This is a genomic window from Candidatus Eisenbacteria bacterium, assembly GCA_013140805.1.
In the GTDB taxonomy this organism is placed as follows: Bacteria; Eisenbacteria; RBG-16-71-46; order RBG-16-71-46; family RBG-16-71-46; genus JABFRW01.
Window position 1 is genome coordinate 1 of the sequence record JABFRW010000070.1, and the last position, 45,078, is coordinate 45,078.

Annotated in this window: 37 protein-coding genes and 2 pseudogenes; 18 read left to right on the top strand and 21 right to left on the bottom strand. The window is 68.3% G+C overall.

Going from position 1 to position 45,078, the window contains the following annotated elements; genetic code table 11:
- The 4 genes from HOP12_06065 to HOP12_06080 all read left to right on the top strand — a co-directional run.
- Nucleotides 1-2,760: hypothetical protein (locus HOP12_06065; protein NOT33722.1), on the top strand; the 2,760-nt coding region annotated here is incomplete at its 5' end.
- Nucleotides 2,757-7,697, top strand: coding sequence for a DUF11 domain-containing protein (locus tag HOP12_06070; protein NOT33723.1), 4,941 nt, complete (start codon nt 2,757-2,759; stop codon nt 7,695-7,697). The genes HOP12_06065 and HOP12_06070, both read left to right, overlap by 4 nt.
- Nucleotides 7,698-7,782: 85 nt before the next feature.
- A complete protein-coding gene (locus tag HOP12_06075) occupies nt 7,783-9,315 on the top strand; it encodes an aminotransferase class V-fold PLP-dependent enzyme (protein ID NOT33724.1) in 1,533 nt (510 codons plus the stop codon).
- A 129-nt stretch (nt 9,316-9,444) separates the two neighbouring features.
- Entirely contained in the window at nt 9,445-11,151 is a 1,707-nt protein-coding gene (locus tag HOP12_06080) for a serine hydrolase (protein ID NOT33725.1), read from the top strand.
- Between the two features lie 33 nt (nt 11,152-11,184).
- On the opposite strand, the gene HOP12_06085 is transcribed toward HOP12_06080, so the two are convergent.
- From HOP12_06085 to HOP12_06120, 8 genes are all read right to left on the bottom strand, one after another.
- Nucleotides 11,185-11,724 (bottom strand): GNAT family N-acetyltransferase, encoded by a 540-nt coding sequence (locus HOP12_06085; protein NOT33726.1) that lies wholly within the window; start codon nt 11,722-11,724, stop codon nt 11,185-11,187.
- A gap of 3 nt (nt 11,725-11,727) precedes the next feature.
- Nucleotides 11,728-12,360 carry an SHOCT domain-containing protein gene (locus HOP12_06090; GenBank protein NOT33727.1) on the bottom strand — a complete coding sequence of 211 codons (633 nt, stop codon included), beginning with the start codon at nt 12,358-12,360 and terminating at the stop codon, nt 11,728-11,730.
- Between the two features lie 37 nt (nt 12,361-12,397).
- Nucleotides 12,398-13,624: a DUF4032 domain-containing protein gene (locus HOP12_06095; protein ID NOT33728.1), complete on the bottom strand. Its 1,227-nt coding sequence runs from the start codon at nt 13,622-13,624 to the stop codon at nt 12,398-12,400.
- 55 nt (nt 13,625-13,679) lie between these two features.
- Nucleotides 13,680-14,120: a dUTP diphosphatase gene (gene dut, locus HOP12_06100; GenBank protein NOT33729.1), complete on the bottom strand. Its 441-nt coding sequence runs from the start codon at nt 14,118-14,120 to the stop codon at nt 13,680-13,682.
- A gap of 8 nt (nt 14,121-14,128) precedes the next feature.
- A complete protein-coding gene (locus tag HOP12_06105; protein NOT33730.1) occupies nt 14,129-15,367 on the bottom strand; it encodes an NADP-dependent isocitrate dehydrogenase in 1,239 nt (412 codons plus the stop codon).
- A 78-nt stretch (nt 15,368-15,445) separates the two neighbouring features.
- Nucleotides 15,446-17,230, bottom strand: coding sequence for a T9SS type A sorting domain-containing protein (locus HOP12_06110; GenBank protein ID NOT33731.1), 1,785 nt, complete (start codon nt 17,228-17,230; stop codon nt 15,446-15,448).
- Between the two features lie 132 nt (nt 17,231-17,362).
- On the bottom strand, nt 17,363-18,118 hold the full coding sequence (locus HOP12_06115) for a response regulator transcription factor (protein ID NOT33732.1): 756 nt from the start codon (nt 18,116-18,118) through the stop codon (nt 17,363-17,365).
- Nucleotides 18,115-19,260 (bottom strand): sensor histidine kinase, encoded by a 1,146-nt coding sequence (locus HOP12_06120; protein ID NOT33733.1) that lies wholly within the window; start codon nt 19,258-19,260, stop codon nt 18,115-18,117. The genes HOP12_06115 and HOP12_06120 overlap by 4 nt, the downstream gene beginning before the upstream one ends.
- Nucleotides 19,261-19,437: 177 nt before the next feature.
- On the opposite strand from HOP12_06120, the gene HOP12_06125 reads away from it, so the two are divergent.
- On the top strand, nt 19,438-19,923 hold the full coding sequence (locus HOP12_06125; GenBank protein ID NOT33734.1) for a RidA family protein: 486 nt from the start codon (nt 19,438-19,440) through the stop codon (nt 19,921-19,923).
- Here the strand turns inward: HOP12_06125 and HOP12_06130 are convergent.
- The 3 genes from HOP12_06130 to HOP12_06140 are packed head-to-tail and all read right to left on the bottom strand — an operon-like array spanning nt 19,920 to nt 23,898.
- Nucleotides 19,920-20,726, bottom strand: coding sequence for a class I SAM-dependent methyltransferase (locus HOP12_06130; GenBank protein ID NOT33735.1), 807 nt, complete (start codon nt 20,724-20,726; stop codon nt 19,920-19,922). The genes HOP12_06125 and HOP12_06130 overlap by 4 nt on opposite strands.
- Nucleotides 20,723-21,571: an isocitrate lyase/phosphoenolpyruvate mutase family protein gene (locus HOP12_06135; GenBank protein NOT33736.1), complete on the bottom strand. Its 849-nt coding sequence runs from the start codon at nt 21,569-21,571 to the stop codon at nt 20,723-20,725. Before HOP12_06135 ends, HOP12_06130 begins: the two co-directional genes overlap by 4 nt.
- The gene (locus HOP12_06140) at nt 21,568-23,898 is read right to left on the bottom strand and encodes a DUF2339 domain-containing protein (GenBank protein NOT33737.1); all 2,331 of its coding nucleotides are present in this window, start codon (nt 23,896-23,898) and stop codon (nt 21,568-21,570) included. Before HOP12_06140 ends, HOP12_06135 begins: the two co-directional genes overlap by 4 nt.
- Before the next feature lie 162 nt (nt 23,899-24,060).
- On the opposite strand from HOP12_06140, the gene HOP12_06145 reads away from it, so the two are divergent.
- The 6 genes and pseudogenes from HOP12_06145 (at nt 24,061) to HOP12_06170 (ending at nt 29,051) form a co-directional block, all read left to right on the top strand.
- On the top strand, nt 24,061-24,603 hold the full coding sequence (locus HOP12_06145) for a DUF1697 domain-containing protein (GenBank protein NOT33738.1): 543 nt from the start codon (nt 24,061-24,063) through the stop codon (nt 24,601-24,603).
- Between the two features lie 13 nt (nt 24,604-24,616).
- Nucleotides 24,617-25,688: pseudogene (locus HOP12_06150) on the top strand (RtcB family protein).
- A 48-nt stretch (nt 25,689-25,736) separates the two neighbouring features.
- Nucleotides 25,737-26,138: a DUF3224 domain-containing protein gene (locus tag HOP12_06155; GenBank protein ID NOT33739.1), complete on the top strand. Its 402-nt coding sequence runs from the start codon at nt 25,737-25,739 to the stop codon at nt 26,136-26,138.
- Between the two features lie 95 nt (nt 26,139-26,233).
- Nucleotides 26,234-27,359 (top strand): annotated as a pseudogene (locus HOP12_06160) (Re/Si-specific NAD(P)(+) transhydrogenase subunit alpha).
- Complete coding sequence (locus HOP12_06165) at nt 27,355-27,654, top strand: NAD(P) transhydrogenase subunit alpha (GenBank protein ID NOT33740.1); 300 nt, start codon at nt 27,355-27,357, stop codon at nt 27,652-27,654. The pseudogene HOP12_06160 and the gene HOP12_06165 overlap by 5 nt, the downstream one beginning before the upstream one ends.
- Nucleotides 27,654-29,051 (top strand): NAD(P)(+) transhydrogenase (Re/Si-specific) subunit beta, encoded by a 1,398-nt coding sequence (locus tag HOP12_06170; GenBank protein ID NOT33741.1) that lies wholly within the window; start codon nt 27,654-27,656, stop codon nt 29,049-29,051. Before HOP12_06165 ends, HOP12_06170 begins: the two co-directional genes overlap by 1 nt.
- A gap of 42 nt (nt 29,052-29,093) precedes the next feature.
- Here HOP12_06170 and HOP12_06175 read toward each other — a convergent pair whose 3' ends face one another.
- Complete coding sequence (locus HOP12_06175; protein ID NOT33742.1) at nt 29,094-29,732, bottom strand: hypothetical protein; 639 nt, start codon at nt 29,730-29,732, stop codon at nt 29,094-29,096.
- A gap of 161 nt (nt 29,733-29,893) precedes the next feature.
- On the opposite strand from HOP12_06175, the gene HOP12_06180 reads away from it, so the two are divergent.
- The gene (locus tag HOP12_06180) at nt 29,894-30,961 is read left to right on the top strand and encodes a hypothetical protein (protein ID NOT33743.1); all 1,068 of its coding nucleotides are present in this window, start codon (nt 29,894-29,896) and stop codon (nt 30,959-30,961) included.
- A 1-nt stretch (nt 30,962) separates the two neighbouring features.
- Here HOP12_06180 and HOP12_06185 read toward each other — a convergent pair whose 3' ends face one another.
- The 6 genes from HOP12_06185 to HOP12_06210 form a co-directional block, all read right to left on the bottom strand.
- On the bottom strand, nt 30,963-31,631 hold the full coding sequence (locus HOP12_06185; protein NOT33744.1) for a hypothetical protein: 669 nt from the start codon (nt 31,629-31,631) through the stop codon (nt 30,963-30,965).
- Nucleotides 31,632-31,797: 166 nt separating this feature from the next.
- Nucleotides 31,798-32,247 carry a hypothetical protein gene (locus tag HOP12_06190; GenBank protein ID NOT33745.1) on the bottom strand — a complete coding sequence of 150 codons (450 nt, stop codon included), beginning with the start codon at nt 32,245-32,247 and terminating at the stop codon, nt 31,798-31,800.
- A gap of 133 nt (nt 32,248-32,380) precedes the next feature.
- Entirely contained in the window at nt 32,381-32,995 is a 615-nt protein-coding gene (locus HOP12_06195) for an NUDIX domain-containing protein (GenBank protein NOT33746.1), read from the bottom strand.
- Nucleotides 32,992-33,831 carry a hypothetical protein gene (locus tag HOP12_06200; GenBank protein ID NOT33747.1) on the bottom strand — a complete coding sequence of 280 codons (840 nt, stop codon included), beginning with the start codon at nt 33,829-33,831 and terminating at the stop codon, nt 32,992-32,994. The genes HOP12_06195 and HOP12_06200 overlap by 4 nt, the downstream gene beginning before the upstream one ends.
- Before the next feature lie 97 nt (nt 33,832-33,928).
- Nucleotides 33,929-34,540: a hypothetical protein gene (locus HOP12_06205; GenBank protein ID NOT33748.1), complete on the bottom strand. Its 612-nt coding sequence runs from the start codon at nt 34,538-34,540 to the stop codon at nt 33,929-33,931.
- A gap of 180 nt (nt 34,541-34,720) precedes the next feature.
- Nucleotides 34,721-35,587 (bottom strand): CPBP family intramembrane metalloprotease, encoded by an 867-nt coding sequence (locus tag HOP12_06210; protein NOT33749.1) that lies wholly within the window; start codon nt 35,585-35,587, stop codon nt 34,721-34,723.
- A gap of 128 nt (nt 35,588-35,715) precedes the next feature.
- On the opposite strand from HOP12_06210, the gene HOP12_06215 reads away from it, so the two are divergent.
- From HOP12_06215 to HOP12_06235, 5 genes are all read left to right on the top strand, one after another.
- The gene (locus HOP12_06215) at nt 35,716-37,479 is read left to right on the top strand and encodes a peptide ABC transporter substrate-binding protein (GenBank protein ID NOT33750.1); all 1,764 of its coding nucleotides are present in this window, start codon (nt 35,716-35,718) and stop codon (nt 37,477-37,479) included.
- The gene (locus HOP12_06220) at nt 37,476-38,393 is read left to right on the top strand and encodes an ABC transporter permease (protein NOT33751.1); all 918 of its coding nucleotides are present in this window, start codon (nt 37,476-37,478) and stop codon (nt 38,391-38,393) included. The genes HOP12_06215 and HOP12_06220 overlap by 4 nt, the downstream gene beginning before the upstream one ends.
- The gene (locus tag HOP12_06225; protein NOT33752.1) at nt 38,390-39,292 is read left to right on the top strand and encodes an ABC transporter permease; all 903 of its coding nucleotides are present in this window, start codon (nt 38,390-38,392) and stop codon (nt 39,290-39,292) included. The genes HOP12_06220 and HOP12_06225 overlap by 4 nt, the downstream gene beginning before the upstream one ends.
- 13 nt (nt 39,293-39,305) lie before the next feature.
- Nucleotides 39,306-40,157, top strand: coding sequence for an AraC family transcriptional regulator (locus HOP12_06230; GenBank protein ID NOT33753.1), 852 nt, complete (start codon nt 39,306-39,308; stop codon nt 40,155-40,157).
- 79 nt (nt 40,158-40,236) lie between these two features.
- Entirely contained in the window at nt 40,237-40,758 is a 522-nt protein-coding gene (locus HOP12_06235; protein ID NOT33754.1) for a hypothetical protein, read from the top strand.
- Here the strand turns inward: HOP12_06235 and HOP12_06240 are convergent, their stop codons facing one another.
- A complete protein-coding gene (locus HOP12_06240; protein NOT33755.1) occupies nt 40,759-41,355 on the bottom strand; it encodes a hypothetical protein in 597 nt (198 codons plus the stop codon).
- A 217-nt stretch (nt 41,356-41,572) separates the two neighbouring features.
- Here HOP12_06240 and HOP12_06245 point away from each other — a divergent pair, with 217 nt between their 5' ends.
- Complete coding sequence (locus HOP12_06245) at nt 41,573-42,373, top strand: alpha/beta hydrolase (GenBank protein NOT33756.1); 801 nt, start codon at nt 41,573-41,575, stop codon at nt 42,371-42,373.
- Between the two features lie 126 nt (nt 42,374-42,499).
- On the opposite strand, the gene HOP12_06250 is transcribed toward HOP12_06245, so the two are convergent.
- On the bottom strand, nt 42,500-43,711 hold the full coding sequence (locus HOP12_06250; GenBank protein NOT33757.1) for an FAD-dependent oxidoreductase: 1,212 nt from the start codon (nt 43,709-43,711) through the stop codon (nt 42,500-42,502).
- Between the two features lie 8 nt (nt 43,712-43,719).
- On the bottom strand, nt 43,720-45,078 hold a 1,359-nt coding region (locus HOP12_06255), incomplete at its 5' end, for an MATE family efflux transporter (protein NOT33758.1).

The window sequence follows — 45,078 nt, forward strand, 5'->3', positions numbered from 1 at the left end:
GCCGACGGCCGGACGCGCGCGCTGGTGCGGGTGCGGGCACTCGACGCGCGCGGCGTGCCGACGGCCGGACGAATGCTCGTGAGTCTCGAGAGCGAACGCGGCGACTGGGAAGGCGGCGACCTGGACCCGACGCGCGCCGGCATGCAGCTCGCGCTCGAGAACGGGGTCGGCGAAGCGGTGCTGGTGTCGCCATCGGATGCCGGTACGGCGCGCCTGCGTGCGAGCGCCGGTTCGCTCGTCACCGAAACCACGCTCGCGTTCCTGCCCGAGTTGCGACCGCTGCTGCTGGTCGGCACGGTCGAAGGCGTGGTGGATCTCGCCACACTCCGCCACGGAGCCGGCGCGCGCGGCGGTCGGCAAGTCGGCTTCGAACGCGCGATCGAGCAGTTTCGAGATGCGAGCGCCGCCGGCGAGGCGTCCGCCAGCGCGCGCGCCTCGGTGTTCGCCAAGGGACGCGTTCACGACGATCTGCTGCTCACACTCGGTTGGGACACCGAACGATCGAGCGACGAACGGCGCGCCCGCGACCTGGTGCCGGATGAAGGCTATCCGCTGCTCGGCGACGCTTCCGTGCACGGCTACGACGCGCGCTCGACCGGCTACCTGTTCGCACGCATCGAGCGCTCGGGCGCGTGGCTTCAGTACGGCGACTTCTCGCCGCTGGCGGCCGGTTCGCCGCGTCAGCTGGCCGGCTATCAGCGCAGCCTGACCGGCGTCCAGCAGCACCTCGAGAACTCGCGCATGTCGTTCGACGCGTTCAGCTCGCGCGAACGCGCGCGTGCTCAGGTCGAGGAGATCGCGGGACTTGGCACCTCGGGCCCCTATCGTCTCGCGGGCGCTCCGGTGGTGCCCAACAGCGAACACATCGAGATCGTCGTGCGCGATCGCGATCAGCCCGCGGTGGTGCGCAGCGTCAAGAGCTACGCACGATTCGTCGACTACGAGCTGGACGATCAGCGCGGCGAGCTCACGTTCAAGAGCCCGGTGCCGTCGTTCGATTCGGAGCTGCACCCGGTGTTCGTGCGCGCCAGCTACGAACGTGAAGGCGGCGGCGAGCCGGCGTGGGTGTCGGGGGCGGCCGCCCGCGTCCACGTTCACCCGAAGCTCGAGCTGGGCGGCAGCTACGTGGACGACCATGACCCGGCGCAACCTTTCGAGCTGCGTGGGCTCACCGCGCTCGGCACCTTCGGGCCCACCCGCGTCGAGAGCGAGTTCGCGATCGCCGGCACTCCGGGCGGCCGGCGCGGGCCGGGCGGCCGCTTCGAGGTCCAGCACGCCAGCAGTCGCGGTCAGGGACTGTTCCACGTCGCGATCACCGACTCGACGTTCCAGAACGACAATGCCGGGATCGCACCCGGCCGCGCCGAGGCGGGCCTGCGCTGGAACGCACGGCTCTCGGACGCCGCACTGCTGGTCGCCGACGGACTCTATTCCGGTGATCTGCAAGGCGACGCGCGGCGGGCGAGCGTGATGCTCGGCATGAACCGCCGCCTCACGGCGTTCTCGCGCGGCGAGTTCGGAGTGCGTTTCGCGGACGAGTTCCGCCGCGACTCGAGCGACGATCCGTTCGTCATGGCCCTGCGAGCGAAGACGAGTGCGCAGTGGCCCACACGCCCCGAACTGGGCGGCTACCTGGAGCTCGAGCAGGACGTGCGCGTGCTCGACCGGCGTCTCGCCGCGGTCGGCGGTGAGTACCGCTTCGACACCCGCGGACGCGTCTACCTGCGACACGAGATCGCCTCCACGCTGCTCGGTCCCTCGGCGCTCTCGACCACCGATCGCCGCCTCGCCACCGTATTCGGCGTCGATGCGGCCGTCGCCACCGAGGCGCACGTGTTCAGCGAGTACCGGATCGCGAACGCGCTCGCGGGGCGCGAGGCCGAGGCGGCGTTCGGGCTGCGCCAGGCGTGGCGGGTCGGCGACGGCTGGCGCCTCTCGCTCGGGTTCGAGCGGCTCAATCCGATCAGCGACGATCGCATCGGGCCCAGCACCGCGTTTACGAGCGGCCTCGAAGCGCTCGGCGACACCGCGATCAAGGCCAGCGCACGTTTCGAGCTGCGCTCCTCGCGCGCGAGCGATCGCGCGTTGCTCACCATGGCGCTCGCGAACCGCATCGACGCCGCGCTCACGCTGCTGGCCCGCAACACGCTCGACTTCGCTGACGAACGCGCGGCCGGCACGCGGGTGCGGGACCGCATGCAGATCGGGCTCTCGTACCGCCCGGGATTCGCGAACCAATGGGTCGCGCTGTCCCGCTACGAACTCCACTTCGATCGCGGCGCCGGCGTGCTCGGAGCCTCGGGCGTGGGTGTCGCGGAACCGACCACCGGGATCACCGAGACTCGCGGTGCGCGACGGGTCGCGAACATTCTGTCGCTGCACGCGGCCGGGCCGCTCGACGATGCGATCGAGGCCTCGTTCGGCGTCGCCGCCAAGCTCGTCAACGAGCGCTCGGCCGGCTTCGGCGCGAGCAGCCGAGCGCAGTGGATTCATGGCCGGCTCGCACACGACCTCGGCACCCGCTGGGACGTGGGACTCGCGAGCAGCATGCGATTCGCCGACACGTGGCGCGATCGGCAGTCGAGCTACGGGCTCGAACTCGGCCGCGATCTGGGCCGCGGCGTGTGGGCGTCACTGGGCTGGAATCACGACGGCTTCGCGGACGCCGACCTGCCCGACGAAGCGTGGACGCGCCAGGGGCTGTATCTGCGACTGCGCGCCAAGTTCGACGAGTCGATCGTGAACGGAGGCACGCCATGAGAGCGCGCCTCGTGGTCGCGGCGCTGGTGTTCGGCACGATCGGCGCGCTCGTCGCGCCGCCATCTCTCGTGCACGCGCAAATCGTCCGCGCGTTCGGCACGCGCTTCACCGCCAACACCAACGGCGACGTCACGCTGATCGGCAACACGCTGATGAGCTGCAACGGCGGCGGCACCTGCACGAACGGTCGCAACGGCACCGGCGCCTCGCTCAACAACAACGACTTCACCATGACCTACGTCGACGTGGATGGCGACGGCACCACCACCAGCTCGAGCACCGCCACGCTCACCCTGCCGGCCGGCGCCACCGTGCTGTGGGCGGGGCTCTACTGGAGCGGCAATTCGAACGCCGCGGCACGCAATCAGTGTCGCTTCTCGACTCCGGTCGCGGCGTACGCCACGCAGACCGCGACTCAGCTCGATGCGAGCGGCACCGTCTACCAGGGATTTCGTGAGGTCACCGCGCTGGTGCAGGCGGGCGGCAACGGCCTCTATCGCGTCGCGAACGTGCAATCGACCAACAACACCACGAACGTGTTCGCCGGCTGGGGACTCGTCGTGGCCTATGGCCTCGCGACGGATCCGCCGCGCAACCTGGTGGTCTTCGACGGCTACGCGCAGGTCGCCCCCGGTGCAACCGTCGCGCTGACCGTGAACGGCTTCGTGACGCCGCCCGCCGGCGCCGTCAACTCACGGCTCGGCGTGCTGGCCGGCGAAGGCGATCGCGGCTTCACCGGCGATCGCTTCCAGCTCAACAGCACGATCCTGAGCGACGGCGCCAATCCCGCCGACAATTTCTTCAACAGCTCGGTGAGCCGCCTCGGCGCCAACGTGACGACCAAGAATCCGAACTACGTGAATCAGCTCGGCTGGGACGTCGACCTGATCAGCGCGAACGGTGTGCTTCCGAACAACGCCACCTCCGCCACCATCACGCTCAGCTCGGTCGACGATCGCTACTACCCCGGCGTCGTCACCTTCGCGACCGACCTCTACGCGCCGGTGGTGAGCGGCAACGCGTTCCAGAAGCGCGTCACCGACCTGAACGGCGGCGCCGCACAACCCGGCGACGTGCTCGAATACACCCTGCAGCTGCGCAACCTGGGCAACGACAACGCGACCCAGCTGGTGGCGCGTGACACGCTGCCCGCCAACTCCACCTACGTGCCGGGCTCGATCGTGGTGGTGAGCGGCGCGAATGCGGGTGCCAAGAGCGACGCGACCGGAGACGATCAGGCCGAGTACGAAGCGGCCTCGCGCCGGGTCACGGTGCGGCTCGGCAGCGGCGCGACCGCGGCCGCGGGCGGCACACTGGCGCCCACCGTTGCAACCAGCGTGCGATTTCGAATCCGCATCAACGTCCCGACCCCGAGCGCCGATCTGGTTTCGAATCAGGCCTCGAACAGCTTCATCGCACAACAGATCGGCGCGGCACTCACGGCTCGCAGCGACTCCGACACGCTGACCGCCGGCGATCAACCCGCGGTCGTCACCGTCGATGCCCCGCGCATCGCCGGCACGGTGTTCGAGGACGTGAACTATGGCGGCGGCGCCGGTCGCAGCCTGATCGCCGCGGCCGGGGTGGTGCGACCCGGGGCGCGCGTCGAGCTGTACGACGCGGCCGGCAACTTCGCGCAAGGCGCGATCACCGATGCCGCGGGGCTCTTCACATTCGACGGCTGGTCGCCCGGCTCCTATCAAGTGCGCGTGGTCAGCTCGACCGTGCTGTCCTCGCGCACCGGCGCGGTGGCGGGGCTGCTGCCGGTGCAGACCTTTCGGACCACGGCGGCCGCAGGCACGGCACTCGCCGACGTGAATCGCGTAGGTGGAGAGTCTCCCTGGCTGCCCGACGCGGCGCCCAATCTGACCGCGCAGACGCTCGGAGCACTGACGTCCGCGAGCGCCACGCCGCACTCGCTCGCACCGGTCACGCTCGGCACTGCCGATCTCGCCGGGCTCGACTTCGGATTCAACTTCGACACCGTGGTTCACGCGCGCGACGTCGGGCAGGGCAGTCTTGCGCAGTTCCTGATCAACGCGAACGCGCTCGGCAACGGGGGACTCGCGCAATCGGGACTCACGGCCGGCACCGAGCACAGCCTGTTCATGGTCAGCGATGGCGCCGTCCACCCGGGGCTGCGAGCGGGGCTGCCGAATCTCCTGAGCGGCGGCGTGGTGCGCATCGCGGTGGTCACGGTACTCCCCTCGATCACGGGCGCCTTCACCCGCATCGACGGCGCGACCCAGAGCGCCAACGTCGGCAACGCGCTTGCGGGCAGCATCGGCGCCGGCGGCACCGTCGGCGTGGACGGCCTGACGCTGCCGTCACTCGCGCGGCCCGAAGTCGCGATCGTCGACAGCAGCGGCCAGGCGATCGGACTCGACGTGCAGGGCACCGACGTGACGATCGCGAATCTCGCCATCTACGGCTTCGGGCTCGCGAGCGGCAGCGACGCGAGCGCGGACGTGCGCGTGGGGGCTGCTGCTTCCCGGACACGCATTTCGGACTGCGCGATCGGCGCGACCGCCTCCTCGTTCTCCGATCCTGGTGCCGCGGCCCGCTCGGCCGGTGACCACCTGCGGGTGCTGGGCGCCGACGACGGCGTGATCGAACGGTGTTTGGTCGGATTCGGCGCCGGCAACGGCATCGCCTTGAATGGTGGCTCGGACCGGTGGCTGATCGATGCGTGCGAGATCCGCGGCAATGCGATCGGTACCGGTGCCCGCAACGGCGTGAGTCTCGAGAGCGCGACCACCACCACGATTCGCGGCTGCGCAATTCTCGCGCATCACGGCGCGGGCGTTGACGCGGTCGGTGCGGGTGGAAGTCACACGGTCGAGAACTGCACCGTCGATGGCAACGGCAACGGAATCACCGCCGGCACCGAGACGCCGGGCCTGCGCATGAGCGGCAACGGCAATCGAGTGGATCGCAATCGGCTCACGAACAATTACGGCGCCGGAATCCTGGTGAGCGCGACCGCAAGCGGCAATACGATCACGCGCAATCGCATGAGCGGTAACGGCACCCTCACCAATTCAGGCGGCGGCGCTGCGAGCAATCAGCTCGGCATCGATCTGCTGGCAGCGGCCGACAATGCGGCCGCCGGCACCACGCCCTATCGAACCCGCAATGACCTGAACGACGCCGACGCGGGAGCGAACGGCCTCCTGAACTTTCCGGTCATTCACAGCGCGGTGCTCGCGAACGGGCAGTTCACGCTGACCGGCTGGGCGCGGCCCGGCTCGACGATCGAAGTGTTCGTCGCCGCCGTCGACCCGTCCGGATTCGGCGAGGGCGACAGTTACGTGGGTACGTTCGTCGAGGGCTCGGGGGCGGATCTCGACGGCTCGAGCTTCGTCTACGGCCCGATCGTCAATGGCATCGATCAGGGCAGCGACAACACCAACCGCTTCCGCTTCACGGTCGCGGTTCCCGGCGGGGTCGGCCCCGGCGTTCGGCTGACCGCGACCGCGACGGTCGCGAGCAACACCTCGGAGTTCTCGGGTCTCGTCTCGGTGACCGCGGGCGTCGCGCTGAGCGGCTTCGGCTACGCCGATGCCGACCACGACGCACAGAAAGATGCGAGCGAGAACGGCAGCGGACTCACGCTGTGGGCCAAGCTGATCTCGGTTGCGAGCCCCGCTTCAGCACTCGACGTGGTGAGCGTCGACGCGGTGAGCGGCGCCTACGCCTTCGGGTTCGTCACCAGTGGTGCGTGGAACGTGGTGCTCGACGACAATGCCAGTGCGACCGACGTCTCGGCGACCGCGCCCGCGGGGCGACTGCTCACCGAAGCGCCGAGCGGCAGCCGGCTCGTGAACGTGGCGACCTCCGACGTGGCGAATCAGAACTTCGGGCTGTGGTTCGGCAGCCGCGCGAGCGGCCGGGTGTTCCGGGACGACGGCACGGCTGGCGGCATCCCGAATGACGGCGTCGCTCAGCCCGGTGAACCCGGGATCAGCAGCGCGTGCGTGCGGGCCGTGCACACCGCGTGTCCCGGCGGGCAGTGCGACAGCACGCTGTCGGACGCCGCGGGCGGCTTCACGCTGTGGTGGCCGGCGAGTGCGGCCACTCCCGGCGCGCGCATCGTGGAGGTCAATCCAGTGACGTGGCTCTCGACCGGCGGGACCGGCGGCACGAGCGGCGGCACCTACGCGCGCGCGACCGACGCGATCACCCATACGCCCGTGAATGGACTGGAGGTCACCGCGCTCGGATTCGGTGACGTGCCGCCGAACCAGCTCGTCGCGCCGGGGCTCGGCGCCGGTGTGGCCGGATCGAGCGTCGCCTACGCGCACACCTTTACGGCAGGCAGCACCGGCAGTGTGAGCTTCGGGGCGACGCAGAGCGCATCACCACCTCTGCCCGGCTGGGGATGGACGCTGATTCGCGATCTCGACTGCGACGGCGTGGTCGACCCCGGCGAGCCCGCGATCACCTCGCCGCTCGCGCTCGCGACCGGACAGGTGATGTGCCTGGTCCTGCGCCACGCGACTCCGAACGGCGCTCCGGCCGGCGCGGCCGAACTCGTGACGCTCAGCGCCAGCATGAGCTACGTGAATGCGGCGCCGATCCTCGTGAGCGAGGTGCAGACCAGCGATCGCACCACTGTGATCGACGCCGGCGCATTGCGGCTCGCCAAGTCCGTCGACCTGGCGAACGCGCGGCCCGGTGACGTGCTGACCTACACCATCACGTACACGAACCTGGGCCCCGCTCCGCTCAGCTCGATCGTGATCAACGACGCGACACCCGCCTGGACGACTTTCGACTCGGGCGGTTGCGGAGCACTCGGCAGCGGATTGTCGGGTTGCGGGCTGACCGTCTCGCCGGCGGTCGGGGCGGCAGGCGCGGTGCGATGGACGCTGACCGGTGCGCTCGCTCCCGGTGCGAGCGGCAGTGTGACCTTTCGGGTACGCGTCGGCGCCTGACCTCGGGCGCATGACTCATCGGCTATTCTCTCGCCGCCGACTGTGATTCCGCCCGCATCCGCCGCGCTTCGCGTGAGGATTCCCGATGACGCAGGATTCGAACGCCGCCGACTCCACTTCGCCGCTCGATCCGCCCGCCGATCGAGTCGCGCACTGGGGCCACGCCACGGTCGATGCGATGTCGCGCTACGTCGCCACCCTGCGCGAGCGCCCGGTCCATCAGCCGACCACTGCGGCTCGGATTCGCGAGCGGCTCGACTCGGCGCTGCCGCAAGGCCCCGCCGACTTCGATGAGGTGCTCCGCACCTTTCACGAAGTGATGGTGCCGATGAGCCGCCACAGCGGGCATCCGCGCATGTTCGGCTACGTGCAGTCGCCGGGTACCCCGGTCGCCGCACTCGCCGATTTCATCGCCTCGACGCTCAATTCAAACGTCACGGCGTGGCGCTCGGCGCCGGCCGCGGCCGAAATCGAGAGACTCTCGATCGACTGGATCCGGCAGATCCTCGGTGTCGAGTCGGGTGCCGCCGGCCTGTTCGTGAGCGGCGGCTCGATGGCGAATCTCACCGCGCTCGCGACCGCCCGGCGCGCGAAGGCGAGCACCGATGTGGCGCGCGCGGGCGCACGCTCCGAACCTCGTGCGATGCGGCTCTATGCGTCGGCCGAGACCCACCACTCGATCGCCAAGGCGGCGGCGCTGCTCGGGATCGGCGCCGACCACGTGCGCTTGATCGAGGTCGACGAGCGCTCTCGCGTTCGAGTCGACGAACTGATCGACCGCATCGAGGAGGACGTGCGCGAGGGGTACCTGCCGTTTTGCGTGGTGGCGAATGCCGGCACGGTGGCGACCGGCGCGATCGACCCGCTCGAGACGCTGGCCGAAGTGGCGCGACGCTTCGGGCTGTGGCTCCACGTCGACGCGAGCTACGGCGGCTTCGCGGCACTCGCGCCGTCGGTTCGGCAACGGTTCGTGGGATTGCGCGAAGCCGATTCGATCGCGCTCGACCCCCACAAGTGGCTGTACCTTCCGATCGATTGCGGCTGCGTGCTGTTTCGTGACCCCTCCACCGCGCGCGCCACGTTCGCCCACGACGCCGAGTACACCCGCGTCATGGAGCGCGATCCCGACCAAACCTTCGCATTCTGGGACTACGGCCCCGAACTGTCACGGCGGTTCCGCGCGCTCAAGGTGTGGGCCCTGCTCCGCTGTGTCGGCGTGCGCGCGCTCGGCGAGGCGATCGAGGCGAATATCGACTGCGCCCGCCACTTCGAACGTCTCGTCGAAGCGAGCGAGGACTTCGAGATGCTCGCTCCGGTCGAGCTTTCGATCTTCTGCTTTCGCTACGTGCCGGCCGCGATGCGCATGGCGCTCGACCGCTCCGATGCGGTCGAGCGTGCGCGGCTCGATCGGGAACTCGATGCGTTGAATGAGCGACTGCTGGTGGCGCTGCAGCGCGACGGCAGCTCCTACCTGTCGAACGCCGGCCTCGGCGGGCGCTTCAGCCTGCGTGGATGCGTGCTCAACTACCGCACGACGCGGCGCGACATGGAGATCCTGCTCGCCGACCTGCGTCGCGTCGCGAGCGGCATCCGTCGTGAAGCACCCGACTCCTGCTGATCACAGTGACCGGCAGCTCGTCTTCGTCGAGTTCGACGTTGGCAACGTCCGCAAAACGCTGCAACCTGTGTCGTGAGCGGCCCGTAGGGCCCACGTTCGGATCATTCCCTTCGAAACCACGAGGCGTTCATGCGCACGTTCCGAGTCCCCCGTTTCTTGGCGCTGCTCGCGGTTGCCGTCGTCCTGACGACCTCGGGTGGAGCAACCGCGGCGATCGCCGCGGCGAAGCCCACCGCCGCGAACGACGCGGCAATCGTTCAGAGGCTCGATGCACTGCTGGTGCCGCTGTTCCCCGCCGACCAGCCGGGTGCCGCGATCCTGGTGGCGCGCAATGGCAAGCCGATCTATCGACGCGCCTTCGGCCTCGCGAATCTCGAAAGCAAGACGCCGGTGCGGCCCGAAATGGAGTTTCGCCTCGCTTCGGTGACCAAACAGTTCACCTCGGCACTGGTCATGCAGCTCGTCGAACAGGGCAAGCTCGACCTCGACGCCGACGTCACGCGGTATCTGCCCGACTTTCCGACTCATGGTGAGCGGATCACGATCCAGCACTTGCTGACTCACACCGCCGGCCTCTCGGACCTGACTTCGAATCCCGAGTTCATGGCGCGCCGCGAGCAAGCGCACAGCTCGCAGCAACTGCTCGATCAGTTCAAGGACAAGCCGCTCGGCTTCAAGCCCGGCTCGCGCTGGGCCTACAGCAACTCCGGTTACATCCTGCTCGGTGCGGTGATCGAGAAAGTGACGGGCCGCACCTACGCACAGTGCCTCGAGTCTCAGATCTTCGCTCCGATCGGCATGACCCACTCCCGATACGGCACCGACGAGCCTGCCTCTGCGAACGAGACGCGCGGCTACCGGCGTGATGCCGGCAAGCGCCTTCCGGCCGAACCGATCAGCATGACGGTGCCGTTCGCGGCCGGCGCGATCGTTTCGTCGGTCGACGACCTCCTCAAGTGGGACAACGCGCTCACCGCCGGCAAGGTCATGAAGCCCGCGTCACTCGCGCGGACCATGGCGCCGGTCACGCTCGCCGACGGCAAGTCGTCGAGCTACGGGTTCGGCTGGGTGATGTCGAACTACGAAGGACACCGGATCGAGCAGCACAACGGCGGCATCGACGGCTTCCTGGCCAACGTGGTGCGCATCCCCGACGACCGGCTCTACGTCGCCATGCTCGTGAACGACGAGAGCCCCTCGTTCAATGCCGACTTCCTGGCGGCGAAGCTCACCGCGATCGCGGTCGGCAAGCCGCTTCCCGAGCCCGGCGCCCATTCGATGACTCCGGAACAGCTCGATCGGTTCGTCGGCGTCTATGCCGTCGACTCCGCGACCTCGCGCGCGATCGTGCGCAAGGACCGCAAGCTCTATTCGCAACGCAGGGGCGGCGGCGAACTCGAACTGTTCCCGACCTCGGACTCCACCTTCGGCATGGTGGATCGCATCGCGCGGCTCACCTTTCGACGCGGACCGGACGGCAAGATCGATCGAGTGGTCATGAATCAGTCGGGACTCGAGCAGACTTATCGCCGCACCGACGAGTTGCTGCCGAACGCGCGCATCACCGTGGCGCTCACACCCGCGCAGATCGACGCGTGCGTCGGCGTCTACGAACTCACACCGCAATTCAAGATCACGGTCGCGCGCGAGGACACGAAGGTCTACGCGCAGGCGACCGGACAGCCGCGCTTCGAGATCTTTGCCGAGTCACCGACCCGGTTCTACCTCACGGCGGTCGACGCGCAGATCGAGTTCGAGCCCGGCGACGACGGCAGGATGAAGACCATGACGCTGCGACAGGGCGGCAACGATACGGTCGGGAAGCGCGTGGAGTAGTGCTCGTGGCGCGTGCGCGTTCGGGTCAGCGCGTCACTCGGGGGGCGTCGAAACTCCGACGTCGATCGCGAGCGCGAGCTTGAACATGTCGACATAGCGGCCCTGGTGCCGGATCGCGCGCGGTTCGCGGCCCCACTCGCGAAACCCCGCGGCTTCGTACATGCGCCTGGCACCGGGCGCCGCGTCGGTGACGCCGAGTTCGAGCTGCGTGACGTCGCCCCACGCGCGGACCTGTGCGATCGCGGCGTCGAGCAGCTCGCGCGCCATGCCGCGACCGCGCGAGCGCGGCGTGACGAACACGCTGAAGACGCCCACGCGATGCGCGCGCTTGATTCCCGACTCGCGGCGAATTGCGAGCAGGCCGACCATGCGATCGTTCTCGAAACCGCCGAACATCGCCTGATTGCGCTCATCCGCGAGCGAAGCGCGCACGAACTCCACGGACTGGTTCTTGTCGTCCTCGACCGTGGCGCCGAACGAAAGCGGCGCGGTCTCCAGTGCCTCGCGTCGCAACGGGACCACGAGTGCCGCGTCCGCGGTCTGCAGTCGTCGAACGCGCGCACCGGACGTCATGCCTCAGAGTCCCGAGACCACGCGCGCCTTGATCGCTTCGAACTCGGAGTCCGAGATGAGCCCCTTCGCGAGCATCGCCCTGGCGCGCTCGAGCCGCGCGACCGGGTCATGATCGCCGCCCGCAGCCGCGCCGCTCCCGAATTCCTGACCGGGTCCGAGCTGAATGCCGCCCGAGCGGGCGCGCATCTCCTCGAGCTCGCGAATGCGGCGCTTCTCGCGCCACGCCTGTTCGTTCGCCTGACAGATGCGGTAGACCGCTTGCGCCTGCTCTTTGCGAAGCCCGGTGAGTCGGAGGGTAGGAGTCGCCTCGCCACCGACCGCAAGATCGGTGCTGCTCAGCGACTGCACGATCAGATCCGCTCCGAACACTCCGACCTGAAGCCGCACGTCCTTCAAGTCCTGCCACCGCACGTCCTCATGGCGAAAGCCGGCGAACAGCCCGCGCGTCAGCACCACCAGTCGTCCGCTGCTCGCGCCGACCACGGTGCGACGATGCGTGAGCGCGAACACGCGGCGCTGCACCGCCCACGCTTCGAGTCTTTCGCCCTCGACCAGCAGCTTCTGCAACTGCTCGACCGCCGCACGCACGCTCGGGGACTCGCTCGTATCCACTTCGGGCACTCCAGTCGAGGTCATGGTTCGATTCCCTCTCGTCGCGGCCATCCGCCGTTTCCTAGGATTCGAGGGCGATGCTCGCGGACTTCCCGAATTTCTCGATGTAGTCCGCGACCGCCACTTCGAGCCCCACGTCGCGCTTCGCTCGCTCCGACATGTACCACTTGTGCTCGAGCACCTCACAGTAGAGCTGCAGGGTGTCGGTGTCGGCGGTGACGAGCGGCGCGAGTCGTTCGAGCGTGGGATGAAAACGCTCGTCGAGCCAGTGGAACGCCGCGACGCTCATCGGCGTGCTGCGAGTGGCGCGCGACAGCGTGGCCCGCAGCTCGCGGATCTCCTGCATCATGAGCCGCGCCTGCTCCTCGCCCGCCACCACGCCGGTCAGCGAGTGAAGCTGATGCCGATGGTAGTCGCGATCGGTCACGATGGTGCGCATCCGCAGGTGATCGCCTCCGCCGGCCGCGACCAGCTCGACCTGGTCGACCGAGAAGCCGAGGTCGTTGAGCACCCGGATGCGCTCGTGGATGCGGTAGCCCTCGTCGGCCGCCACCACGATCTCGCGCGCGATCTCGCCCCACAGTCGCTGGTAGCGCGCGCGGATCGCCTCGACCACTTCAGAGGCGGCGCCCGGGGCCATGGAACCGCCCGACTCGGCACTCACATCGGCGAGATCGCCCGCCACGTTCTCTTCCAGCACCACCAGATCCTGCTCGCGCTGGCCGTCCGAGAGCGACTCGTGGACCTCCGAGGTTTCGGCGTCGACCAGAAAGGCCTGCAACTCGCCGGCGTCGCGTCGGAACAGGGTGTTTGAAAGCGAGCAGTCCCCCCAGAAGCACCCCCCCAGGTGAAGTCGCACGATCAGGCTCGCCATCGCGTCGAGCAGCCGGTCGCGATAACGCTCGAGCCCCGCCTGCCGGAACAGCGCGCGGTACGGCAGCGAGCCGTCGAGAAAGCGCGTCACCAGCACGCCTCCCGCCTCCTCGCTGCCCTCGGTCCACACCCGCGCAGAGCCGACCGCCAGGACGGCGGGAAGTCCGCGCTCTTCGAGCCGCCTCAGGGTTTCGTACTCGCGCTCCGCGACGTGCTCGGGCAGCTCCTTCATGGCGTAGATCGCGGCGCCGTAGCTCACGAACACCACCTCGTGGCGCGACAGGCCGCGCGGCACCTGCACGATGCGAGCGGTTCGCTCCGCCCAGCGGGCGAGCGGCAGACCCCACGGCAGGTCGAGGAAGTCGGGGTGGTCCTGCCGGATGCTGAGTCCGAGCAGTCCGGGAGCTGGATTCATGGCGCGCAGCGTAGCCGAAACTCGACGCAGCGCGCGGAGCGACACCTCACTCCGCTCACACCCCGCTGTGCCCGAAGCCTCCGGCTCCACGCACGGTGGTGGTCAGCTCGCGTACCGCTTCGAACGCGATGCGCGTGACCGGCGCCGGCAGCATCTGCGCGATGCGCATGCCGCGTTCGACCACGAACGGCTCGCGACCCAGGTTGATGAGCGCCACGCGAATCTCGCCGCGGTAGTCCGAATCGATGGTCGCAGGTGCGTTCGGCAACGTCACGCCGTGCTTGCCTGCGAGCCCCGAACGCGGACGGATCTGCACCTCCCAGCCGGGCGGGATCTCGAGCGCGAAGCCGGTCGGGATCATCTCGATCGTCCCGGGCGCGAGGGTGATCGATTCCGACACCGCGGCGCGGACGTCGGCGGCTGCGGAACCGGCGGTCGCGTAAGACGGCGGCTCGAGCCCCTCGCCATGCGGCAACCACTGGATGCGAATCGCCACCGTGGCGCTCACGAACCCGCCCCCACCAGTCCCGAGGACACCTTGGTCGCGAGCCGTTGCGCGATCGCGTCGATAAAGCCTTCGGTGGTCGCGTGACCCTGCGGGCGTGGCGTGGCGATCAGCGCCAGGTCCTTGGTCATCACGCCGCCTTCGATGGTCTCGATCACCGAGGTCTCGATCGCACGCGCGAACGCCACCAGCTCCGGTGTCTGATCCAGCTCGCCGCGTTTCGCGAGCGCTCCGCTCCACGCGAAGATCGTCGCGGTCGAGTTGGTGCTCGTCGCCTCGCCCTTCTGATGTGCGTAGTAGTGGCGCTGCACGGTGCCGTGAGCGGCCTCGTATTCATACTTGTGATCGGGCGAGACCAGCACCGAGGTCATGAGACCGAGGCTGCCGAAGCCCGAGGCGACCATGTCGCTCATCACGTCGCCGTCGTAATTCATGCACGCCCACAGGAAACCGCCCTCGTGGCGCATGGTGCGCGCCACCGCATCGTCGATCAGCATGTACTGATAGCTGATGCCGGCCTTCTCGAACTCGGTCTTGCGTGCATCGACTTCCTCGCGAAACACGTCCTTGAACATCGCGTGGTAGGTCTTGCTGATGGTGTCCTTGGCGCCGAACCACAGCGGCATCCGTTCGGCGAGCGCGTGGGCCACGCACGAGCGCGCGAAGGAGCGAACCGACGACTCGAGGTTGTGCGTGCCCATCACCACACCGGCGCCCTTGAACTCGTGCACCGCAAGCGACTGCGAGTCACCGCCACCGGACGGCTGATAGACCAGCGACACCTTGCCGGGCCCCGGAATGCGCATCTCCGCACTCTTGTAGATGTCACCGTAGGCGTGGCGGCCGATCGTGATCGGCTTCGCCCACGAACGCACCATCGGAGGCACGTTCTTCACGATGATCGGGGTTCGGAACACGGTGCCGTCGAGGATCGCGCGGATCGTGCCGTTGGGGCTCGCCCACGCCTTCTTGAGGCCGTACTCCTTCACCCGCGCGGCGTCCGGCGTGATCGTCGCGCACTTGACCCCGACCCCGTACTTCTTGATCGCCTCGGCCGACTGCACGGTGACCGCGTCGTCGGTGCGGTCGCGCTCGGGCAGGAACAGGTCGTAGCGCTCGAGCGTGACGTCGACGAACGGCAACACCAGGCGCTCCTTGACGAGCGCCCAGATGATGCGGGTCATCTCGTCGCCATCGATCTCGACGAGTGGGGTCTTGGCCTGGATACGCGACGCCATGCGGGTGTCCTCCGGTTCGGGTTTCGAACCGCGGACGGTATCAGAGCCGGGCGGGGCGGCGCGAGGCGCGCCGAGGCCTCAGCGCAGGTGCACGAGCCGCGCAATCGCGCTGCCCGCGCGGCTCGAAACGCGCACCAGGTAGACGCCGCCCGACGGCAGGCGTGCGCCGTCGAGCGTGACACGATGCCCGCCCGACTCGTAGTGACGCTCCGCCCATCGCATCACCTCACGCCCCTGCAGATCGTGCACCGTGACGATCGCAGGCCCGGGAGACGGCAGGCGAAAGTCGATCGAACTTCTGGCGCCCACCGGATTCGGCGCGATGCGCAGCGTCACCGCCGGCATCGTTCGAGGCCTCGGGCCGACTCCGACCAGATCGCGACCCTGCACGATCGTGAGCGCCGTATCGACCGGGGGACTCGCGATCCGGTCGACGCTTCCGCCCGGCCATTCGATGATCAGCGAGTCCACGCTGCCCGCCTCGGCGAGTCCGAAGTGCGCGGCCAGCATGTTCTGGCTGCCGTACCCCGTGCACGCCGAGATCTCGCGCATCTGCCAGCGCGGCGTACCGCCGATGGTGGCGAGCACCCTCACTTTGGCGCCGATGCCGGAACGGTTCGCCGGCGAGCCGACGCACGTCACCTCGAGCCAGTGGGCACCGCTCGCCAGGTCGTTTCGGAACAGCAGGCTCGGCCCCTCGCTGCGCGCGGTCGGCGCGAACAGATCGAGATCGCCGTCGCCGTCGTAGTCGCCGGCCGCGACGCCGTAGTTCGAGCGCCCGATCGTCACATAAGTTCCGGTCGTCACGCTCGTGAAGGTGCCGTCGCCGTTGTTGCGGTAGTGGCGATCGGCCGTGGTCAGATCGCGCGCCACGTAGACGTCGAGGTCGCCATCGTTGTCGAAGTCGCCCCACGTCACCCCGTGCGCGGGTCCGGTATCGGTGACGATCGAGCCGGTGGTGATCTTCGTGAAGGTTCCGCCGTCGTTGCGATAGAGCTGGTTCGGGACCGACGTGTAGTTGATCGCGTAGCAGTCGAGATCGCCGTCGTTGTCGTAGTCGGCCCAGCTCAGCGTCTGCGAGTCGCGTGAGTCACCCGCCAGCGCGCCGCCGGTGATGAGCGTGAACGTCGCCGTGCCGGTCTCGACGAGCTGATTGCGGTACATGAAGTCGGGGCCGACGCTGCCCACCGCGCCGGTGGCGAAGAACAGGTCGAGATCGCCGTCGCCGTCGAAGTCCGACCAGGTCGGGTGGTGATGGAATTCCGAGATCGTGGTCGGCGGCACGCCGGTGACCTCCTCGAACGTGCCATCACCCCGATTGTGGAACAGCCGGTTGCCGCCCGACATGCCGAGAACCCCCGACAGCAGCGAGATCACCAGATCGACGTGGCCGTCGTTGTCGTAGTCACCCCACGCGCATCCGGTGCTCTTGACGCCCGAGCCGCTCAGGAGGGTTGCGGTATTCGGAATCCGGATCCCGGGTGCCGCGCCCTGGAACAGCAAGCCGTGGTGCTGATCGAGTCCCGAGACGAACGCGTCGAGGAGCCCGTCATTGTTGTAGTCGGCCCAGGTGCTGCACACCGTGTCGGAGGCCTCCTGCCCCATCGGGTCATCGGTGACCCGCACGAAAGTGTCGCCGCCGTCATTGCGGTACAGCACGTTGTTGCGATCGCCGGTGAAGGCGGTCAGTACGTAGAGATCGAGATCGCCGTCGCCGTCGTAGTCCACCCACGCGCCGCCGGTCGAGAAAGCGTTGTGCGCCGTCATGTCTGGATTGACGATCGAGGTGAAGGTCTGGGCGGCGGCCGGAGGGGCGGAGCCGACCAGCAGGAGCAGGAACAGCAATGCGATGCGGCGTGACATGGACGTTTCCTCGAGGAGGCGGGCGGCGGGGCGGCTCGTGAACATCGAGCCTCGCGATCGGGGCCCGGCTCCACAAGCCGCGCGGGGCGGATCGCGGGACCCGGTGGTGAAGTGCAGGCCGCCGGGGCCAGTTCAGGTGCGCGGCAGGAGTTGTTCGCGAAAACCGCGACTCATGCGCAGTTCCACTCCCTGATCGAGCCTGACCACGAAGTCGCCACGCCCGTCGGGAATGATCTCCCGCACGCAATCGATCGCCACCATCGTCGAGCGATGGATACGAGCGAAGCGCTCGGGATCGAGCTGACGGGCGAGGTCCGTGAGCGTCGAACGCAGCAGAAAGCACTGTCCACGCGCGTGCAGTTCCACGTAGTTACCGGCCGCCTCGATCCACGCCACCTCGTCGTCGCGGACCAGCAGGAAGCGGTCTCGTTCCTTGACCACGATGCGGCGCAGCGGCGCGGACGTCGCATCGTTCGAAGGGCCGCCGATCATCCGCGCGAGTGCTTGCGAGCCGGGCCGCTCGTCGAGGCTGAGTTCGCGGCGCACCCGTTCGATCGCGTCGCGCAAGCGCCCCGGCGCGACCGGCTTGAGCAGATAGTCGAGGGCGTGGATCTCGAACGCTCGCAGAGCGAACTCGTCGTGGGCGGTCACGAACACCACCGCCGGCAGATGCTCGCCGGCCACCCGGCGCACCACCTCGAAGCCGTCGAAGTCGGGCATCTGGATGTCGAGCAGCACCAGATCGGGGAGCTGCGCGCGGATCGCCTCTTCGGCCTCGCCGCCATCCACCGACTCGCCGACGATTTCGATGTCGCGCTCGGCGCCGAGCAAGTGGCGCAGCCCCTGCCGCGCGAGCGGCTCGTCGTCGACGATCAGCGTGCGAATCATGGGCGTGCCTCCGCGATGGTTGCCAGGCCCCGCGTCGGATGAACGCGCCACGGGAGATCGAGTGTGAGCAGCGCGCCGCCTTCGACCGGATTGCTGCACTCCATTCGAAACACGGTGCCGTAGAGCTGTTGCAGCCGCGTTCGGGTGTTCGCCAGTCCGATCCCCGCGCGCTCACCTCGCAACACCTCGGCGGGGAATCCGGGGCCGGAATCTCGCACCTCGATCCGCAGTTGTTCCCCGTCCCGGCGGGTCGAGATCGACACCCGCCCGTCACCGCGTCGCGCACCGATGCCATGCTCGACCGCATTCTCGACCAGCGGCTGGAGCGCGAGGCTCGGGACACTCACCTCGAGTGTGTCGGTCGCGATGTCTCGCGTGACCGTGAACCGCGAGCCGTATCGCATGCCCTGCAATTCGAGGTAGCGATCGATCAGCGCGAGTTCGGCTCCGAGCGTCGTGAAGGTGTCGGCATGCTCCCGCAGCATCGCGCGCAGCAACTCGGCCAGCGCCGAAACCGCCCGATGCACCGCTTCGCGCTCCCCCGTCAACGCCAGCGTCGAGATCGAGTTCAGCGTATTGAACAGGAAGTGCGGCTCGAGCTGGGCCCGCAATGCGGCGAGCCGGGCCTCCGACAGGCTGGCCCGCAGCGCCGCCTCCGACACCTCTCGGGCTCGCCGTTCGGCCTGGATGTGCATCACCTGCACCATCCCGACCAGCGCCCAGTACGTGAAGACATCGGCGACCGCCCAGCGCGCGAGCATGATCTGAGTCGCGACAACGAAGGACGGGTCGCCGCCCCGATACCAGCTGATGAACGCCGACGAAGCGCCCAGATGCAGGAACACGAACACGACTCCTGCCAGTCCGTGAATCGCCAGTGCGACCGGCCAGCGCTCACGATCCAGCCGCACCCGGCGAGCGAGAAACAGGATCGGTGGGCACAGAAGCACCAGTGCGATCCACGACGGCAGTGATCGCGCCAGTGCTTCGGGCCAGAACTGGTGGGCGGGAACGTCCGAGTAGACGAAGCGGCCCTGCCATGACTCGAGCAGGCCGAAGAGCAGCGCTCCTCCGACCACCCACAACGCCACGCGCAGGCGCCCCATCTCGCGAATCGGATCGGGTGTCGGATGGACATTCACGCGCATGAGTCTAGGGGTGCGCGTGGCCGCGCGTCACGCTGATTTCGAACGCGGCGATTCGTCACGCGCGGCTGCGGTTCGTCACACGAACGCTCGCGCCGGCACTGCGGCGACGCGACCGCGAACTCCAGGAGTGCGACTGCGAACACCGCGTGAATCTCTGGTAGTTTTCCGTGCATGAGTCGGATCGAGGAGCGATTGCGCACGCTGGGACTGGAACTGCCGCCTCCCAGGGCACCGGTCGCCAACTATCTTGGCATCAAGCAGTCGGGCGAATGGCTGTTCGTGTCGGGCCGCGTGAGCGCGCTGCGGGGCGAAGTCGGCACCGAGGTGACCGCGGCGCAGGCGCGGCTGGCGGCACGCGACACCGTGCTCGAGCTGCTCGCCATCATCCGCGAAGGACTCGGGGATCTCGATCGCATCGTCTCGATCGAGCAATTGCGTGGTTTCGTTCGTTCGTCCGCAAACTTCACCGAACAGCCCGCGGTGATCGATGGCGCGTCGGACCTGCTGGTCGAACTCATGGGCGACGCCGGACGTCACGCGCGCACCGCGACCGGCGCGGCGCAGTTGCCGTTCGGCGCCGCGGTACAGCTCGACCTGGTACTGCGGCTCGCGCCCGAGGGCGGCACGCCAGGCGCAGAAACGACTTCGCGCGTCTAAATCGGCCGGCGCGCGAGGTACACGAAACGCGACAGCCGGCGCTGACTCGTGAGCGCGTGCACCGTGGCGAAGAACTTCTGCAGTCCCTCGAAGCGTTCGTCGCCCTCGATCTGCAACAGGGCGGCGCGATCCTCGGCGCGTGCGTCGTGCCACCGCCTGGAGACGCCCGCGGCGTTCTCGGTCACGTCTTCCTGTCCCGCGAGCTCGAAGCCGGCCTCGCGGATCATGCGCTCGTTCACACCCGGCGGCGTGAAGACGAAGAAACCGATCGAGCTGCGTGCCGCGAGTTCTTCGTTCGAGACCAACCCGGTCACCACCACCGGGTCGCTGAACAAGGCCTTGCCGCCGGGCTTGAGCACGCGGAGCCAGTCCTGGAGCACCGCGAACCGCTCGGCAAGGTGGTTCGCCGAATCGATGCACAGCAGTGCGTCGAACGTCGCGTCGGCAAATGGAAGCTTCGCGCCCGCGTCGACCTCGCGAAACGTCACGCGGTCGCCCGCTCCCTCGGATTCGGCGCGCTGAGTCGCCGTCGCGACGCCGTGTGCGTTGATGTCGATGCCGGTGACGCGGGCGCCGCACAGCCCGGCGAGAAACAGCGCCGGGCCGCCCGAGCCGCTCGCGACTTCGAGGACGTGCGATCGTTCGTCGAGGCTCAGCCACCGAGCCCAGCGGCGATACTCGTCGGCCGTCGTCCAGCTGTTCTGGCCGAAGTCCTCGCCGAAAGTCTTGTGACGGATGCGAGCGAGCATCTCGGCTTCGAAGTGGCTGTAAGTGCTGTCGAACAGATCGATCTTGCGGTTCACGGCGAGTCTTTTTCGCGCGCCTCGAACATCGCGTTGGCCTCGAGGTAGGTCAGGTTACCGGTGACCGCGGCATAGGTGCCGTGCTCGAGCAGTTCGCGCGCTGCGCGCTGTGCCGCGGTGAGGGCCGCGAGCGCGATCGCCGAACCGAGGCTCACGCGCGCGACGCCGAGCGCCCCGAGCTGCGACAACGTCGGCGCGCCCGCGCGCGCCAGAATATTGAGCGGCCCGTCGATCGCGCGCACCAGCGCCGCGATCGTTTCGGCATCGATCACGCCCGGTACGAACAGACAATCCGCTCCCGCCTGGCGATAGAGCTTCGCGCGCCGTACGGCTTCGTCGAAACGCGTCTCGGGCGCCCCGACCTGGGCGAGAAACACATCGGTGCGCGCGTTGATGACGATGTCGCCGCCCACGGCGCGCGCCGCATCGCGGGCGGCTCGAATCCGCTCGACGTGCGCCGGTGCCGGAATCAGCGCTTCATCGCCGCGTCCCGGTGAGTCTTCCAGGTTGACGCCGACGGCCCCGGCCGCGATCACCGCGCGCACGGTTTCGGCGATGTCCGCGGGACCACCGGAGCCGTAGCCGCCCTCGACGTCGGCCGACACCGGCACCGAAACCACCGCGGCGATCGATCGCACCACCTCGACCATCTGTTCGCGGCTCAAGCGCTGACCGTCCGCGCGCCCGAGACTCCACGCGACCCCGGCGCTGCTGGTGGCGATCGCATCGGCGCCCGCGCGTTCGATCGCGCGCGCGCTGCCGGCGTCCCACGCGTTCGGCAGAATCAGCGGGCGTTTGGAGTGGAGCTCCCGAAAGTGTGCGGCGCGACTCGACTGGCTCGTCATGGCGTTCTCCTCGAATCAGTGAGCGAGCGGCCGCGACGCTGATAGACGTACGACAGCCCGAGCATCGCCGCACCCGCGACGATCGCGGTCAGGAATCGCCACAACGGATCGGCGTGCCTCAGGTCGACGATCAGGAACTTGAGCACCGTGACCGCCACCAACGCGAGCGCCACCCAACGCAGGAACGCCGACCGCCGCTTCCATCCCACCACGAACGCTGCGATCGCCTGCAGCAGCCAGCCGACGCTCGTGAGTGTCGCCGCGAACGCCTCCACGCGCTGACGCACGTCGCCCTCGACGCGGAACCACTGTGGCGACATGCGCCCCGGCACGTTCATCAGGGTGCGGGCGAGATGGTCGGCCTCGTGAGCGATCCACGCCAGCAGCACGACCGAAGCGAGCGCCGCCCACAGCTCCGCCGCGCGGCGATCGAATCCACCGAGTGCAGAACGATTGCGCGTGAGCCGCGCCGCCACCGTGAATGCGAGCACGATCGCGGCGAGCCCGAGAAGCGCGTCGCGATGCACCAGCGGCGCGAGATCGAGGCCCCAACTGTCGCCCTCGAGCAGCCGCGCCGTGAGCACGGCCGCAACCAGGATCGCGACCGCGTGTCCAAGCCCGCGCGCGATCGGCCGCCCCTGCCGAACGCCCGTCCGCACCAGCCACGCGGCTTGCAGCAGCCACGCGAGCCCGAGCGCCGAGAGGAGCAGACTCCAGTAGCGCGCGTCGCTCCCCGGAGCGCGCAGGTCGGGCATCGCGCGCCACGTTCCGGAGGCGCGTTCGAGCGCCCAGGCCAGATGATGAGCCTCGCGCGCGAGCCCGATCGCGAGCAAAACGTGAGCTCCGGCGAATCGAAACTCCGCAAGGGCGCGTTCGGCCGGCTCGAGCGTCTCTCGCGCGCGCGCGATCCGATGCGCGCCGAACAGCAACGCGGCGATCGCGAGCCCGTCGCGAATCGCGTGGGCGTTCGCGATCGGAAGCGGGTGCACCGACCACGTGCTGTCGAACCATCCGGAGACGAGACGAGCGGCCCCCAGCACCACGACCACGTGACCGCACCAGCGCAGCCACCGCGATCGAGGCGAGAGTCCCAGCAGCTCGAGGGTGACGCCGAACACGATCCAGGCGAGCGGTGTGTAGGTCGGGCCGGCGGCGCGCTCGATCGCCGCGGTCGCGAACAACGTGGCTGCACCGGTCAGTGGCCGCCACAGATCGCGCTCCGGGCGCCGCGAATCGACCCACGCCGCAACGAACACGTAGAGCCCCGCGATCGCGAGCAGCAGCATGGCGACGTGGATCGGGCGGGCGTGCTCGAACATCGGTGCGCTCACGGCCAGCAGCGCCAGCGGAGCGGTCACGATGACCGCGAGGTCGATCGGGCGCACGGTGCCTTCGAGGCGCGCAAGGCGCGGGATCGGAGCGATGCCCAGTCCTGCGAACAGCCCCGCGAGCCCGATCTCGAGCGGCCAGCTCCAGTGCTGGGCCGGCACCGCGGTGATCCAGGTGATCGCGGTCAGCAGCAGTGAGGTGAACGCGAGCGAACTCCAGCCGGCGCGCGCCGCGAGCGTGAACACCAGCGCGTCGAGCACCGCCAGATAGCCGAGCAATGCTCCCGGCGGCAATGAGAAGCCGTAGAGCGGCACCAGCGCTTGAAGCGCGTGCGGCAGGAACGCTCCCACGACTCCGAGCGCGGCGATGCTCTCGACGCCGTAGCGCAACCCGAGCATGCCCGTGAACACCGACGCGATCAGCATGAGCGGGAATGCGAAGGGTGCCGGGATCACGTGCAGCGTGAAGTGACCGAGATAGATCGAAAGCCACACGAAGCCCGCGCCGACGCCGACCAGCGCGTGACCGAGCCCTTTCATGCGCCGCTGCATCCGATCGCCGCGCCACACCATCGCGAGCCCCGCGAGCATTCCCGCGATCACGACGACCTGAGGGCCGAAGCGTCCGGTGGTGTAGCCCCACAGGATCAGGAAGAAAAAGCCGATCAGCACCAGCACCGCACCGACGTTCTGAAGCCACACGCCGCCGACCAGCTGCTCCATGTCGCGGGTCCGGCGGGGCACTTCGGGCGTCGCGGCGGAGAACGCAACCGGCGGGACTTCTGGTTCGACGGTGGCGGAGTCCACGACTTCCGGCTCGACCGCTGGCGTGACGGCGGGTTCGAGCCCCACCGGCCGCGTGCGCGGCGCGCGTTCGAGCTCGTCGACGCGGCGGCGCAACCACTCGAGTTCGCGCTCGAGCAGTCGAGTGCGACTGGAAATCGTTGCCAGCATCGAGATCGCGATCACGAGTGCGGGCAGGATGAGGATCCAGACCACGCGGCCCCTCCTGGGTCTGCGCGATTATGCGACGGGCGCGGTTCCAATGAGAAACCGTCGCGTCCGGGCTCCTCGGGCGGCCTCTCGCACCCGCGCCCGCACGGGAACGGTGTTACGGTGCGGAGGTCGCGATTCACTTCCCCGATCCGAGGAGCCCGCAGCATGGCCGCTCGCCACATCGCATTGCTTCGCGGCGTCAACGTCGGCAAGGCCAAACGCATCGCGATGGCCGATCTGCGCAAGCTGGTTGAAGACCTCGGCTATCTCGAGGTCAAGACGCTGCTCAACAGCGGCAACGTCGTGTTCACCGCCCCGCCGCGGGTGAGCGGCAACCACGCGGCGCACATCGAGCAGACGATCGAAGCGAAGCTCGGGATCTCGACCCGTGTGACGGTGCTGTCGGCCGGCGAGCTGGACGAGATCATGAAGCGCAATCCGCTCGAGCATCTCGCGACGAATCACAGCCGCTACCTGATCGCGATCCTGGCCGATGCGTCGCTCAACGAGCGCATGAAGCTTCTCGCACGTCAGCGCTGGACACCCGACGCGCTCGCGACCGGGAATCGCGTCGCGTACATGTGGTGCGCGAGCGGCATCCTGCAAAGCAAGCTCGTGATCGCTTTCAACAAAGCGTTCAAGGACGACTCGACCACCCGCAACTGGGCGACGCTCCTCAAACTCCGGGCACTCGCCTCGCAGCCTTAGGACCGACCTCCCGATGCGAATCATCGACGGCATCCCGGTGTGGGGCAGTCCGATCGACGAAGGCGCGATGCGGCAGATTCGCAACTGCGCCCGTTCCGCCGACGCGGTCGCGATGATGGCCGATCACCACAAGGGTTACGCGGTCCCGATCGGCGGCGTGGTGGCCTACGCAGACCGCATCAGCCCGTCGGGAGTCGGCTACGACATCGGATGCGGCAACAAGGCGGCGCTCACCGACCTGCCCGCTTCCGAAGTGCGGAAGCACATCCGCACGCTCATGGACGACATCGCCTCGCGACTTTCGTTCGGCATGGGCCGCAAGAACCAGACGCGAGTGGATCACGAGCTGTTCGACGACGAGCGCGGCCGCGCCTGGATCGGCGTGCACTTCGGCTCGCGCGGCTTCGGGCACAAGACCGCGACGCACTTTCTGAAGGCCGGCGGCGCGAAGGACGGCATGGATGTGGATCCGCTGGTGTTGCCGGCCCGCGGCAATCTCGGCGCCGAGTACCTTGCGTGCATGCACCTGGCGGGACGCTCCGCGTACGCCGGGCGCGACTGGGTGTGCGCCGAAGTGGCACGGCTGCTCGGCGCGCATCGTCGAAGAGGTGCACAACCACCACAACTTCGCGTGGCGCGAACGCCACGGCGGTCGCGACCTGTGGGTGGTGCGCAAGGGAGCGACACCCGCGTTTCCCGGACAGCGTGGATTCGTCGGTGGCTCGATGGGCGACGTGTCGGTGATCCTCGAAGGCGTCGACGCTCCCGAAGCCAGGCACTCGCTCCACTCGATGGTACACGGCGCCGGTCGCGTGATGAGTCGCACCGCGGCGCGCGGCAAGCCGAATCGCATGACCGGCGAGCGCATTTCCAGGGGTGCGGTGTCACACGAAATGATGATGGAGTGGGTTCGACGCGTCGGGGTAGAGTTGCGCGGCGCCGGAACCGACGAGTCCCCGCACTGCTACGAACGACTGCCCGAAGTGTTGAAGCAGCAGGGCGAGACGGTGCGCATCATCCACACGCTCACGCCGCTCGGCGTGGCGATGGTGGGCGAGAACGAGTTCGACCCGTACCGGGATTGAGAGCGACTCGCTCGCACGCCATGACGCAACCCTGATCCGGAGGCCGATCTGAACACGCACGCGTCGGGCCCGTTCGACGTGAAGCTGACCCCGCAGCCGGCGGGCGAGAACGCCGACTTCGCATTCGTCGGCACGTTGCTGCTCGACAAGCAGTTCCACGGCGATCTCAAAGCGACCAGCAAGGGCATCATGCTCGCCGCCGGCACCCACGTGAAGAACTCGGCCGGCTACGTGGCGCTGGAACTCGTGAACGGCACCCTGCACGGGCGCCGCGGCACCTTCGTGTTGCAGCACAGCGGGCTCATGAACCGCGGCGAGGGACAGCTCGTCATCCACGTGGTACCTGACTCGGGGACCGATGAGCTCGCGGGACTCTCGGGCTCGATGGCGATCATCATCGAGGGCGGCAAGCACTCCTACGCGTTCGATTACCGGTTTCCCGAGGCCTAAGTCGGCGCGAGACTCGCTGGCGGGAACGCGAAGCCGCGATGGCCCGAGCACCCGCCTTGCCCCGCTCTCCCGGTCGCGCCTACTCTCCCCGCCCCATGCTCATCGCCGTTCCTCGCGAAGTCGTGCCGCACGAGACTCGCGTCGCCCTCGTCCCCGAATCGGTCGCCCGACTGTTCAAAAGCGGGCTTCAGGTCGTGGTCGAGGCCGGCGCGGGCATGCGGGCGCATTTCCCTGACTCCGCCTATCTCGAGGCCGGTGCGACGATTGCGTCGGACGCGCGCACGTTGTGGAGCAGTGCCGATGTCGTGGCCTCGGTGCGCGAACCCGAACTGCGCGAGTCCGGCGATCCGAGCACCTGGATGCGCGAGGGCGCGGTGCTGATCGGCTTCCTGCGCCCCGGCCGCAACGCCGACCTGCTGCAGCGCCTCGCTGCGCGAGGGGTGACGGCGTTCGCGATGGAGAAAGTGCCGCGCATCTCGCGCGCTCAGAAGATGGACGCGCTGTCCTCGATGAGCACCGTCGCGGGGTATCGTGCAGTGCTGGTGGCGGCCGAGTCGCTCGGCAAATTCTTCCCTCTGCTCATGACCGCTGCCGGCACCATTGCGCCGGCGCGCGCGTTCGTACTCGGCGCCGGAGTCGCGGGACTGCAGGCGATCGCCACCGCGCGACGCCTCGGCGCGGTGGTCGAAGCCTTCGACGTGCGTCCCGCGGTGCGCGAAGAGGTCCAGAGCCTCGGTGCCACCTTCGTGAGTGCCGACCTCGTGCACGAGAGCACCGTCGGTGCGGGCGGCTACGCGCGCGAGCAGGGCGAGTCGTTCCACCTGCGCGAACGCGAGCTGCTGCACCAGCACGTCGCGGCTTCCGACCTGGTGATCACGACCGCGATGATTCCCGATCGCCCCGCTCCGCGACTCATCACCGAGGCGATGGTCGAGGCGATGCGGCCGGGCTCGGTGATCGTCGACCTGGCGGCCGAGAGCGGCGGCAATTGCGAGCTCACGGTGCCGGGCGAGCGCGTGATGCGGCACCACGTGGTGATTCACGGGCCGATCGACATCGTGTGTGGCCTTCCGGTGCACGCGAGCCAGATGTATTCGCGCAATCTGGTGGCGTTGCTCCAGCACCTCCTCAAGGACGGCGCCCTCCACCTCGACTTCGGCGACGAGATCACGCGCGGCACCTGCGTGGCGCGGCCCACCGCCGCCGGAGCGCGTTCGTGAATCCCGAACTGCTCGCGCAACTCACGGTGTTCGTGCTCGCGGTGTTTCTCGGCTTCGAGGTGATCTCCAAGGTCCCGGTGGTCCTGCATACGCCGCTCATGTCCGGCACCAATGCGATCCACGGCATCGTGGTGATCGGAGGCATCCTGGTACTCGGCCACGCGAACAGCGCGCTCGAAGGGATTCTCGGATTCGTGGCGGTGCTGTTCGGCGCCATGAATCTGGCCGGGGGATTCGTCGTGACCGATCGCATGCTCGAGATGTTCAAGAAGAAAGCCCCCGAGAAGCGTTCGTGATCGAGGCGCGCACCACCCTCATCGCGCTCGGCTATCTGGCCACGGCGGTCGCGTTCATCGTGGGGCTCAAGCGCCTCAGTTCTCCGGCGACCGCGCGCTCGGGCAACCTGATCGCGATGGCCGGTATGGCGCTCGGCGTGCTGATCACGCTGTTCCTGCCGGGCTTGCAGAACATGGGCCTGATCGTGCTCGCCCTCGCGGTCGGGGTGATCGCCGCCACGTGGGGCGCGCGCGTGGTTCGCATGACCGACATGCCGCAGATGGTCGCGATCCTGAACGGGCTCGGCGGTGGCGCGGCGATGCTGGTGTCGATCGCCGAGGTGGCGCGCGCGCATCCGTTCCTGGCTCCCATGACGCGCACCGAAGCCGTCAGCTCTGCGCTCGGCATCCTGATCGGCGGACTGTCGTTCGCGGGCAGCCTCGTGGCGTTCGGCAAGCTGCAGGGCTTCGTCAACGAGAAGCCGGTGACGTGGCCGCTGCAGAAGGTGGTGAACGGTGCGCTGTTCGCGGGTGCTCTGGTGCTCGGAGCGCTCATGCTGCGCGACTCGGGCGGAGTGGCGCTGGCCGGCTTCGTGATCGCGGTGCTGCTGCTCGGGGTGTTGCTGGTGCTGCCGATCGGCGGCGCCGACATGCCGGTGGTGATCTCGCTGCTCAACTCGTTCACCGGGCTCGCGGCGGCGGCGACCGGCTTCGTGCTCTCGAACCACGCGCTGATCATCAGCGGCACGCTGGTCGGCGCCTCGGGCTCGATCCTCACCCAGCTCATGTGCAAGGCGATGAATCGACCGCTCTCGAACGTGCTGTTCGGCGCGTTCGGCGGTGGTGGCGTGGCCCCCGTGAACGGCGCGACCGCGAGTGTCGCGGGCACGGTGCGCGACATCTCGGTCGAGGATTCGGCGGTGCTGCTCGCGAACATCCAGTCGCTCGCGATCGTCCCCGGCTACGGCATGGCGGTGGCGCAGGCACAGCACGCGGTGCGCGACCTGGCCGACCTGCTGGCGAAGCGAGGCGTGGCCGTGAAGTACGCGATCCACCCGGTCGCGGGCCGCATGCCGGGTCACATGAACGTGTTGCTCGCCGAAGCGAACGTGCCGTACACGCAGCTGTTCGATCTGGAGCAGATCAATCCCGACTTCGAACACACCGACGTGGCGCTGGTGATCGGGGCGAACGACGTGGTCAATCCGGCCGCCCGCACCGATCCGTCGAGCCCGATCTACGGCATGCCGATCCTCGACGTCGACAAGGCGCGCCACATCATCATCATCAAGCGCAGCCTCAATCCGGGATTCGCGGGCATCGACAATCCGCTCTACTACGACGCGAAGACGCTGATGCTGTTCGGTGACGCGAAGAGCGTGGCGCAGCAGCTCGTCGAGGCGGTGAAGCAGACCTAGCGGCCGTCACTGCCGGGCGGTTGCCGCGTCAGCGACCCGGACTCACCGCCGCCGTGCGCGCCGCGACTCGGAACACTGCGTCGTCAGGTCGCGCTCGAGGTTCGCCGGCGCTCCCGGAATCACGCCGCTCAGGCCCTGCTTCGCCCACGTGACGCGCGCCAGCGCCGCGCACGGAGTGCCGGCACGAACTCGCAGGTCGAGCCCCTCCATGAATGCCGCCACTGCGGCCGCGCGGTGATGAGGCTCGATCGCGCGCACCGCGTGCACGAACAGACTGTCGTTCCAGTCCGCGGCGTTGGCGAGCCGGCCCTGCTGCTCCATGTGATCGGCGGCACGCGCAAAGGCCTCGATCCCGAGCGCCATCAGCTCGCGGTCGCTCGCCATCGCACGCATGCCGGAGGCCGCGCGCGCGGCGCGAAACGCCTGCAGCGCCGGCACCAGCCGGCCGTTCGCGAGTTCGTTGCGGACCGCTTCGCGGCGCAGGCGCCCGATTTGGGCCGGAACGCTCGCGTCCCATGGAACGAACGGTCGCGCCGCCTGAAGCCACGCAATCTCGGCCGCCGTATTTCCGGTCCTGTGAATGAGCCAGGCGCGCGTCACCACCACGACCTCGACCGCCAGCGCGACACCCAGAATCGCCAGAACACTGAGGAACAGCAGAACCAGTCCGTCGCGCTTCACGTGCAGGATCTCCGGTGGAATTTGGAGGAGCGTTGGAGCCGAGCTGAAGACATGCGGCCGCAGACTACACCCGCCGACGCTCGCCGGCATCCGCGAGCGGGCAGCGCATTACCGCAAAGTGCTGATCCGGTATCCTGTCGCCTCCAGGCCAAGGAGGCATCATGAAGCGATCGCTTCGACTGCTGACGCTGTTGTGCGCGTGCATCCTGATGCGTCGTGAAGCCGCCGCCGCGGATGCGACGACCGCCGCAGCCGAACTCGCGAAAGCCGAGCAGGGGTTCGCGAAACTCTCGGTCGACACCCACATGAAGACGGCATTCACCACCTGGCTCGCGGGCCATTCGATTCTGTTCAAACCCGGCCCGGTCGACGGTCAGAAGTTCTATCGCGATCGGCCCGAACCCAAGGGCGTGCTCGACTGGGCTCCTGCTTTCGTCGAGGTGTCGGGCGACGGGCAATTCGGATTCTCGACCGGCCCGTGGACCTATCAGCGCGCGCGCGATCAGTCTCCGATCGCGTTCGGCCGTTTCGTTTCGATCTGGAAGCGTGAAGGCGCGGGCGAGTGGCGGGTTCTCCTCGACACCGGCATCTCACACGCCGATCCCGGCAGATCGTTGCGCAGCGGCGAGCCGCTGGAGTTCGGGCCGCTTCACGCCGCTCCCGACACCAACGCCTGGAAGCCGCGCCCGCTGTCGGCCGGAGTCGCCGGACAGGTGGGCGGCAAAGACGGCACGATCGGCGGCAGCGTCGGCACCGGTGGCATGGGTGTGAGCGTCGGCACCGGCGGCTTCGGAGTCGGCGTGAGCACCGGCTCTCAGGGCGTGCGTTCGAAGCTCGACTACCAATGGCGCCGTAACGCTCACGACAAGCACACGCTGCTATCCGCCGAGCGCACCTTCACGTGGAACGCGCGTTCGAGGAGCTGGGATCGCGCCTACCGCGCGGTCGGCGCGAACGACGTACGGCTGCTGCGCGACGGGGCGTTCGCGACCACCGGCCTCGACACCGCGATTGCGCGCATGACGTCGCGGCCGCGCAATCGCGATTGGTTTCATCGCGGTGAAGGCATGTCGGGGTCGTGGGATCTGGGCTACACCTACGGCCTCGCGGTCGCGCACCCGAAGGGCGCGCGGTCCGATACCACCGCGTACGTGCATCTGTGGCGCAAAGACGAAGCGGGCAACTGGAAGCTGATGCTCGACGTCGAAAGCGAGTTCCCGAAGCCCTGATCTAGAGGCGCTGGTACTCGACCAGCGTCATCCATGGACGCGTGGTATCGAGCCCCTCGAACGACGCGAGCACGATGTCATGCTCGTCGGCCCAGAAGGTATAGCCCTCGGACTCGGGCGCAGGCGGAACGCTCAACACATAGCGTTTGGCCGCCACCGGCCCGTTCGGCCCTTCGACGGTGCCGTGCTCGACGCAGCGCAACAGCATCTGCGCCGGGCTCACCGCCATCAGGGGCGGACCGATCCGCAACACCGCGAACTCGTGCTCGCCGCCGAGCGCGAAATCGCGTTTGGAAAGCATGAAGGTATTGAACAAGTGGGTCGGGTATTCGACCTCGCACCCAAGCGGATAGTCGCCTTCCTGGCTGCGGGCGTGACCCTGACTCTCGATGTGCGCTCGCCAGCGAGTGCCTTCGACCGCGTGATTCGCGACCAGTTCGCGACCGCCGACCTGCCACTCGACGTCCAGCGACTTCACGCGCCACTCAGCACTCAACGCCACGCGGTACCGGTGCACGTTCGGCAGAGGGTGTGGCGCGACCAGCGTGTGCTCACCCGCGACGACGATCTCGCCGGCGCCGGTCTCGAGTCGCCACACCTCATCGCCGCACGGCTCTCCAGCGAAGAACTGCTGATAGCGACCGGTGGCGATCACCTGGCTAGGGATCATGGCGCGATGATGTCCCCATCGGCTCCGACGATGAGCGCGGATTCCGCCGGAGCTTGAAGGCTCGCCGCCTGCGCAGCGACCGGCGCCATGAGCTACAGCAGCGCAACGCTGGCGAGCAGCCCGATCACGAACGTGGCGAGCACTCGCGCCTCACGCCACGCGCCGCTCATCGGCGCGCCCCGACCGGACTCGGCTCGCGCTCCGGGTAGACATCGTGCCAGCGGGCGGATGCGTGGCCGACGCCGGCCCCTAGCGCGGCACCCGCGAAGGCCGAGAGCACCACCAGCCCCACGGATTTTCCCTCCGAGGTCACCCCCCACGTCAGGAAACCGGCATCCGACCTGGGCGGGTGCGCGGTCAGCACCCAAATTCCCGACACCGCCGCCGCGCCGATGGCTCCTAGGACCGCGTAACGTCCCATGCGCGTTTGACCCACTTCGACTCGATCGATATCGGACCATGCGAGCAATCCAGGCTTGCGTGATCCGAGCGGTCCGCGCGAAAACGCCTCGTCGTAGCGCACGCCACTCGCTTCGACCCGTGCATTGCGCAACGTAAGCCGCTCCTCGCCCGCGATCGCACGCACTCGATCGGCGCGACCGAACTCGACACGCATATGTTCGAACGCGGTGGATTCGGGAACCGCGGTGGCGGTGGATGTTGCGCTCGCCTGGGCGCGAGCCGGCCAGGACGAAGCGACCAGCACGCTGAACAACGCCAACCTCCGTGCCCATCGCCCACCGCCACCGTCACGCATGACGCGCCAGCCGCTTACGAACCGTTCGATAGACCGCATCCATGTGCCCCCACGCGTGGTCGCGCCGTGCGCGCAGCACGCGCGCGAGCGGCATCCACTCGGCGCTCGCCGCGTCGTCGGCCGTACGCGGGGTGCCGCGCCGCCACCGGGCGAGCCAGTAGAAATTCATGGTGGGGAATGCGCCAAAACCGTCGAGCCAGTAGCGATCCCACCAAAACCCGAGCCACTCGCAGCGCCCGACCGCGAGCCCGGTCTCTTCGAGCAACTCGCGCCGCGCCGCGGCCTCGAGTTCTTCGCCAGCATCGACGAACCCGCCCGGGATGTCGAGCCGGCCGACGCGCGGCGGATGTGCGCGGCGCAGCACCAGCACTTCATCGCCGCGCACCACCAGCATGCCGGCCGCTGCGCGCGGGTAGTCGTAGAGCAGATAGCGACAGCGCGGGCAGTGGATCTTGCGCGGCTTCTCGCCACTGGTTCGGGCCACCGGCCCGCCGCATTGCCGGCACGCGAAGACCGGACCGCGCTCGACCGCGGCCCGGGTGCGGCGGGTTCGAGTGCCGGCCGCGGTGCGGCGTGTGCGGGCGGCGTCAACGCCTCGCGCGCTCATCGCGCCTCCACCGTGACGACGGCCGGAAGCGGCACCATGTTGCGCGCCCCCTCGGGGCGCTCCTCGCCCTGATTCCAGGGACCGTAGTTCGCGTAGCGAAACGACTCGGTGCGCACCGCAAGCTGTGCTTCGCGGCCGCCATCCATGGAGAGCGCGTGCACCAGTTCTAGCGGCGCACGGTTCAGCAGCGTGGCGAAGTCCCACAGCGTGTAGCCGCCTTCGCTGGTGATGATCAGGATGCGTCCGCGACCGTCCTCGCCCACCACGGTGCGCAGCGCGACCTGATCGGTGTGACGCACGCGCGGCATTCCGCCGCGCTCGAACAGCATGAACGACTGCGCGACTTCGCCCCACTGCGTGCGCTTCGGATCGAGCGGGTCGTGGTCCAGATCGAGCACCCGCGCGTTCGCCGTTGTGTCGCTGCGCGGCTCGGCCACCAACGCGGCGCGGAAGCTTGGGTGCTCGGTGCCCGACACGACCTCGCCCCCGCTCACGAACACACCCATGTAGCTCAGGTCCGGGTAGTACTGGCCGGCGTTGAACGCGGCCAGGGCGGGCGAGCGGGCCATCCACTGGTCGAGTCGTAGCGGCTTCTGGTCGGGCTCGCGCAAGAAGTGACGCATGCGAATGCGCACGCGCTGCGGATCGAGTCTGAGCACGGCAATGTTGATGCTGCCCGAGCGGCAGTAGGGATCGCCGTGCAACGTGGCGAACTCGACGCCGGGAGCCACCGAGTGCCAGCGCGGCGCACGCACGCCCTGCAGCAGCACCCAGCCGCCGACCAGCAGTGCGGCGAGCAGTGCGAGGCGCGTGACCGGCCAGCGCCCGCGTTTCACGGGCGCCGCGCGCGCGAACCGATGGGGAGGAGCGACGTCACGCGCGAAGTGTCGCACACGCCTCCCGGACGCCGAAAAGGCTCGTCGCGACCGCGACTCAGGCGGCGCGGCGCGTGGAGTCGTCGCCCGGCTTGGGCTTGCGACGCTTGCGCGTCGCACGCTTCTTGACCGGCTTCTGCCGTTCGGGGTCGCGCAACTCGGGCGAGGTGCCGTCTTCCTGATCGACGAATTCGAAGCCCAGCGACTCGCTCGGCGTGATCGCTTCCCAGCCTTCGAGATTCGAAGCGGGAATGTCGTCAGCCGGATCGGGATTCGTCGCCGCCGGGGCGGTCGAGAAGCTCAGGAAGTCGCGGCGTGCATCGGGATGACCCGGGTGAATCCACAGCGCATGGCTCAGCAGCAGCACGGCCTCCCGCACCGCGCCCAGTTCGAAGCAGGCGCAGGCCGCGAGGTAGTGCAGTTGCGGATCGTGCGGCGCGAACGACAGCCCGCGCAGCGAGCGCGCGAGCGTGTCGCGCGGCAGGTCATCGGCGAGTGCCGCCTCGGCCGCGCGACGAAAGTGACGAGCCGCCTCGGTGTCCGGGGGGGCATCGAGTCCCGGAATGAAGCGCTCGAGTTCGACCAGAACGCGACGCAACGACAGCCCGAGGACCGGATCGAGACCGGGCCCCGAGTCGCCGCCCACGCGGTCGGACAGGTGCGAAAGCACAACAGTTATGTCCCCAAAACTGGGGCGTGACGGCTCGCTCAACGGACCTCCCGTGCGAGGGGACGAGGGGTTGCACGGCGCGGCGCGTTTCAGAGATCGGTACTGGGAGTAAGGCTGAAAACGTTATCGGCGGGGGGGGCGGAAAACTGGAGGCGGGGGCGCCGGCGGCGGAACTCGCGGTCACGGCTCCGAACCGATCGCGCTCGCGGCGCGCGCGAGTCTCCGAAATGCCGGGACCGCGGCCACCGCGGCCGCAAGCGTCATCCATCCGTGCGAGACGAACTCCCACTGCCCCGCCGATGGCACGACGCCGTACTGCATCGGCAGTACGACAAGATCGGACAGTGCGTGCAGCACCACCCCGGGCACGATCGAACCGGTGTATCGCACCAGCAGGCCGAACACGAGCCCGTGGGCGAGGAAGAACGGGACGAATGCGATCGTCGCGTACGCGTGGCTCAGGTGCGCGAGGTAGAAGAGGATCGTCACCAGTCCGATGCCGACGAACCAGCCATGTCGTCGCTGAATACCGGACAGCATGTAGCCGCGAAACGCGGCTTCCTCGACGACTCCCGCAGTGAGCGCGACCGCGACGAAGATCGAGGCCATCGTCCAGGGTGGAAACGCGGCGACATCGAATGGCGCGCGGTACGCCGCGCCCGGAAGCGTTGCGAAGCGATAGGTCACGAACGCGATCCCCATGACCGCGATCAGCGCGAGTCCGCCCGCGATCAGCGCCCATGCCCATACCCGGGCGGGCAGCGCTCGCGCGCGCAGGGAGCCGCGCCGCGCGGCGGAGGTGCGGCGTGGCCAGCCGGCGCCGTTCGCAAAGCGCCAGAACAGCCACAACCACACCGCGGTCAGTGGCAGGAACAGCGGCAGCCGCGGCGCCAGGCGCAGGTTGGCGAACATCAGCACGCCACTCACCGAACCGCCGATCCCCAGCACGATGAAGCCAACCAGCACCGCCCGGACGACGGCGGGGATCCGCGCCCAGGCTCTCGTCACGAGCGAGTCCGGTGGCAAATCGGCGCTCGACGAACTCATTCGACCTCGGGCCTCCCGGTGTCCTTCCTTCCGCTCCGCGAACCAGGTACGACTCCGCAGCAGACACCCGATGCAGCCACCGGGTCAACGCGTTCGCGCTCGCTCGCCCGCTGCTATACTCCCGCGCCGTGACGCCTAGCGCCCTTCGCCTCGCTCGTTCGATCGCCGCGTTTCGCTTTGCAGCCGCGCTCCGCGCAGCCGCAGCGTACTCGGCACCTGTGGCACCCGTGGCACTCGTCTGCACGCTCGCACTGGCCGGCTGCGGGGCACCGCGGACGCAGGACGCGGCCACGGCAGCGGCAGGCGATGCGGCTTACTTCGGCGACGTCACACCGCCCGCGCGCGACGTCTTCACGTTCGCACTCGGTGCCGAGCCCGAGTCGTTCGACCCGGGCCTTGCCTCGGGCCAGCCCGACGGTCGCGTGGCGCGCCTGCTGTTCGAAGGGCTCACGCGCGAAGACGCACGCACGCTCGAGCCGCGGCCGGGGCAGGCCTACCGCTGGGAGATCACGCCCGACGGCCTCACCTACACGTTTCACCTGCGGCCGGGAATTGCATGGAGCAACGGTGCGCCGGTCACCGCCGCAGACTTCCGCTGGTCGTGGCTGCGCGTGATCAATCCCGCCACCGGCGCGCGCTACGGCAACCTGCTGGCACCGATCAAGAATGCGGAAGAGTTCAACAAGGGCAAGCTCACCGACGAGAACCAGGTCGGCATCCAGGCGCCCGACGACAGCACGCTGGTGATCACGCTTCGCGCGCCGACCAGTTACTTCCTCTATCTGGTTCAGTACTACACCTGCCTGCCCACTCCGCGCGCCGCGATCGAGAAATACGGCGTGCGCTGGACGCGTCCCGAGAACATCGTCAACAACGGGCCGTTCCTGCTCGATCACTGGCGGCAGAACGAGCGCTTCGAGTTCGTGCCCAATCCGCGCTACTGGGATCGCAAGAACATCCGACTCGAGCGCATCGTCGGCTGGACGGTCGAGGACTTGAACACCTGCGCGAACCTCTACAAGTCGGGCGTGTTCGACTGGAACCCGAGCGGCTACCTGCCGTCGCAGTTCATCCCGCACCTGCGCACTTTCAAGGACTTCCGCCACGGCCCCTATCAGGGCGTCTACTACTACTCGATCAACACCACGCGTAAGCCCTACGACGACGTCTGGGTGCGCCGAGCACTCACGTTGTGCGTGGATCGCGAATCGATCGCGCGCGACCTGCTCAAAGGCAGCCGCGACCCGTGGGGCAACATGACGCCGAGCGGATACCCGGGCTACCAGCCGCCACCCGCCGTTCCGTATGACCCCGAGAAAGCGCGTGAGTGCCTGGCGAAGGCGGGCTATCCGGGCGGCAAGGGGTTTCCGAAGCTCTCGATTCTGTTCAACACCAGCGAGGATCACCGCCGCATCGGAGAGGCGATCCAGCAGATGTGGAAGCGCGAACTCGGGATCGAGGTCGAGTTGTCGAATCAGGAGTGGGGCTCGTATCTGCAGGCCGCCACCAACCTCGACTACGATGTGGCACGGCGCTCGTGGATCGGCGACTACCTCGATCCGAACACGTTTCTCGCCTGCTTCATCACTGGCGACGGCAACAACCGCTCGGGTTGGAGCAACGCGCGCTACGACGCATTGATTCACGCGTCGGGCTTCGAGCTGGACGTGGCGAAACGCATGGCCACGCTGCGTGAAGCCGAAGCGATCCTGCTCGACGAAGCGCCGGTGATCCCGATCTACCACTACTCGACCAACGAGATGGTCAAGCCCTACGTGCGCGGGATCTACATCACGCCGCTCGACGTCCACCCGCTCACCTACGTGTGGATCGATCGCCAGTGGCGCGAACACCCGCCCGAAGTGGCGAGCCTGGAGACCAGAGCGAAGTGATCGCGTTCCTGGTCCGTCGCGTGCTCATGATCATTCCCACGCTGTGGGTGATCGGAACGCTCACCTTCTTCCTGATCCGGCTTGCTCCCGGCGGCCCCTTCCAGTCGGAGCGAGAGATTCCGGCCGCGGCGCGCGAGCAGTTGATGCGTTCCTATGGACTCGATCAACCGCTGCACGTCCAGTACCTGCGGTTCCTGGGCAATGCGGTGCGCCTCGATTTCGGCCCCTCTTACAAGTTCCCCGCCAAGCAGGTGCGAGAGATCATCGCCGAAGCGTTTCCGGTCTCGGCCGAACTCGGCGGACTTGCGCTGCTGGTCGCTCTGCTGGTCGGCGTGCCGATCGGGATCATCGCGGCGGTCAAGCAGAACACGCGGACCGACTATGCGGCGATGGCCGGCGCGCTGGCCGGAGTGTCGATTCCCAACTTCGTGCTCGGCCCGCTGCTGGTGCTGGGGCTCTCGCTCTCGCTCTACTGGTTCCCACCGGCGCTGTGGCAGGGACCGTCGAGCCGCGTGCTGCCGGTGCTGACGCTCGCCACCGCCTACGTCGCCTACGTCGCGCGGCTCACCCGCGCGGGCATGCTCGAGGTGCTGCGACAGGACTACATCCGCACCGCCTACGCCAAGGGGCTCGCGCCGCGCGTGGTGGTGCTCAAGCACGCGCTGCGACTCGGGATCCTCCCCGTCGTCTCCTACATCGGGCCCGCCGCCGCGCGCATCCTGATGGGTTCGGTGGTGGTCGAGAGCATTTTCTCGGTGCCGGGACTCGGGCGATACCTGGTCAACGCCGCGTTCAACCGCGACTACACGCTCGTCATGGGCGAAGTGCTCTTCTACGCCAGTTTTCTGATGGTGCTCAACCTGATCGTCGACGTGGCGTACGGCTTCCTCGATCCCCGTGTGGAGATGGCATGAGCGCGGCCACGAACGCCCCCGATGCCTTCGGACTCGCGGCCGAGCCGCAGAGCCTGTGGAGCGACGCCTGGCGTCGCATGCGGCGCAATCACGCCGCGGTCGTCTCGGCGGCGTTTCTCGTCATCATTTCGCTGGTGGCCTTCACGGCACCGTGGATTCCGGGACTCGCGGACCCCGCGGCGCAGGACCTGGCGCTCGGAGCCTCGCCGCCATCGGCGGTCCACTGGTTCGGCACCGACGATCTCGGGCGCGACACGTTTGCGCGCGTCGTGCATGGCGGCCGGATCTCGCTGTTGATCGGGCTGGTTGCGACGTTCGTCAGTCTCGTGATCGGCGTGAGCTGGGGCGCGATCGCGGGCTATCGCGGTGGACGCGTGGACGACGTGATGATGCGCATCGTCGACGTGCTCTATTCGCTGCCGTACATCTTCCTCGTGATCCTGCTGCTGGTGTTCTTCAGCCGCAGCATCCTCATGCTGTTCGTGGCACTCGGACTCGTGCAGTGGCTCACCATGGCGCGCATCGTGCGCGGGCAGGTGCTGTCGCTTCGGCAGCAGACCTTCGTCGAAGCGGCGCGCGCACTGGGGGCGAGCGACCTCGCGATCGTGTTCAAGCACATCGTGCCGAATACGCTCGGGCCGGTGATCGTCTACACCACCCTGACGGTGCCCGCGATCATCCTTCAGGAGGCATTCCTGTCGTTTCTCGGCCTCGGCGTTCAGCCGCCGAACGCTTCGTGGGGAACACTGGTTTCGGACGGCGCCCGCGTGCTCGCGGTGTTCCCGTGGCTCGTGATCTTCCCGGGCCTGGCGCTCTCGATGACGCTGTTCTGCTTCAACTTCCTCGGCGACGGCTTGCGCGACGCGCTCGACCCGCACGACAAGCGCGACGTGAACTAGTCGCGTGGAGTACGTGCAGCGCACACCTGCCGCCGCGCTCGCCCCGCTCGTCGAGTGCCTGTGGTCGCTGGCCGGCGCACGAGCAAGCGTGCCGGACGCCGCTCTCGCCCACGAGCATCGCGTGTTCCCCGATGGATGCGTCGAGCTGATCTATCACGCGGGCGCGCCGGCGCTCTGGAGTCCGAGCCCCGACCGGTGGCTCGAGCAGCCGCGCCTGTTCGTGGTCGGACAGATCACGCGGCCATTCGGCTTTCGCGCCACGAATGCGCTGCATTCGATCGGCGTGCGCTTCCGACCCGGCGGAGCGTGCGCGTTCCTCGGCGACCCGCTCGATGCGTTGACCGATCGCACGGTCGCGCTCGCGACGCTGTGGGGCGAAGCGGGTGAACGATTGTCGAACGAACTGCGGTGCGAGTCGGAGCTCGAGCCACTCTGGACGCGGCTCGAGTCCGCGCTCGCCGCGCGGATCGCAAACGCGACGCGCGCTCGCGTGCCGGTCGCGGCGGCCGTCGATCGGTTACTCGCGACACGCGGCGGCGAATCGATCGAAGCGCTCGCTGCGCACGTCGGCTGGAGCGTGCGACAGCTCGAGCGGGCATTTCTGCGCCAGGTGGGCGTGACGCCCAAGGTGCTTGCGCGCACCATCCGATTCCAGAGCATCCTCGCCAGCCTTCCGAGCAACGGCCGCATCGACTGGGCGGGGCTCGCATGGGACTGCGGTTTCGCGGACCAGGCGCATCTGATCCGCGAGTTCCGCCGCTTCACCGGCGCGACACCGGTGCAGATCGGCGATCCGGAACTCGAGCTGGCGCGTCGCTTCGTGAGCGACGATCGGCTGCGGGCGTATTTCAATCCGCCGTGCTGAGATCGGTCGCATTTCTTCTATCGCCGAGCCGTCGCCGCCACGTACGGTGTCGCCTCACTCGATCCGATCGGAGGCTCCATTGAAGTCGATTCGCTCTCTGCTGCTCGCGTTCGCGCTGCTCGCCGTCCTGTGCACGCCTTGGGCGGCAGCCGCTGCCGAGCCGCGGCTCGCTTCGCTGGCGTGGCTCTCGGGAAGCTGGGGTGGGGTTCGAGACGGCGTGCAGTACGAGGAGCATTGGACCAGCGCCGAAGGCGGCATGCTGGTCGGCATGCACCGCGACCTGCGAGCGGGGCGAACGGTCGGCTTCGAGTTCCTTCGAGTCAGCCAGCGGGGCGACACCATTCAATACGTCTCACTGCCGAATGGTCGTGGCGAAACACACTTCCCGCTCAAGACGCTCGAGTCGCGGCGCGTGGTGTTCGAGAATCTCGCTCACGACTTCCCGCAACGCGTCATCTACTGGCAGTCGCACCCGGACTCGCTCTCGGCACGCATCGAGGGCGACGTGAACGGCAAGCTCGAGTCCATGCAATGGGCGTGGGCGCGCCGCAAGCTGGTGGAGCCACCGGCCGAGGCGGCCGAGCCGCGGAAACCGCGCTGATCAGCGGTAGGTGACTTTCAGCTTTCCCCACGTCGAGCGCAGCGTCGGCACCGCCTGATCGACGTAGCCACTGCACGACGTCATGTGCATCCCCGGCGTCAAACCGACGAACTCGTATCGACCACTACCGTGCGCGCCATGTGCCCCACCGGCGGCACGCATGCCATGCATGCTGAACTCGATGGTCAACGGTGTCCCCGCGACGATCGTCACCGGCAGTTCGACCACACCCGTCACATGGATACTGTCAGCCGAGAAGATCGTCCGGCTCAGAACCATCTGATTCGTGAGCGCACCGGCCGTGAGCGTGGTCCACAACAAGCCGCTGCATCCGGTACCGCCGCAGCCACGGGTCCAGATCCATCCGTCGACGGTCATCCGGGCGACCACGTTCACGGGAGTGCCGCTCGCCACGCCGATCACATCGAACGCATCGCGGGCGGTGGTCGTCTTCCCCGCCAGTCCGCAACAGTGATAGACGTGCACCTCGCCGCGCGTGAGGTCGAAGCCGACTCGGAACCCTGCTCCGTTGGCATCGATCACGCTGGAGTCGAAGATCGCCGCAGTCGTCAGCACCTGACTCGGGGGGAAGATCAATTCGCTCGTCGGGCAGTCGGCCGCCATCGCATGACCCGCGACAAACAACGCGCAAGCACAAACCAATCCGATCCAGGAGTTCCGCATGTTCGATTCCTCTCAAGCAGAGGAGAGCGGTCGAGGGGCGATCGACCGCACGCTGAGCCTAGCGCCGACCGCGGGTCGTCCGACAGCGAAATCTCGGCAGATCGAGGTTCCACGGTAAGATGGCGCGGTCATGACCACGCCACCTCCGCGTCCCCCTCTGCTCATGCTCAACGGCGTCTACGGCGCCGAGGTCCACTTCGACTCGTTGCGCGAGGAGCTCGCGAGCGACTTCCCGAGTCGCGCAATGACGTTCCGGCGCGACGGCCTGCCCGACCCCACTCCCGAGCGCGGCTTCGGGCCGGTCGTGGAGCGTCTTCACTCCGAGATCGAGCGACTCGGTGGGGCCCCGCTTCCGCTGCTCGGCTTTTCGCTCGGTGGTGCACTGGCGCTCGAGTACGCGCTCGCTCACCCCGAACGCCTGTCGGCGCTGGTGCTCATCAATGCGTATGACCGCTATCGCGGCAGTCGACTGCAATCGAGCACCCTGCCGCTTCTGCGCGAATGGCCCGCGGCGTGGACCAATCCCCCGCTCATGGCGCGCGTCGTGGTGCGGGTGGCGTGGCTCAAGCGCGGCCTTTTCCACCCCGCGGCTCCCCGGCAGGTGATCGAGCGCGGCATGATGGGCGCTGCGCTCACCACGCAGGACGACGTTCGCTTTCAGATCGCACACGTTGCGCTCCCGGGGGTCGCGGGCATCGAGCCGCGGCTCGCGGCACTCGCAGAGCGGATTCCGGTGATGCTGGTGTCGAGCCGTGACGACGCGGTGGTGCCGCCGGCGCACACGCAACGGCTGGCCGCCTCGATGCCGGCGGCGCACTGCCTGCCGCCGTTCGAAGGCGGGCACGCGTTCTTTCAGCACGACGCGGCGGCACTCGCCGCCGAAGTGCGCCGCTTTCTCGCCCGGCATGCAAGCGACGGCACGAACGCATGAGCGAGATCCAGATCAACCGCGCGCCGGTGCTGACGCTGTGGGCAACGGTGGTGGCCGAACGCCTCGGGCATCCTCGCGCCGCCTCGCTCACGCTCGATGTGACCGCGATCACCGCGCTCGCGAAGCCTAGTCCGAGATCTCGAGCGCCAGCGCCTCGCGCTCGCTCGAGCTCGTCGCGCGCGCCGCGCAAATGACGGCCCGGGCACGATCCAGGTTTGCGGGCAGGTTCCACAGCATCACGCCTCGCACCACGTCCTCGCGCAGGTAGAACAACACGCCGGATTCGAGCGGCTCGCGCCACACCGCGTGCACCGCGAGGCTCGCGTCGATGTCGCCGGCGGCCGACCACTCGCGGTCGAAGAGACGACCGTCATGCCGTGGCAGGTGGTCGTAGACGAGATCGGCGCCGGCCATGTTCTCGCCCGCCACGCGACCGTGCTCGCGTGCGTGATCCCATTGCTCGACGCGCATGATGCGCTCGAGCGGCACGCACGGGAACTCGGTGACCTCGCCGGCCGCCCACACGTGCGAGTTCGTCGTGCGGGCGTGATCGTCGACCTCGATGCCCATGCCGACCTCGAGCCCCGCGGCGTCCGCGAGATCGGTTTGCGGCTGGGTGCCGAGATCGACGACCACGAGCTGAGTCGTGACTTCGTTTCGATTCTGCGTGGTCGCCACCAGTTCGGTACCGACACGCTGGAAGCGCGCAATGGTCTCGCCGGAAACGGCTTCGATTCCCTGCTCGCGGTAGAACTCGGCGACTCGCATGCCCAGATCGCGTGGCAGCACTCGACGCAACGGATACTCGTCGGCGAACAGCAGCGTCACCTCGCGCCCGGCCTGTCGCAGCGCGGCGGCCAGCTCGAGGCCGAGGAAACCGTTGCCGACCACCAGCACATGATCCACGCGCTGCTGATCGTCGCTGAGACGCAGGTAGTCCTCGAGCTGTCGGAAGTAGTGAATGCCGTCCAACTCGGCGCCCTCGACCTCCAGGCGCCGCGGTCGGCTCCCGGTCGCGAGCAGCAGCTTCTCGTAACTCAGGCTGGCGCCGTGGTCGTCCCACACGCGGCGGGCTTCGAGGTCCAGCTCGACGACCTCGCGCCTCAGCCGCAGCTCGACCCCGTGGTCCGCATACCAGCCGTCCGGCAGCACCGAGAGCTGCTCGAATGAAGTGGTGCCATTCCACAGTCCCTTCGAGAGTGGCGGGCGGTGATAGGGCGCGTGATTCTCGCGCGACACCGCCAGCACACGCGCGTCGCGATCATGCGCGCGAATGCCCTCGAGCGCCGAGGCCGCAGCGACGCCACCACCGACGATGACGTATTCGTAGTCCGCCATCGATCCTCCTAGCCGTTCGCCGGCGTGTCCGCGAGCTCCGACTTGAGCCCGCCCTTCCAGGTTCCTCGCGCGGCCCACGCCAGGATCAGCACGGCGCGCACCATACAGGTGATCGTGATCACCCACGCGATCCCGAGCACCCCGGTGCCGGTCCAGTATAGAAACAGAAACGCGAGCGGAATGCGCGCGAGCGAGAAAATCGTGAAGATCAGCGAGATCGCGCGAGTGTGTCCGGAGCCCAGGATGCCTTCGGCGGTCACGATCTCGAGTCCGTTCAGCACGAAGCACAACGTCAGGATGCGCAGGTACGGAATCCCGACACGAATCACCTCCGGATCGTTCGAGAACAGACTCAGGAACACCTGCGGCCACATCGCGATGACGAGACTCGCCGCCACGCTGAGCGCCGCGGTCCACAGGTTCGCCAGGCGCAGCGACGCGACCGCGCGGTCCGGGCGATCGGCGCCGAGGCTCTGCCCGACCAGGGTCGCGGTCGCCATGCCGAGACTCGCCGACCACACGAATTGCAGGCCCTCGATTCGATTGGCGATTCCCACCACCGCCATCGAGGCCGGGCCCCACTGCGAGGCCGAGCGTGCGAATGCGATGTAGACCACCGAGAACATGCTGCCGATCAGCGCGACCGGCAGTCCCACGCGCGCCATGCCGAGGATGCCGACCGGCCGCCCGTCGCTGCGCCGCGCGAGCGGCAGCGCGGCGTGCCCGCGCAGCGCGGCGATGCCGTAGAACAGCACCAGCAGGACCTGCGAGAAGAACGTGCCCCACGCGGCGCCGACCACACCCATGCGCGGGAACGGGCCGACGCCGTAGATCAACAGCGGCGCCACCACGGCATTGATACCGAGCGCCGCGAAGTCGAACAGCAGCGGCGTGCGCGTGTCGCCGGCAGCGCGCATGATGTTCTCGCACGTCAGCGCCACCATCAGAAACGGCGCCGCCGCGAGGACGATGCGCAGGTAGGCGCCACCCGTGTGCTGCAACGCGGGATCGGCGCCCATCAGGCCGAAGATGCGCGGCGCCGCGATCAGGCCGACGATCGCGACGAGGATTCCGAGTGCTGCCGAGGCCTGGATGCCGCGATAGGCGACGAGCCCCGCGCGCTGGCGGTCGCCGGCGCCGATCAGCTGGCTCGCGTACGCAGTCACACCCATCGCGAACACGTCGTTCATCGACATCACCAGCCACAACACGAAGATCGAACTGGTGACCGCAGCGGTCGCGTCGACGCCGAGCCCCCGCACCCACAGCGCGTCGACCCACTGGTAACCGAGGCGCAGGAACTGAGAGATCAGTACCGGGATCGCGAGGGTGAGCAACGCGCGCGGAATCGAGCCGGTGAGCGCGCT

Coding starts and splice junctions, on each gene's coding strand:
- HOP12_06245 (NOT33756.1), top strand. CDS start 41,573: ATGACCACGCCACCTCCGCGTCCCCCTCTGCTCATGCTCAACGGCGTC.
- HOP12_06075 (NOT33724.1), top strand. CDS start 7,783: ATGACGCAGGATTCGAACGCCGCCGACTCCACTTCGCCGCTCGATCCG.
- HOP12_06145 (NOT33738.1), top strand. CDS start 24,061: ATGGCCGCTCGCCACATCGCATTGCTTCGCGGCGTCAACGTCGGCAAG.
- HOP12_06225 (NOT33752.1), top strand. CDS start 38,390: ATGAGCGCGGCCACGAACGCCCCCGATGCCTTCGGACTCGCGGCCGAG.
- HOP12_06195 (NOT33746.1), bottom strand. CDS start 32,995: ATGAGCGCGCGAGGCGTTGACGCCGCCCGCACACGCCGCACCGCGGCC.
- HOP12_06115 (NOT33732.1), bottom strand. CDS start 18,118: ATGATTCGCACGCTGATCGTCGACGACGAGCCGCTCGCGCGGCAGGGG.
- HOP12_06095 (NOT33728.1), bottom strand. CDS start 13,624: ATGAATCCAGCTCCCGGACTGCTCGGACTCAGCATCCGGCAGGACCAC.
- HOP12_06210 (NOT33749.1), bottom strand. CDS start 35,587: ATGAGTTCGTCGAGCGCCGATTTGCCACCGGACTCGCTCGTGACGAGA.
- HOP12_06085 (NOT33726.1), bottom strand. CDS start 11,724: ATGACGTCCGGTGCGCGCGTTCGACGACTGCAGACCGCGGACGCGGCA.
- HOP12_06180 (NOT33743.1), top strand. CDS start 29,894: ATGAAGCGATCGCTTCGACTGCTGACGCTGTTGTGCGCGTGCATCCTG.
- HOP12_06090 (NOT33727.1), bottom strand. CDS start 12,360: ATGACCTCGACTGGAGTGCCCGAAGTGGATACGAGCGAGTCCCCGAGC.
- HOP12_06190 (NOT33745.1), bottom strand. CDS start 32,247: ATGCGTGTCGAGTTCGGTCGCGCCGATCGAGTGCGTGCGATCGCGGGC.
- HOP12_06070 (NOT33723.1), top strand. CDS start 2,757: ATGAGAGCGCGCCTCGTGGTCGCGGCGCTGGTGTTCGGCACGATCGGC.
- HOP12_06105 (NOT33730.1), bottom strand. CDS start 15,367: ATGGCGTCGCGTATCCAGGCCAAGACCCCACTCGTCGAGATCGATGGC.
- HOP12_06135 (NOT33736.1), bottom strand. CDS start 21,571: ATGACGAGCCAGTCGAGTCGCGCCGCACACTTTCGGGAGCTCCACTCC.
- HOP12_06185 (NOT33744.1), bottom strand. CDS start 31,631: ATGATCCCTAGCCAGGTGATCGCCACCGGTCGCTATCAGCAGTTCTTC.
- HOP12_06110 (NOT33731.1), bottom strand. CDS start 17,230: ATGTCACGCCGCATCGCATTGCTGTTCCTGCTCCTGCTGGTCGGCTCC.
- HOP12_06125 (NOT33734.1), top strand. CDS start 19,438: ATGAGTCGGATCGAGGAGCGATTGCGCACGCTGGGACTGGAACTGCCG.
- HOP12_06080 (NOT33725.1), top strand. CDS start 9,445: ATGCGCACGTTCCGAGTCCCCCGTTTCTTGGCGCTGCTCGCGGTTGCC.
- HOP12_06250 (NOT33757.1), bottom strand. CDS start 43,711: ATGGCGGACTACGAATACGTCATCGTCGGTGGTGGCGTCGCTGCGGCC.